This window comes from Streptomyces sp. G45, from assembly GCF_049542095.1.
In the GTDB taxonomy this organism is placed as follows: domain Bacteria; phylum Actinomycetota; class Actinomycetes; order Streptomycetales; family Streptomycetaceae; genus Streptomyces.
Genome location: NZ_JBMUZU010000001.1, coordinates 915379 through 971105, shown reverse-complemented (window position 1 = coordinate 971105; position 55727 = coordinate 915379). Strand labels below are relative to the sequence as shown.

At 75.3% G+C, this 55727-nt stretch carries 52 protein-coding genes, 3 pseudogenes and 1 riboswitch (2 of these 56 only partly in view); of the genes and pseudogenes, 28 read left to right on the top strand and 27 right to left on the bottom strand.

Going from position 1 to position 55727, the window contains the following annotated elements:
• From ACOBQU_RS04050 to ACOBQU_RS04040, 3 genes are all read right to left on the bottom strand, one after another.
• Positions 1-715, bottom strand: the 5' portion of a protein-coding gene (locus tag ACOBQU_RS04050) for a hypothetical protein (RefSeq protein ID WP_423624522.1). It extends 89 nt beyond the left edge of the window; the window shows 715 of its 804 coding nt (coding positions 1-715); its start codon is at positions 713-715; its stop codon lies beyond the left edge, outside the window.
• A gap of 204 nt (positions 716-919) precedes the next feature.
• Complete coding sequence (locus ACOBQU_RS04045) at positions 920-1342, bottom strand: secondary thiamine-phosphate synthase enzyme YjbQ (RefSeq protein WP_423624521.1); 423 nt, start codon at positions 1340-1342, stop codon at positions 920-922.
• 191 nt (positions 1343-1533) lie between these two features.
• Positions 1534-2118 (bottom strand): TetR/AcrR family transcriptional regulator, encoded by a 585-nt coding sequence (locus ACOBQU_RS04040; protein ID WP_423634239.1) that lies wholly within the window; start codon positions 2116-2118, stop codon positions 1534-1536.
• A 444-nt stretch (positions 2119-2562) separates the two neighbouring features.
• On the opposite strand from ACOBQU_RS04040, the gene ACOBQU_RS04035 reads away from it, so the two are divergent.
• The 5 genes from ACOBQU_RS04035 (at position 2563) to ACOBQU_RS04015 (ending at position 8211) form a co-directional block, all read left to right on the top strand.
• A complete protein-coding gene (locus tag ACOBQU_RS04035) occupies positions 2563-3159 on the top strand; it encodes a (2Fe-2S)-binding protein (RefSeq protein WP_423624520.1) in 597 nt (198 codons plus the stop codon).
• The gene (locus ACOBQU_RS04030; RefSeq protein WP_423624519.1) at positions 3156-4148 is read left to right on the top strand and encodes an FAD binding domain-containing protein; all 993 of its coding nucleotides are present in this window, start codon (positions 3156-3158) and stop codon (positions 4146-4148) included. The genes ACOBQU_RS04035 and ACOBQU_RS04030 overlap by 4 nt, the downstream gene beginning before the upstream one ends.
• Positions 4145-6286 carry a xanthine dehydrogenase family protein molybdopterin-binding subunit gene (locus ACOBQU_RS04025; protein WP_423624518.1) on the top strand — a complete coding sequence of 714 codons (2142 nt, stop codon included), beginning with the start codon at positions 4145-4147 and terminating at the stop codon, positions 6284-6286. The genes ACOBQU_RS04030 and ACOBQU_RS04025 overlap by 4 nt, the downstream gene beginning before the upstream one ends.
• Positions 6287-6538: 252 nt before the next feature.
• Positions 6539-6889, top strand: a complete 351-nt coding sequence (locus ACOBQU_RS04020) for a YciI family protein (RefSeq protein WP_423624517.1) — start codon at positions 6539-6541, stop codon at positions 6887-6889.
• A 5-nt stretch (positions 6890-6894) separates the two neighbouring features.
• Complete coding sequence (locus tag ACOBQU_RS04015) at positions 6895-8211, top strand: RNA polymerase sigma factor (RefSeq protein WP_423624516.1); 1317 nt, start codon at positions 6895-6897, stop codon at positions 8209-8211.
• Here ACOBQU_RS04015 and ACOBQU_RS04010 read toward each other — a convergent pair.
• The 7 genes and pseudogenes from ACOBQU_RS04010 to dhaK all read right to left on the bottom strand — a co-directional run bounded on the left by ACOBQU_RS04010 (position 8124) and on the right by dhaK (position 15413).
• Positions 8124-9410 (bottom strand): MFS transporter, encoded by a 1287-nt coding sequence (locus ACOBQU_RS04010; RefSeq protein ID WP_423624515.1) that lies wholly within the window; start codon positions 9408-9410, stop codon positions 8124-8126. The two genes, ACOBQU_RS04015 and ACOBQU_RS04010, sit on opposite strands and share 88 nt — an antisense overlap.
• Positions 9411-9505: 95 nt before the next feature.
• Positions 9506-12078, bottom strand: a pseudogene (locus ACOBQU_RS04005) (polysaccharide lyase family 8 super-sandwich domain-containing protein).
• A 98-nt stretch (positions 12079-12176) separates the two neighbouring features.
• Positions 12177-12377 (bottom strand): hypothetical protein, encoded by a 201-nt coding sequence (locus tag ACOBQU_RS04000; protein WP_423624514.1) that lies wholly within the window; start codon positions 12375-12377, stop codon positions 12177-12179.
• Positions 12374-13162 (bottom strand): fibronectin type III domain-containing protein, encoded by a 789-nt coding sequence (locus tag ACOBQU_RS03995; RefSeq protein ID WP_423624513.1) that lies wholly within the window; start codon positions 13160-13162, stop codon positions 12374-12376. Before ACOBQU_RS03995 ends, ACOBQU_RS04000 begins: the two co-directional genes overlap by 4 nt.
• Before the next feature lie 93 nt (positions 13163-13255).
• The gene (locus ACOBQU_RS03990; RefSeq protein WP_423624512.1) at positions 13256-13681 is read right to left on the bottom strand and encodes a PTS fructose transporter subunit IIA; all 426 of its coding nucleotides are present in this window, start codon (positions 13679-13681) and stop codon (positions 13256-13258) included.
• Entirely contained in the window at positions 13674-14342 is a 669-nt protein-coding gene (gene dhaL, locus ACOBQU_RS03985) for a dihydroxyacetone kinase subunit DhaL (protein ID WP_423624511.1), read from the bottom strand. The genes ACOBQU_RS03990 and dhaL overlap by 8 nt, the downstream gene beginning before the upstream one ends.
• A 78-nt stretch (positions 14343-14420) precedes the next feature.
• Positions 14421-15413 (bottom strand): dihydroxyacetone kinase subunit DhaK, encoded by a 993-nt coding sequence (gene dhaK, locus ACOBQU_RS03980; RefSeq protein ID WP_423624510.1) that lies wholly within the window; start codon positions 15411-15413, stop codon positions 14421-14423.
• Between the two features lie 370 nt (positions 15414-15783).
• Here dhaK and ACOBQU_RS03975 point away from each other — a divergent pair, with 370 nt between their 5' ends.
• The gene (locus ACOBQU_RS03975) at positions 15784-15969 is read left to right on the top strand and encodes a hypothetical protein (RefSeq protein ID WP_423624509.1); all 186 of its coding nucleotides are present in this window, start codon (positions 15784-15786) and stop codon (positions 15967-15969) included.
• Between the two features lie 221 nt (positions 15970-16190).
• Complete coding sequence (locus ACOBQU_RS03970; RefSeq protein ID WP_423624508.1) at positions 16191-16469, top strand: hypothetical protein; 279 nt, start codon at positions 16191-16193, stop codon at positions 16467-16469.
• A gap of 352 nt (positions 16470-16821) precedes the next feature.
• Here ACOBQU_RS03970 and ACOBQU_RS03965 read toward each other — a convergent pair whose 3' ends face one another.
• A complete protein-coding gene (locus ACOBQU_RS03965) occupies positions 16822-16944 on the bottom strand; it encodes a hypothetical protein (RefSeq protein WP_423624507.1) in 123 nt (40 codons plus the stop codon).
• 505 nt (positions 16945-17449) lie between these two features.
• On the opposite strand from ACOBQU_RS03965, the gene ACOBQU_RS03960 reads away from it, so the two are divergent.
• Both ACOBQU_RS03960 and ACOBQU_RS03955 read left to right on the top strand, forming a co-directional pair.
• The gene (locus ACOBQU_RS03960; RefSeq protein ID WP_423624506.1) at positions 17450-18043 is read left to right on the top strand and encodes a YbhB/YbcL family Raf kinase inhibitor-like protein; all 594 of its coding nucleotides are present in this window, start codon (positions 17450-17452) and stop codon (positions 18041-18043) included.
• A 164-nt stretch (positions 18044-18207) separates the two neighbouring features.
• Positions 18208-19137, top strand: a complete 930-nt coding sequence (locus ACOBQU_RS03955) for an ADP-ribosylglycohydrolase family protein (RefSeq protein ID WP_423624505.1) — start codon at positions 18208-18210, stop codon at positions 19135-19137.
• Between the two features lie 103 nt (positions 19138-19240).
• Here ACOBQU_RS03955 and ACOBQU_RS03950 read toward each other — a convergent pair whose 3' ends face one another.
• On the bottom strand, positions 19241-20029 hold the full coding sequence (locus ACOBQU_RS03950) for an alpha/beta fold hydrolase (RefSeq protein WP_423624504.1): 789 nt from the start codon (positions 20027-20029) through the stop codon (positions 19241-19243).
• Between the two features lie 555 nt (positions 20030-20584).
• Here ACOBQU_RS03950 and ACOBQU_RS03945 point away from each other — a divergent pair.
• The 6 genes from ACOBQU_RS03945 to ACOBQU_RS03920 all read left to right on the top strand — a co-directional run bounded on the left by ACOBQU_RS03945 (position 20585) and on the right by ACOBQU_RS03920 (position 25878).
• Positions 20585-20986 (top strand): DUF6153 family protein, encoded by a 402-nt coding sequence (locus ACOBQU_RS03945; protein ID WP_423624503.1) that lies wholly within the window; start codon positions 20585-20587, stop codon positions 20984-20986.
• A gap of 482 nt (positions 20987-21468) precedes the next feature.
• The gene (locus ACOBQU_RS03940) at positions 21469-21948 is read left to right on the top strand and encodes a hypothetical protein (protein ID WP_423624502.1); all 480 of its coding nucleotides are present in this window, start codon (positions 21469-21471) and stop codon (positions 21946-21948) included.
• A gap of 107 nt (positions 21949-22055) precedes the next feature.
• Positions 22056-23273, top strand: a complete 1218-nt coding sequence (locus ACOBQU_RS03935; protein WP_423624501.1) for a PLP-dependent cysteine synthase family protein — start codon at positions 22056-22058, stop codon at positions 23271-23273.
• A complete protein-coding gene (locus tag ACOBQU_RS03930) occupies positions 23270-24565 on the top strand; it encodes an MFS transporter (protein WP_423624500.1) in 1296 nt (431 codons plus the stop codon). Before ACOBQU_RS03935 ends, ACOBQU_RS03930 begins: the two co-directional genes overlap by 4 nt.
• Positions 24566-24652: 87 nt before the next feature.
• Positions 24653-25630 (top strand): DUF1015 domain-containing protein, encoded by a 978-nt coding sequence (locus ACOBQU_RS03925; RefSeq protein WP_423624499.1) that lies wholly within the window; start codon positions 24653-24655, stop codon positions 25628-25630.
• Positions 25612-25878, top strand: coding sequence for a hypothetical protein (locus ACOBQU_RS03920; RefSeq protein WP_423624498.1), 267 nt, complete (start codon positions 25612-25614; stop codon positions 25876-25878). Before ACOBQU_RS03925 ends, ACOBQU_RS03920 begins: the two co-directional genes overlap by 19 nt.
• A 69-nt stretch (positions 25879-25947) precedes the next feature.
• Here the strand turns inward: ACOBQU_RS03920 and ACOBQU_RS03915 are convergent, their stop codons facing one another.
• From ACOBQU_RS03915 to ACOBQU_RS03900, 4 genes are all read right to left on the bottom strand, one after another.
• On the bottom strand, positions 25948-26160 hold the full coding sequence (locus tag ACOBQU_RS03915; protein WP_423624497.1) for a hypothetical protein: 213 nt from the start codon (positions 26158-26160) through the stop codon (positions 25948-25950).
• Positions 26161-26432: 272 nt separating this feature from the next.
• Positions 26433-26636, bottom strand: a complete 204-nt coding sequence (locus ACOBQU_RS03910; protein ID WP_423624496.1) for a hypothetical protein — start codon at positions 26634-26636, stop codon at positions 26433-26435.
• A gap of 65 nt (positions 26637-26701) precedes the next feature.
• A complete protein-coding gene (locus ACOBQU_RS03905; RefSeq protein WP_423624495.1) occupies positions 26702-27334 on the bottom strand; it encodes an ABC transporter permease in 633 nt (210 codons plus the stop codon).
• A complete protein-coding gene (locus ACOBQU_RS03900) occupies positions 27331-28308 on the bottom strand; it encodes an ABC transporter ATP-binding protein (protein ID WP_423624494.1) in 978 nt (325 codons plus the stop codon). The genes ACOBQU_RS03905 and ACOBQU_RS03900 overlap by 4 nt, the downstream gene beginning before the upstream one ends.
• Positions 28309-28624: 316 nt before the next feature.
• Between ACOBQU_RS03900 and ACOBQU_RS03895 the strand changes: the two genes are divergently transcribed.
• Positions 28625-29587, top strand: coding sequence for a MarR family transcriptional regulator (locus ACOBQU_RS03895; protein ID WP_423624493.1), 963 nt, complete (start codon positions 28625-28627; stop codon positions 29585-29587).
• A gap of 27 nt (positions 29588-29614) precedes the next feature.
• Here the strand turns inward: ACOBQU_RS03895 and ACOBQU_RS03890 are convergent, their stop codons facing one another.
• Together ACOBQU_RS03890 and ACOBQU_RS03885 are read right to left on the bottom strand one after the other, a co-directional pair.
• The gene (locus ACOBQU_RS03890; RefSeq protein WP_423624492.1) at positions 29615-30274 is read right to left on the bottom strand and encodes a hypothetical protein; all 660 of its coding nucleotides are present in this window, start codon (positions 30272-30274) and stop codon (positions 29615-29617) included.
• A 292-nt stretch (positions 30275-30566) separates the two neighbouring features.
• Positions 30567-31256 (bottom strand): TetR family transcriptional regulator, encoded by a 690-nt coding sequence (locus ACOBQU_RS03885; RefSeq protein ID WP_423624491.1) that lies wholly within the window; start codon positions 31254-31256, stop codon positions 30567-30569.
• Positions 31257-31628: 372 nt separating this feature from the next.
• Here ACOBQU_RS03885 and ACOBQU_RS03880 point away from each other — a divergent pair, with 372 nt between their 5' ends.
• Positions 31629-32366 (top strand): uracil-DNA glycosylase, encoded by a 738-nt coding sequence (locus ACOBQU_RS03880; RefSeq protein ID WP_423624490.1) that lies wholly within the window; start codon positions 31629-31631, stop codon positions 32364-32366.
• 36 nt (positions 32367-32402) lie between these two features.
• Here ACOBQU_RS03880 and ACOBQU_RS03875 read toward each other — a convergent pair whose 3' ends face one another.
• Positions 32403-33758: a DUF418 domain-containing protein gene (locus ACOBQU_RS03875; protein ID WP_423624489.1), complete on the bottom strand. Its 1356-nt coding sequence runs from the start codon at positions 33756-33758 to the stop codon at positions 32403-32405.
• Positions 33759-33872: 114 nt separating this feature from the next.
• Between ACOBQU_RS03875 and ACOBQU_RS03870 the strand changes: the two genes are divergently transcribed.
• Together ACOBQU_RS03870 and ACOBQU_RS03865 are read left to right on the top strand one after the other, a co-directional pair.
• A complete protein-coding gene (locus ACOBQU_RS03870) occupies positions 33873-34592 on the top strand; it encodes a GNAT family N-acetyltransferase (RefSeq protein WP_423624488.1) in 720 nt (239 codons plus the stop codon).
• Between the two features lie 315 nt (positions 34593-34907).
• Positions 34908-35827: pseudogene (locus tag ACOBQU_RS03865) on the top strand (PaaX family transcriptional regulator C-terminal domain-containing protein).
• A 30-nt stretch (positions 35828-35857) separates the two neighbouring features.
• On the opposite strand, the gene ACOBQU_RS03860 reads toward ACOBQU_RS03865, so the two are convergent.
• Positions 35858-36427: a TetR/AcrR family transcriptional regulator gene (locus ACOBQU_RS03860; RefSeq protein WP_423624487.1), complete on the bottom strand. Its 570-nt coding sequence runs from the start codon at positions 36425-36427 to the stop codon at positions 35858-35860.
• A gap of 219 nt (positions 36428-36646) precedes the next feature.
• On the opposite strand from ACOBQU_RS03860, the gene ACOBQU_RS03855 reads away from it, so the two are divergent.
• From ACOBQU_RS03855 to ACOBQU_RS03840, 4 genes are all read left to right on the top strand, one after another.
• Positions 36647-37117: a nuclear transport factor 2 family protein gene (locus ACOBQU_RS03855; protein ID WP_423624486.1), complete on the top strand. Its 471-nt coding sequence runs from the start codon at positions 36647-36649 to the stop codon at positions 37115-37117.
• Positions 37118-37242: 125 nt separating this feature from the next.
• Positions 37243-38508, top strand: a complete 1266-nt coding sequence (gene cbiE / locus ACOBQU_RS03850; protein WP_423624485.1) for a precorrin-6y C5,15-methyltransferase (decarboxylating) subunit CbiE — start codon at positions 37243-37245, stop codon at positions 38506-38508.
• Between the two features lie 30 nt (positions 38509-38538).
• Positions 38539-39288, top strand: a complete 750-nt coding sequence (cobM, locus tag ACOBQU_RS03845) for a precorrin-4 C(11)-methyltransferase (protein ID WP_423624484.1) — start codon at positions 38539-38541, stop codon at positions 39286-39288.
• 208 nt (positions 39289-39496) lie between these two features.
• The gene (locus ACOBQU_RS03840; protein ID WP_423624483.1) at positions 39497-40249 is read left to right on the top strand and encodes a cobalt-precorrin-6A reductase; all 753 of its coding nucleotides are present in this window, start codon (positions 39497-39499) and stop codon (positions 40247-40249) included.
• A 7-nt stretch (positions 40250-40256) separates the two neighbouring features.
• On the opposite strand, the gene ACOBQU_RS03835 is transcribed toward ACOBQU_RS03840, so the two are convergent.
• From ACOBQU_RS03835 to cobG, 3 genes are read right to left on the bottom strand one after another with little or no spacing between them, the layout of a single operon-like run.
• On the bottom strand, positions 40257-41765 hold the full coding sequence (locus ACOBQU_RS03835) for a precorrin-2 C(20)-methyltransferase (RefSeq protein WP_423624482.1): 1509 nt from the start codon (positions 41763-41765) through the stop codon (positions 40257-40259).
• Positions 41762-42442 (bottom strand): precorrin-8X methylmutase, encoded by a 681-nt coding sequence (locus ACOBQU_RS03830; RefSeq protein WP_423634237.1) that lies wholly within the window; start codon positions 42440-42442, stop codon positions 41762-41764. Before ACOBQU_RS03830 ends, ACOBQU_RS03835 begins: the two co-directional genes overlap by 4 nt.
• Positions 42443-42459: 17 nt before the next feature.
• The gene (gene cobG, locus ACOBQU_RS03825) at positions 42460-43761 is read right to left on the bottom strand and encodes a precorrin-3B synthase (RefSeq protein ID WP_423624481.1); all 1302 of its coding nucleotides are present in this window, start codon (positions 43759-43761) and stop codon (positions 42460-42462) included.
• Positions 43762-43819: 58 nt separating this feature from the next.
• Positions 43820-43970: riboswitch (cobalamin riboswitch) on the top strand.
• A gap of 33 nt (positions 43971-44003) precedes the next feature.
• Between cobG and cobN the strand changes: the two genes are divergently transcribed.
• A complete protein-coding gene (gene cobN, locus ACOBQU_RS03820; protein ID WP_423624480.1) occupies positions 44004-47657 on the top strand; it encodes a cobaltochelatase subunit CobN in 3654 nt (1217 codons plus the stop codon).
• Positions 47658-47679: 22 nt separating this feature from the next.
• Here the strand turns inward: cobN and ACOBQU_RS03815 are convergent, their stop codons facing one another.
• Positions 47680-48642 (bottom strand): GNAT family N-acetyltransferase, encoded by a 963-nt coding sequence (locus tag ACOBQU_RS03815; RefSeq protein ID WP_423624479.1) that lies wholly within the window; start codon positions 48640-48642, stop codon positions 47680-47682.
• Positions 48643-48960: 318 nt separating this feature from the next.
• Between ACOBQU_RS03815 and ACOBQU_RS03810 the strand changes: the two genes are divergently transcribed.
• The 3 genes from ACOBQU_RS03810 (at position 48961) to ACOBQU_RS03800 (ending at position 51858) form a co-directional block, all read left to right on the top strand.
• Positions 48961-49833, top strand: coding sequence for a universal stress protein (locus ACOBQU_RS03810; RefSeq protein ID WP_423624478.1), 873 nt, complete (start codon positions 48961-48963; stop codon positions 49831-49833).
• A gap of 424 nt (positions 49834-50257) precedes the next feature.
• Positions 50258-51229: a universal stress protein gene (locus ACOBQU_RS03805; RefSeq protein WP_423624477.1), complete on the top strand. Its 972-nt coding sequence runs from the start codon at positions 50258-50260 to the stop codon at positions 51227-51229.
• 152 nt (positions 51230-51381) lie between these two features.
• Positions 51382-51858: a VOC family protein gene (locus ACOBQU_RS03800; RefSeq protein WP_423624476.1), complete on the top strand. Its 477-nt coding sequence runs from the start codon at positions 51382-51384 to the stop codon at positions 51856-51858.
• A 24-nt stretch (positions 51859-51882) separates the two neighbouring features.
• Here ACOBQU_RS03800 and ACOBQU_RS03795 read toward each other — a convergent pair whose 3' ends face one another.
• Positions 51883-52455 carry a TetR/AcrR family transcriptional regulator C-terminal domain-containing protein gene (locus tag ACOBQU_RS03795; protein ID WP_423624475.1) on the bottom strand — a complete coding sequence of 191 codons (573 nt, stop codon included), beginning with the start codon at positions 52453-52455 and terminating at the stop codon, positions 51883-51885.
• Between the two features lie 385 nt (positions 52456-52840).
• On the opposite strand from ACOBQU_RS03795, the pseudogene ACOBQU_RS03790 reads away from it, so the two are divergent.
• Positions 52841-54312, top strand: a pseudogene (locus tag ACOBQU_RS03790) (FAD-dependent monooxygenase).
• A gap of 20 nt (positions 54313-54332) precedes the next feature.
• On the opposite strand, the gene ACOBQU_RS03785 reads toward ACOBQU_RS03790, so the two are convergent.
• The gene (locus ACOBQU_RS03785) at positions 54333-55271 is read right to left on the bottom strand and encodes a hypothetical protein (protein WP_423624474.1); all 939 of its coding nucleotides are present in this window, start codon (positions 55269-55271) and stop codon (positions 54333-54335) included.
• Positions 55272-55502: 231 nt separating this feature from the next.
• On the bottom strand, positions 55503-55727 hold the end of the coding sequence (locus tag ACOBQU_RS03780; RefSeq protein WP_423634235.1) for an exonuclease domain-containing protein. It continues 378 nt past the right edge of the window; the window shows 225 of its 603 coding nt (coding positions 379-603); its start codon lies beyond the right edge, outside the window — the gene reads right to left on this strand; the stop codon is at positions 55503-55505.

Sequence of the window (55727 nt, the reverse complement as noted above, 5' to 3'; positions counted from 1 at the left end):
ACACGGGGGAGTACGGGGAGGACGGGGAAGGCGGCGGGCCCGTCTCCTCGACGGTGACGTTCAGCTCGGGAGCGCGGGAGTCCACCCCCCTGACCAGGACGGGGTCCCTGGGGGTCGGCGGTGGGCCGCCCCAGTCGGGCACCTTGTCGCACGGCGACCGCTCGGCGTTGTCGCAGACATAGCTGATCTGGGCCAGGGGGGTGATCTCGTACTCGCCGGGCGGGGCGTTCGGCGCGAGGACCGCGCCCGCCCGGCAGTCGCCGTCCGGGGGCAGGCGGGCGCCGTCGCAGCGGGGGCCGCCGCCGCAGTGCGCGGCGTTGTCGGAGCGGACGGCGGGCCTCGCCCGGATCCCGGCCGCGGTGAAGGAGATGCCCTCGACGGTGAGGGTCGTGGCCGTGTCGTTCATGACGGTCATGCAGCCGTCGCCGTCGTCGCTGCCGTCGAGCCGCAGGCCGTTCACCCGAATGGACCGTCGGCCGCTGGTGCGGGTCCGGTCGCCGTCGGGTGTCACCCCGCCGGAGGCGGCGCTCGTGGTGGTGCCCGTGGGGGCGCCGCTGGCCGTGCCGTCCGGCGGGGTCGCGGGGCTGGTGGCGCCGTCCCCGGCGGCGCTCCCACCGTCGGTGGTGGCGGATCTGACCAGCCAGACGATCCCGAGCGCCGCCACCAGGGCGAGGGCGGTCGCCATGACGACGAGACGGGTGCGCGAAGACGGCATATGTGGAGGATAAGGACGCCCCGTCCGACGTACCTCCTGAACTGCTCCACCGGTCCCCCCCGGGCCGGGCCGCGGGCCTCCCGGGCCGCGGGCCTCCCGGACCGCGCCCCCGGACCGCGCCCCCGGACCGCGCCCCCGGACCGCGCCCCCGGACCGCGCCCCCGGACCGCGCCCCCGGACCGCGCCCCCGGCCGCGCCGCCGGATCAGCCGAGGAAGGACAGCCTGACCTGGCGGCGCGGATTGTCGACGTTGGTGTCCACCAGGACCACGGACTGCCAGGTCCCCAGCTCCAGCGCGCCCCGGAGCACGGGCAGCGTCGCGTGCGGCGGGACGAGCGCGGGCAGGACGTGGTCCCGGCCGTGCCCGGGGGAGCCGTGCCGGTGCTGCCACCGGTCGTCCGCCGGGAGGAGCTGGTGCAGGGCCGCGAGGAGGTCGTCGTCGCTCCCGGCGCCGGTCTCGATGACGGCGAGTCCGGCGGTGGCGTGGGGCGTGAAGACATTGAGGAGCCCGTCCCGGCCCGCGGCCACGTCCCGGAGGAACGCGGCGCACTCGGAGGTCAGGTCGTGCACGGTCTCGCGGGAGCCGGTCGTCACGTCGATGACGCGCGTACTGAAGGTGTCGGTCATGCGTCCATAGTCGACCCCCGGGGCCGTGCGCGTGGAAGGGGAGGGCCCGTCCGGAGGAGGGTTCACCCGGCCTTCACCACGCGGCCCGCGCCGCCGTGGCCGCGGTGCCCCCGCCCCCCGCCCCGTGGCCGCGGTGCCCCCCGACCCCGCCCCGCGGGCACGCCGCCCCCGACCGCCGCGCCGCCCGGCCCCTACGCCCCCGGCCGCCCCGCCCGCAGCCCGTCCATCACCAGGTCCAGGAGGCGCCCGGCCCGCGCCTCCCAGTCGCCCTGGGGGTCGAGCTGCCACAGCCCCGCGATCGCGAGGAGGAAGTCGTCGGCGGTCACGCCGGGGCGGATCGTGCCCGCCTCCTCGTTGGCGCGGAGCAGCAGCGTGACGGCCGAGGTGACCGGGCCGCGCCCCACCGCCATCAGGCCGCTGGTCGCGCCGCGCAGCGCCTGGGCGAGGCCCGCCTTCGTCAGGGCGTACCGGGCCAGGCGGTCCATCCAGGCGCGCAGGGCGCGGTCGGGCGGGCGCGTCGCGAGCAGCTGGGCGGCGGACTCGGCGACCTCCCTGACCTCCTGGCGGTAGACCTCCAGGACGAGCGCCTCGCGGTCGGGGAAGTTCCGGTAGAACGTGCCCTGGCCGACGCCCGCCTTCCTGGCGATCGTGCTCAACGGGGTGTCGGCGCACCGCGTCAGCTCCGCCAGGGCGACCTCCAGGATGCGCTCGCGGTTGCGCCGGGCGTCGGAGCGTCTGGGGTCCGGGCGCCGGGTGCCCGGGTCCCGGTGGGCCACCGGGTGGCCGTCGGTGCGGTGGTTGCTCGCGCGGCGGCCGTCCGGGGCGTGAGGCGCGTCGTCGTCCCGTGGCACTCGGCCTCCTCCCCGGCCGTCGCGTCCGGCCGTTCCCCGTACCCGGCGCCTGGTCGCGCGCCTTGAGGAGCCGGTGGCCCGAACTCCCTTGCCCATGCGGACAGTTGTCCGGTACGTTCCTGAGTACCGGACAGTTGTCCGCTTAGGGTCACCTTAGCGGTATCCGGCGGGGTGGAGGAGGGGAGCGCCGCAAGTTGCCGCCCCTCGGCCCCGGCAGGACCGGAATGGGCTTTCGGGGCGCGGCTGTTGACCGGGCATCAGCTCCGCGCGCCCGCTGTCCGGGGAGCCCGGCCACCGGGCGCGGCAACCCGGCGGCGCGAGCCCGTCGCCCCGCCCGACGCGCACCACCAACGCGAAAGAAGGCAGAGCATGGCCCCATCGACGTCCAGCGTCATCACTCTGAACGTCAACGGCGAGAAGCACACCCTGCCCGTGGACCACCGCACCACCCTGCTCGACGCGCTGCGCGAGCACCTCGACCTGACCGGCGCCAAGAAGGGCTGCGACCACGGCCAGTGCGGCGCCTGCACGGTGCTGATCGACGGGCGCCGGGCCCTGGCCTGCCTCCAGCTCGCGGTCGCCGCCGAGGGCCGGGCCGTCACCACCATCGAGGGCGTGGCGGACGGCGAGCGGCTGCACCCGGTGCAGCAGGCCTTCCTCGACCTCGACGGCTACCAGTGCGGCTACTGCACGCCCGGGCAGATCTGTTCGGCCATCGCCGTGATCGAGGAGCACGCCAAGGGCTGGCCCAGCGCCGCGACCCCCGACGTGCGGCCCGAGGCCGGGCCACCACCGCTGTCGCCGGAGGAGATACGGGAGCGCATGAGCGGCAACCTGTGCCGGTGCGGGGCGTACGTGTCCATCGTGCGGGCCGTGGAGCGCGCCGCCGAAGAGGGCTCGCACGTCCCCGGTGACGCGGGCAGGACCGCCGCCGCGCAGCCCGTGCGGGAAGGCGGTGCGGCATGAGGGAGTTCGGCTACGAGCGCGCCCACGACGTGTCCGGCGCCGTCGCCCTGCTCGGCGCCGACCCCGACGCCCGCTACCTGGGCGGCGGCACCAACCTCGTCGACCTGATGAAGGCGGGCGTCGAGACCCCCGGCCGCCTCGTCGACGTACGCGACCTGCCCCTGGACCGGATCGAGACAGCCGACGACGGCGGCCTGCGCGTCGGCGCCACGGTCACCAACAGCGACCTCGCCGCCCACCCCGAGGTCCGCCGCCGCTACCCCGCGCTCACCCAGGCCGTCCTCGCGGGCGCCTCCGGGCAGCTGCGCAACATGGCGACGGTCGGCGGCAACCTCCTCCAGCGCACCCGCTGCGGCTACTTCACCGACACCGCCCACGCCTGCAACAAGCGCGTGCCGGGCAGCGGCTGCTCCGCCGTCGCCGGGGAGCACCGCAACCACGCGATCCTCGGCGCCACCGAGCACTGCGTGGCCGTGCACCCCTCCGACATGGGCGTGGCGCTCGCCGCCTTCGACGCGGTCGTCTCGTACGAAACCGCCGACGGGCCCGGCGCGTTGGCCCTCGGCGACTTCTACCGGCCCGTCGGGGACACGCCCCACCTGGAGACCGCGCTGCCGAGCGGCGCGCTCATCACCGGCGTCACGCTGCCCCCGGCCCCGGTCGCCGCCCGCTCCCGCTACCGCAAGGTGCGCGAGCGCGCCTCGTACGCGTTCGCGATCGGCTCGGTCGCCGCGGCGCTCGACGTGCGGGACGGCGCCGTGCACGAGGTGCGCCTCGCCTTCGGCGCGGTGGCGTCCCGGCCCTGGCGGGCGCACGCGGCCGAGCGCGCCCTGACCGGCGCGCCCGCCACCGCCGAGGCCTTCGCCGCCGCCGCGGACGCCGAGCTGGCGGCCGCCCGGACGCTGCCCCAGAACGGATACAAGGTGACCCTGATGCGCAACCTGGTCGTGGCCACGCTGACCGAGCTCGCCGAGGAGGCCGCCCGATGACCACCTCCGCCGGAAAGGTCGCGAGCCCGGAGGCCGTCGGCACGCCGCACCAGCGCGTGGAGGGCCGCGCCAAGGTCACGGGTGCCGCCCGGTACGCGGCGGAGCACCCCTTCACCGACCTCGCCCACGGCGTGATCGTGCTGTCCACCGTGGCCCGCGGCCGCGTCCGCGCGGTGGAGGCCGAGCCCGTCCTCGCGATGCCCGGCGTCCTCACCGTCCTGCACCACGGCAACGCCCCGCGCCTGGAGAGCGACTACCAGAGCGTCGTCGGCCCGCCCGACCCGATCCTCCAGGTCCTCCAGGACGACCGGGTGCCGCACGCGGGCTGGCCCGTGGCGCTGGTCGTGGCCGAGACCCCCGAGCAGGCCCGGCAGGCCGCCGACGCCCTGGTCGTGCGGTACGGCACGGAGCCGCACGACGTCGCGTTCACCGCCGAGCACCCCGGCGCGTACGTCCCCGCGGCGGCCGTGCAGCCGCCCGAGATCATCAAGGGCGACGCGGAGGCCGAACTCGCCGTGTCCGCCGTGGTGGTGGACGCGCTGTACCGCACGCCGGAGGAGCACCACGTCGCGATGGAGCCGCACGCGGCCACCGCGCACTGGGACGGCGGGCGGCTCGACGTCGTCGACTCCAACCAGGGCAGCCGCGCCGTCGCCGACGAACTGGCCAAGCTGTTCTCCCTGGACCCGACGGCCGTGCGGGTCCGCGCCGACCACGTCGGTGGCGCCTTCGGCTCCAAGCTGACCCGCCCCCACCAGGTGTTCGCGGCGATGGCGGCGACGGTCCTCCAGCGCCCGGTCCGCGTGGTGCTGACCCGCCGCCAGACGTTCTCGCTGGTGAGCCACCGCAGCCCCACGGCACAGCGCGTCCGGCTCGGCGCGGACCCCGACGGACGGCTGCGCGTCCTCGACCACCAGTCCCTGAGCCGTACGTCGACGGTGTACGAGTTCGTGGAGACCGCCGCGGGCTTCGGCCGCGTCCTGTACGACGCCGACGCGCACCGCACGGTCAACCGCGTGGTGCCGCTGAACGTGCCCACGCCGGGGTTCGTGCGCGCGCCGGGCGAGGCGCCGGGCTCGTTCGCCCTGGAGTGCGCGCTCGACGAACTCGCCGAGAAGGCGGGCCTCGACCCGATCGCGCTGCGCGTGCGCAACGAGCCGGAGGTGGGACCGGTATCCGGCCTGCCGTTCGGCAGCCGCAACCTGCTCGCCTGCTACGAGGAGGGCGCCCGCAGGTTCGGCTGGGCCGACCGCGACCCGCGCCCCGGCGTCCGCCGCGAGGGGCGCTGGCTGCTCGGCACCGGCATGGCGACGGCGTCGTTCTTCGCCGGTGCCGCGCCCAGCACCGCCAGCGCCACGGCCGAGGCCGACGGCACGTTCACGGTGCGGGTCGGCGCCGCCGACGTCGGCACCGGCGCGCGCACCGCGCTCACCCTGATCGCCGCCGACGGCCTCGACGTGGCGCCGGACCGCGTCCGGGTCCGCATCGCCGACAGCGACTTCGGGCCCGCCTGGCTCGCGGGCGGCTCCATGGGCACCCGCTCATGGGGCTGGGCCGTCAGCCTCGCGGTGCGCGAACTGCGCGAGCGGCTCGCGCTCGGCGTCGACATCCCGCCGGAGGGGATCACCGTGCGCTCCGACAGCACGGAGGCCATCGCCGCCCTGGAGGCGCGCGAACGGCACTCGTACGGGGCGCAGTTCGCCGAGGTGGCCGTGGACGTCGGCACCGGCGAGGTGCGGGTGCGGCGGATGCTCGGCATGTTCGCGGCGGGCCGCATCATCAATCCGCTCACCGCGCGCAGCCAGTTCGTCGGCGGCATGGTGTGGGGCCTGTCCATGGCCCTGCACGAGGAGGCGTCCCGGGACGCGGCGTCCGGCGCGCTGGTCGGCGCCGACCTCGCGGGCTACCACGTCGCCGCCCACGCCGACGTGCCGGTCATCGAGGCGGACTGGGTCGACGACCCGGACGACAACGACCCGGTGGGCATCAAGGGCATCGGCGAGATCGGCATCGTCGGCGCCGCCGCGGCGATCACCAACGCGGTCTGGCACGCGACCGGCGTGCGCCACCGGGAGCTGCCCATCCGGCCCGACCGGATCCTGGACGCGGCGGCGCCCTCCGCCTCCGACGGCGTCTGACGTCGCCTTCACGTCCCACACGGCCGCCGACCGGTATCGCGTACCGGTCGGCGGCCGCGTCGAACGGGGACATGTCGACATGGCGACTCGTACGGCCTGCGCGCGGCCCGGGTTCCAGGAGGGCTGACCCCGGCGGAAAAATTCTCCGGGGCGCTGTCGATTTCGCCGTACCCCGTCCGTCGTGATGGTGTGCGGCGGACGGCCGCACCACGCGTCAGAGCGTGGACACGCCCTCTCGACAGGAGTCGGACCATGAAGTACATGCTGCTGATCAACAGCGGAGCCGTCGACGCGAACGGCGGGGCCGCCGAGTGCGACGTCCAGGACTGGCAGAGCTACGACAAGGAGGTGCGCGAGGCCGGGATCCTGGTCTCCGGCGAGTCCCTGGCCGACCTGGTCACCGCGACGACGGTCCGGGTCGGGGCCGACGGGGAGCGGACCGTCACCGACGGGCCGTTCGCCGAGTCCCGCGAGGTCCTCGGCGGCTTCTACGTGATCGACGTGCCGGACCTCGACGCCGCCCTCGACTGGGCCGCCCGCTGCCCCGGCGCCCGCGGCAGCGGCTCGGTCGTCGTGCGGCCCGTCGCGGACTTCGGGGCCTGAGCACGATGGGCGAGGGAAGCGGCGCCGCCCCCGGGCCCGGCGCGACACCGGCGGGGCCCACCGCGTCCGCGCGGTGCGTGGAGGCGGTCTTCCGCGAGGAGTGGGGACGGCTGCTCGCCTCCCTCGTCCGCCGCTTCGGCGACCTCGACCTGGCCGAGGAGGTCGCGTCCGAGGCCGTCGAGGCGGCCCTGACGCACTGGCCGGTGACCGGCGTACCGGCCAGGCCCGGCGCCTGGCTCCTGACCACGGCCCGCCGCAAGGCCGTGGACCGGCTGCGCAGGGACCAGGCCTACGCCACCCGGCTCGCCGTGCTGCGGGCGGAGGCGGAGCGCGTCGAGGCCAGCACGGCCGCCGTGCCCGCCCCGCCCGCCGACGGCCACGGCGGCCTGCCCGACGAGCGGCTCCAGCTGTTCTTCACCTGCGCGCACCCGGCGCTCGCCGCCGAGACCAGGGGCGCGCTCACCCTGCGGTTCCTGGCCGGTCTGACCACCCCCGAGGTGGCGCGCGCCTACCTCGTGCCGCCCGCGACGATGGCCCAGCGGATCGTGCGGGCCAAGCAGAAGATCCGCCAGGCCAGGATCCCGTTCCGGGTGCCGGACGCCGACGAGTTGCCCGAGCGGCTGCCGGGGGTGCTCCAGGTGCTGTACTCCCTGTTCACCGAGGGGTACGCGGCCAGTTCGGGCCCCGACCTCCAGCGGCCCGACCTCGCCGAGGAGGCCCTGCGGCTCACCCGCGTCCTGCGCAAGCTGCTGCCCGCCGCCCGCGAGGTCACCGGCCTGCTCGCGCTGATGCTCCTGGTGCACGCCCGCCGCGCCGCCCGCACCGGCCCCGACGGCGCCCTGGTGCTCCTCGACGACCAGGACCGCCGCCGCTGGGACCGGGAGCTGATCGCGGAGGGGCTCGCCCTAGTGCCCGCCGCGCTCACCGGCGGCCCGCCGGGCCCCTACGGGGTGCAGGCGGCGATCGCCGCCCTGCACGCCGAGGCCCCGGACCTCGCCGCCACCGACTGGCCCCAGATCGTGGCGCTCTACGACGTCCTCGGCGCCCTCGCGCCGTCCCCGGTCGTCGCCCTCAACCGGGCCGTGGCGGTGGCGATGCGCGACGGGCCGCGGGCGGGCCTCGCCCTGCTCGACGGACTGGCCGACGAGCCCCGGCTGCGCGGCTACGGCCCGTTCGAGGTCGCCCGCGCGGACCTCCTGCACCGGCTCGGCCGGACCGCCGAGGCCGCGGCGGCCTACCGGAGGGCGCTCGACCTGGCCGGGACGGAACCCGAACGGGCCCACCTGCGCGGACGGTTGGCGGCCCTGGACGCCTCCGGGTGAGCGCCGCCGGACGCCCCGCCGCGGCCGCCCCCGCTGTGCTCCGCCAGCAGGAGCAGCAGCGCGGCCACCGTCAGCAGACCGCCGACCAGGAACGTGCCCCGCACCCCCACGAGCGGCAGCAGCAGGCCGCCCGCCAGGGCGCCCGCGGCCACGCCCGCGTTGTAGGCGGCGCCGTTCGCGGCGACGGCCGTCTCCGTGCGGCCCGGCGCGACATGCATGACCTGGCTCTGCGTGGCCATGAACACCGGGCCGAGCGACGCCCCCAGGAGCACGATCATCGCGATCGCCGCGGGCCGTGAGGTGCCCGCCGCGTACAGGCCGAGCAGCGCCACCGCCTGCGTCGTCACCGGCAGCCCCAGCGTCGCGCGCGGAAAGCGGTCCAGGAACCTGCCGTACGCCGCGACGCCCACGATGCCGGTCCCGCCGAGCAGAAGCAGCAGCCCGCTGACGGACGACGCGCTGAACCCGCTCTCGTCCACGAGGAACTCCGAGACGTACGTGTACCCGGCGAAGACACCGGTGACGGTGAGCGCGGTGACGCACAGGACGACCGCGAAGCGGCGGGCGTCCGGCGCCACGCCGCGCGTGCCGTGCCCCTCCTCCGGGCGGGAGCGCGGCAGCGCGGCCGCGATGACGAGGAGCGACGGCACCGCCAGGGCGCCGACCACCAGGAACGGCACCTGCCACCCCGCGTGCTGCCCCAGCCAGGTGCCGCCGGGCACCCCGAGGACCAGCGCCAGCGAACCGCCCACCGACAGCGCGCCGATCACCCGCCCCCGTACCTCCGGAGGGAAGAGCCCCACCGCGACCGGCCCCATCACCGCCCAGAACAGCGCCTGCGCCACGGCGGTCACCAGTCGGCACACCACCAGCACCCCGTACGACGCGACCAGCGCCGACACGACGCTGGCCAGCAGCAGCGCGGCGAGCAGGGCGCACAGGACGAGGCGGCGCGGCACCGACCGGGTCGCGCGGGCGATCGGCACCGAGACGAGCGCCACGGTCAGGCCGTAGCCGGACACCAGCAGCCCCACGGCCGTCAGGGGCCGGTCCAGGTCGCGGGCCATCAGCGGGAGGACGCCGATCGGCAGGTTCTCGGTGGTGTTGAACGCGAACGCGCCCAGCATGAGCGCGCCGACCACGGCCACCCCGCGCCGGTTGTCCCGCCACCCCGCCCGCTTCGCTGTCTCCGTCGTCATCCGCCCTCCGCTTCGCAGACGCGTACGCGCGAGCCGCGCCTTGGCAGTATGGCTGGCGCCTGCGTCAAGTGTCGCGTCGGACAGGAGAGTCGGCGTCAGCGGCGCAGGGTGGCGGTGAGGCTGCGCCCGTACGCGTGGTGGGTGGTGACGTCGACGCGGGTGCCGCCGGGCACCGCCCGCACCCGTACGCCGTCGTCCGCCGTGACCTGCCGCAGGGGGTGGCCGCGCAGCAGTACGGTCACGGTGGCGCGGCCCATGGTCGGGTCGGACACCGCGACGGTGGTGCGGCCGTCGCCGCCGTGGCGCCGGTCTTCCTGGCGTCCGCCTTCGTGCCGTACGAGGACCGACGCGGGCCCGTCGACGCGCAGGCGCCCCACGTCGTGATGTCCGGACGCGAACGTGTTGACGGCCGTCAGGCCGAGGCCCGTGTGCGTCACCGCCTGCGCCCTGGGGGAGTTGGCGAGCACCCGCACCCGCCCGTCGCGGTAGGCCCGCAGGGCGCGCTCGTCCGCGTGCGGTACCACCGCGTAGGCGAAGCGCAGCGGGGCGGCGCCCGGCCGCTGGTCGACGCTCACGCCGAACACCTGCCGCGTCACGGGCGTGTCCGGGTTGGCGGCGCGCACCACGCGGCGGCTGCGGGTGACCTCCTCCAGGGTGACCCGGACCGGCGGGGCGTCGAGGACGTCGAGGACGTCGAGGAATACGTACCCGACGGCGGCGCCCCGCGTGGTGTTGGCGTACCGCAGCCAGCGCAGGTCCCCGACGCCCGTGCCGCTCCAGGGCCGCCCGTCGCGCAGCGCCCCCGTCAGCGACACCCGCTCGCCGGGCGCGGCGATCCGCGCGTCGACGGCCGTGGACACCGCGCGTCCGGCCGCGTCGCCGACCCCGGCGGCGAGCACCACGACCTCCTCGTCGAACAGGAACCACGACTTGGTGGCCGACGCGTTGCGGTACGTCACGAAGTCGTCCGGCAGCACCGCGCGGTCGCGGTGGGCCACATCGCTGGACTGCACCATTCCGGCGGCGCCGTACGCGCCGAGCACGGCCCCGCCGGACCAGGCGTTGGTGCCGCGCGGGAAGTACACATAGGTGTTCTGCGACTCGGAGGACGACGTGAAGCGCAGCGGGTGGCCCGGGTTGTCGTAGTAGGGCTTGCCGTACAGCTCCGGGACCGTGCGCCGGGTCTCGACCGGGGCGGTCACCCCGGCCAGCGCGTACGGCGACACCACGGTGTAGTGGTCGGCGCCGAACTCCCGCGTCTGGTCCTGTCCCGCGAGGTACAGGTACGAGGCCCCGTCGCCCTGGAACCAGGGCATCAGGTTCTCGCCGTTCATGTACTCGTACTTGCTGATCCTCTCCGAGCTGCGCGCGATCGCGAACGCGTAGCCGGGCCTGCGGTGCACGGTCTTGTCCATCGCGTTGAACGCCACGCAGCGCGCCGGGGATTGAGGTCGGCGGGCCGCACGGAGCCGTCGGCGAGGACGTCGGCGTACCGCACCATGCTCACCGGCGACACGAACCGGCCCGGGTCCACCGGCACGCGGGAGGTGCCCGCGACGTGCTTGACGTAGGCGCGCAGCGCGTCGGCGTCCGCGCCGCGCGCGAGGGAGGCCAGGTCGACCGCCGCCTCCACGACGGCGCCCACGTCCGCGTACCCGCCGTCCGTGCGCGACACCGCACGCCCCTTGACGATCTCCATCATCCACCCCTCGAAGATCACCGGGGCGAAGCCGTCGCGCACCCACCGAAGGACGACCGGCACCAGCTCCTCGCCGTGCGCGAACCCCGTGCCGTCGAGGAACCGCAGCGTCTGCACCACGCGCGAGAGCAGCCCCTTGCCGTAGGAGCCGGTGTAGGCGACGGACGCGTGCTGGATGAACGATCCGTCCGCGTAGTACCCGTCGGTGACGCCGTGCCGGAGGCGGTAGGGGTCGATGGTCGCGAACACCGTGAGCTGGTCGGTGAGGGCCTTGCGCACCCGGGCGTCGTCGGCGAGCAGCGCGCCCTGGAGGATCCGGTTGGTGGTGATGTCGGCGAGGTTGGCGCCGGTGTGGAACCGCGAGTCCAGGTCGACGTCCCCGTCGCTGCCGTTGCGCAGGTAGGCGTCCATGGAGGCGACATACGCGCGCACCAGGTCAGGGCGGTGCTCGGCCACCGTGTCGGCGAGCAGCACCAGCGTCTTGCTGATGTGCTGGGAGATCCCGATCTCCCAGTGGAACCAGTTCCCGTAGTAGCCCTTCGACTGGTCCCCGTAGTACCGCTCGTGCAGCCACGCGAGGCCGTCGACGACCCGCCGCTGGACGGCGGCGTCCTGGTCCGGGCCGGTGGCGGGCCGCCCGGGTGTGCGGGTGGCGAGGGCGATCTCGTACAGCTTGCGGAACGCGGTGTTGAGCCGGGTCTCGTCCGTGCCGAGGACGAGCCCGGCGAACAGCTCCCCCGGGCCCGCGGCGTCCATCTCCGCGAGGTTCGCCCGCGCGGTGCGCCCGACGGCGGCCACTCTGGCCGCCGTCTGGGGCCGGGCGTTGGACGCGTCGGTCCCGGCGAACAGCGCCACCACGTTGTCGAGGAGGCGCCGCCGGTCCGCCGCGCCCGCGGGCCCCGCGGGGACCACGGCCAGCAGCCCGGTGGCCGCGAGCACGGAGAGCAGATGTCTGCGGGTGAGGTCCATGTCGTCCTCCGACTTCCTCCGCCGGTGGGTTGCCTGACGGCGGGCGGAGTCAAGCAGAGGGACCGGGCCGGGACAAGGGTCCCGGCGGGCGCGGCGCCTCAGCGGGTGGTGACCGTGCGCTCGGCGGAGTAACCGCCCCAGGTGCCGTCGGGCAGCTTGGCGCGCAGCTTCACGCGGAGCGTGACGCCCGCCTCCTTGCCCACGTAGAAGCTGTGCTTGGACCGGCCCTTGGGCTGCGCGCCGCCGAAGACCAGGGACGTGGCGCTCTTGCCGTCCAGGTAGAGCTGGTACTCCGTCACCGCGCCGCCGGTGCGCGGCGCGCGCCAGGACAGGTCGACGTAGTACGCCCCGTCGGTGAGGCGCGTGTCGGCGCGGAGGTCCGCCGGTGCGGTCGCCCGGCCGGTGTCCTTGCCCGCGGCGGTCCTGACCCGCGCCGCGGGGCTCGCGGGGAGAAGTTGTCGGCCGCGTCGCGCGCCTTGACGGTGAAGGTGTACGTGGTGCTCGGGCGCAGCCCGGTGATCAGCGTGTCCGTGGTGCCCCCGCCGACGCTGTGGATCTTCGAGCCGCCCTGGAATATCTCGTACGAGGCCACGCCGCGGTCGTCCTTGGCGGCGGCCCACGTCAGCGTCGCCGCGTGCCCGCCCTCGGCCTTGACGCGCAGGGTGCGCGGGCGGGTGGGGGCCTTGGAGTCGGCCGTCGTCGCGGCGGGCGTGGTGACGGTGAGCTTCTTGCTGTCGGCGCTGAGGGTGCCGTCGTCGTCGCGGGCGCGGACGGTGAAGGAGTAGGTGGACTTCGGCTTCAGGCCGGTGATGTCCACCATGTGCTGCTCCGCCGGGACGTCCTTGACCTTGACGGCGTCGCGGTAGACCTCGTAGCCGCTGATGTCGGCGGCGCTCACGCCCTTGTTCCACATCACGTGCACGGACGTGGCGCTGCCCGCCTGGACGGTGACGCCGCGCGGGGCGTCGGGCGGCTGCGACCCCTCGCCCTCCGGGGTGTTCCACGCGCAACCGGCCAGCAGGCCGAGGGCGGTGACGCTGACGCAGACGGGCAGCAGGGGGCGCATGTGGGGGGTCCGTCGCACGGCTGTGCCTTCCACTCGACGGGAATGGTCCGGACCAATTTGACAGGGATGGCGGGTTCACATCAAGAGGGTGGAGGTGCTGGCCAGGCGCGGTCACTCCTTCCGGTAGCCGTAGGCCTCCCGCGCCGCCGCCTCCACCGCGGCGATGTCCGCCCCCGCCGACGCCGTCACCGCCGCCGCCACCGCGCCCTCCACGAAGGGGGCGTCCACCAGGCGGGTGCCTTCGGGCAGTTCGTCGCCCTCGGCGATCAGGGCCTTGACGGTGAGGACGGCGCTGCCCAGGTCGGCGAGGACGGCCACGCCCGCGCCCCGGTCGACGCGGTGCGCCGCCGCGGCGATCAGGTCGGCGCTGGTGCCGAGCCCGCCGTCCGCGGTGCCGCCCGCCGCGGCCACCGGCGCCGCGCCGCCGCCCGCGAGACCGGTGGCGAGGGCGGCGACGGACTCGGCGACGGGGCCGCTGTGCGACACCAGGACGATCCCTACGAGCTTGCCGCTGTCACTCTTGCCGCTGTCACTCACTGGAGCCTCCGGACTCACCGGAGCCTCCGGTGCCCTCTGAGTCCCCGGCGGCCTCGTGGCCGGTCTCCGCCGCCGTGTCGGCCAGCGCCTCGAACAGCAGCGCCGACGACGTCGCCCCCGGGTCCTGATGGCCGACGCTGCGCTCGCCCAGATAGCTCGCCCTGCCCTTGCGGGCCTGGAGCGGCGCCGTGGCCAGCGCCCCCTGGTGGGCCGCCTCGCGCGCCGCCGCGAACGACGTGGCCAGCGCGTCCGCCCCCGGCACGAGCGCGTCCAGCATCGTCTTGTCGCCCGGCGCCGCGCCGCCGAGCTGCGCCACCGCGTCGACCCCGGCCCGCAGCGCCGCGGCGAACTCGGCCTCGGTGACCCGCGGCGCGTCGCCGAGCGCCTTGCCGGTGCGGCGCAGCAGCGTCCCGTACAGCGGCCCCGACGCGCCGCCGACCGTGGAGATCAACTGCCGCCCGGCGAGCGTCAGTACGGCCCCCGGGGTGTCCGGCGCCTCCTTCTCCAGGGTGGCGACGACCGCGGTGAAGCCGCGCTGGAGGTTGCTGCCGTGGTCGGCGTCGCCGATCGGCGAGTCCAACTCGGTGAGCCGGTCCGCCTCGCGGTCGACGGCCGCGGCGGCCGTCGTCAGCCAGCGGCGCAGGAAGTCGGCGTCGAGCACTGGTTCTCCTTGCGTGGTGGGATCGCTTACGGGTGTGCGCGGTGTCTTTGGTGTCTTCGGTGGCTGCGGCCGGGCGGGTCACATGCCCCAGCGCAGGCCCGCGGTGCGGACCGGGGCGTCCCAGAGCCGCAGCAGCTCCTCGTCGATCTGGCAGAGCGTCACCGAGGCCCCGGCCATGTCGAGCGAGGTGACGTAGTCGCCGACCAGGGTGCGGGCCACGGACACGCCGCGCTCACGCAGCACCCGGTGCACCTCGGCGGTGAAGCCGTACAGCTCCAGGAGCGGCGTCGCGCCCATGCCGTTGACGAGGACGAGCACCGGGTTGCGCGGGCCCAGGTCCTCCAGGACGGCGTCCACGGCGACGTCCGCGATCTCGCCCGACGTCATCATGGGGCGGCGCTCGCGCCCCGGCTCGCCGTGGATGCCCACGCCCAGCTCCAGCTCCCCGGCGGGCAGGTCGAAGGTCGGCGAGCCCTTGGCGGGCGTGGAGCAGGCGCTGAGCGCCACGCCGAAGCTGCGGGAGCTCTCGTTCACCCGCCGGGCGATGGCCTCGACGCGCTCCAGCGGCATGCCCTCCTCGGCCGCCGCGCCCGCGAGCTTCTCCACGAACAGGGTCGCCCCCGTGCCGCGCCGCCCCGCCGTGTAGAGGCTGTCGGTGACGGCGACATCGTCGTTGACCAGGACCTTGGCGATCTGGATGCCCTCGTCCTCGGCCAGCTCCGCGGCCATGTCGAAGTTCAGTACGTCACCGGTGTAGTTCTTCACGACGAACAGCACGCCCGCGCCGCTGTCCACCGCGGCCGCGGCCCGCACCATCTGGTCGGGCACCGGCGAGGTGAACACCTCGCCGGGACAGGCCGCCGACAGCATGCCCGGCCCCACGAATCCGCCGTGCAGCGGCTCGTGCCCCGACCCGCCGCCGGACACCAGCGCCACCTTTCCCGCCACGGGCGCGTCCGCGCGGGCGATCACCCGGTTCTCGACGTCCACCGTCAGCTCGGGGTGCGCGGCCGCCATCCCCCTGAGCGCGTCCGCCACCACGGTCTCCGCCACGTTGATCAGCATCTTCACGGGTTGCCTCCTGGCGATGTCGACGACGCCCGCGCCACCGGACCACCGGCCTTGCGGCACGATCGGGCGAGGGCCAGCGGGAGTACTGCCACCGGCAGTATTGACCTTGCAGCGACGAAGGTCACGCGCACGGACACCCCGCGTCCACCCGCATGGTCATGACGGGGCAACGGTGGACGGTGACAGGTCTGGCAGGTCTGGCAGGTCTGCGTACGACGCTGGCGGCGCGGGGCGGCGATGAGGAGGCGGCTGCGCCCCTGCAGCACGAGGTCGCGCCACTGCGCGGTTGGTACGCCGCCTCGGGCCTCGGGCAGCCCAGTGGTGCGCTGACACGCCGGACCTCCTCGCACGGCTGGCGTCTCGGACCGCGGTGCTGAAGGCCAGTCCGGAGCGGGCCCCGCTGGCCGAGCAGGCCGGAACGCTGGGGTGGTTCGCCGCCTCGGGCCGGGCGCCCGCTGCGCTGGCCGTCGACGAGGAGGTGGGCCCGCTGGTGCTGGAGGACGAGCCCGGGACGCCTGCGGGGGCCTGCCCCGCCGCTGGGCTGGCGGGGCAGTGAGCGGAACCGCTGGCGGCCCCGCACGCGGTCGCCCCGCCTCCGCTGCCGAGGCGCAGCCTGCGGGGACGGTGCGGGGAGGCGTTCGCCCGGGTCGGCAGGCGCCTGTCCGAGCCCGCCGTCAGCGCACGGACGGACGTCACCGTAGGCAACGGGGCCATCCAGCGGCCGAGCGGCTGCTGGATACGGCAGCGCCAACGGTGCCGCTCCATGGCGACCTGCACTTGGGCAACGCGCTCGACGGCGGGCCGGAGCGCGGGTCATGGCCATCGATCCTCAAGCCTGCGTCGGTGCCCTGCGCTTCGGCGCCGTGGGACGACGTCGTCGCGGGTGCTGGCATGGGTGTCGAGGCCCGTGGTGAGCGTGTGGCGGTGGCGTGCGGGCTTGATGGCGACCGGCTCCATGCCTGGAGCCGGGTGAGCGCGCCGTTCACGGCCAGCGCTCACCTCGGTGGCGGTGGTGAAGGCCCGGTGACCGATGAACCGCTCGCGTTGGCCCGGTGAGCACACGCGGCGATCTCCGCCGCTCGGGCCAGGACGTCACCCGCCGCCCGGCGGGAAGCCGGACGGCCTTCGCTGGAGGAGGCGGCCGCGCGAGTCCGTCCGGCTGGACACGGACGCGGGCTGAGCTGTTTCGATGCCGGGGCAATGACCCTTATAACTTAACGGGAGACGTGCCGCGCGCTGTACTATTCGAAGCGTCGTGGCGGGTGTCATCCGGCTACGACGAAGGGCCCGACTCCGGGTACCAGCCAGAGTCAGACCCTCCGCGCAGTTCACGAGCCCGGTCGCCTATGAACCGACCGGGCTCGCCGCGTGTGCGGCGCCGGTCGCGACCGTCTCATGGGTGGGCGCCCTACTGGACGAACTGCCCCACACATCCGGTGATCGCTACGAGTAAGCCGAGCAGTCCGATCCAGAGCTGCCACTTCTCGGGGCTCGTCCAGAGCGCGCTGGGCTTCCGTTGACGATCATTCATTCACTTGTCACCCCCCTTCGTCGCGCACGAGGCCGCACGGAACCACGCGCCGGGGGGCCCGACGGCGGTCCGTCGCTCCGACGGGGGATGCGGAGCGCGCTCGGAGTATCCCATGGAGGCCCTGGCACAGTGCACCGGAACTGCATGATTGATCTGAGCTGTTCTTGAGCTTGGCAGGTCGGCCGGGTCATCGAGCGGCCTGACCGCCGGACGACGTCGGCTCCTCGCGCCGCTCGGCCCCGGAGCCGGTCGTCGGCGACCCGTCGGAGCGCTCGGCCGCCGTCGACCGGTCGCCCCCGCGATCGCCGCACACGCACCAAGGCGGTCAGGTTGACATTCCCGCGCGCGACGACACTGCAAGCAACGAGAAAAGTGCAGCGTTCCGCTTGATAAGTGACATGACATCAGAACAGCGGCTTCATACGCTGGCTCCGCCGCGCGTATACCACCTTCGCCTTCACGTCACGGACACCCCAGCGACCACCAGCATCCTCGGGAGCCTCCAGTGAGAAGTGCACGCATCGCGCTCTGCGCTCTGCTCATCACCGGGGCCGCGGGCCTCGCGCCGACCACCGCTTCGTCGGCTTCGTCGGCGCCGTCGGCAACCCCGAACGCGTTCGCCCTGTCCAGCTCCGCATTCGCCGACGGCGGCGTCATCCCCAAGGTCCACGAGTGCACCAGCGGCGGTGGGAACGATCCCGCCAAGAGGAACGAATCACCCCCCTTGACCTGGTCGGGCGCACCGGCCGCCGCCAAGAGCTACGCGATCGTCATGCGCGATCTCGACAACGCCAACCTCATCCACTGGGTCATCTACGACATCCCGGTGAGCACGACATCCCTTCCCCAGAACGTCGAGCACAAGTACCAGCCCTCGGTCCCGGCGGGATCCAGGCAGGTCTACTACCGGGGCAGCGCGAGCCTCTACGGCTACCAGGGCCCGTGCTCGCCCTCGACGGTCAACACCTACGAATTCGTCGTCTACGCGCTCAACCAGGCATCGCTGACCAACCTGAACTCCAACTCGTCGACCCGGACCGCCGCGAGGGCGATCACCGCGGCGACGATCGGCTCGGCCAGGATCACCGGCGAGTCATAGCGCCGCCGCGTCGCCCAGTGCGCCGCCCTGCCGTTCCGCTTCCCCACCGACCGCGGCAGGGCGGCGCGGCGCACGGCCACGGCCGGAGTTCGCCGCTGCCCCCACAGGGATGCCGCGGTCCTGGAGCTTGGCTGGGCGTGGGGCGGCACGGATAGCCTGCGCGCATGAAGCGGACCCAGCGGACGCACGGCGCGGTCATCGGCTCCGCGGTGGGCGACGCCCTGGGCGGGCCCTTCGAGTTCGGCCCCCCGGGAGCGTTCTCCGCGCGGTTTCCCGTTCCTGGTGCCGGTGGTGAGATGTGCGGAGGCGGCGGCTGGGACCCGGGGGAGGCCACCGACGACACGCAGATGGCCGTCCTCGTCGCGGAGTCACTGCTGGAGCGGGGCGGGCTTGACCTGCCGGACATCTTCGCCCGCTTCCAGCGGTGGGCGGCGGCGGAACCCAAGGACATCGGCTTGCAGACCGAGGACGTCCTGAGCAGCGGCATGCCCTGGGACCGCGCCGCCGCGGTCCACTTCCAGGTCAACCTGCGGGCCGCGGGAAACGGCTCCTTGATGCGGGCGTCGACGTCCGCCGTCCACTTCGCTGCCGCCGGTCGCGAGGCCACCATGGACGCGGCCCGCCGCATCGCCGCCCTCACCCACGGCGACCGCGCGGCCTGGGAGGGCACCGCGGTCTTCCACGAGCTGATCCGCCTCACGTGCGAGGAACGCGACCCCCTCACCGCGCTTCCGGACATCCTGGACCGGGTGCACCCCGACCACCGGGAGCGCTACGCCACCGTCCTCGCACCCGACTGGCACCCCGATCAGGCGACGGAGTTCAACGGCGCCGTCTGGCCCTGCCTGGGCTCCGCCGTCTGGGCCCTGCGCACCACCAGCGGCTTCGAAGGCGCGCTGCGCGCGGCGATCGACCTCGGCGGTGACACGGACACCGTCGCCGCGGTGACCGGCGGCCTCGCCGGGGCGTACTACGGGCTGGAAGCGATCCCCTCCCGCTGGACCCAGCCGCTCCACGTCCCCCTTCCAGGATTCGACGGCCGGGTCCTGGACCTGGCGGACCTGCTCCACCTGGCGCACCGCCTCGCCAGCTGAAGCGAGACCCGCCCTGAAGCAGGGGCTGTATCGCTGGGCGCCGGTCCTGCCCCGGCCCACTCCGGTGACACGGCGACAGCGGCCGGTGCCGGGGGCCCGGGCGTCAGCCCTTCGGGTAGTCCAGGAAATCGGTGATGAGCTTGAGCCAGGCGTCGGGGCGCTCGGCGAACGGCAGGTGGCCGGTGGGGAGTTCGGCGAGCGCCGCGCCGGGTATCGCCCCGGCCACCTCGCGATGGAGATCGGGCGTGACCAGAAGGTCCTCGGTCGTGGAGATCACGAGGGTGGGCACGCTGACGCGGGGCAGGTCCTCGCGGACGTCGACCCGGGCGGCCAGGTCGGCGTGCTCGGCCGAGCCAGGCGGGAGGCTCTCGGCGGTCGCCCGCACCACGGCGTCCAGATCGGGGACCGCTTCCAGCTCCGCGGCGCCCAACGCCAGGGAAACCAGGAACTGCGCCAGCGCCGTATGCGCCCCGGCGGCATAGAGGTCCCGCCAGTGCTGGGCGTTCAGCCGCAGCCGCGCGCTGGGGCGGGCGAACGGGGCCGTCAGGACCAGGGCCGTGACCCGCTCGGGGTGGCGGGTGGCGGCGCGCACCGCGACCGCCGTACCCAGCGAGTAGCCGACCACCGCGAAGGTCTCCAGGCCCTCGGCGACCCCGGAGGCCACGAGCTGGTCCGCCAGTTCGTCCAGGGTCAGGGGGGTGACCGCACGAGGGGTGCCACCGGTGCCGGGGAAGTCCACGCCGACCGTGGTGCGACCGGCGGCGAGGCCGTCGAGGATCGGGCCGTAGTTGGCCGCGATGCCTCCGCCCGCGCCGTGGGCGAGCAGCAGTCCCGGTCCCTCACCGCGGACCGTACGGGCGAAGGTCGGCTCGGGCAGGGTGATTTCAGGCATGGACGTCCCCTCGAACATTCTGTAGCGGTCGCTAGCGATACGACCTTAGCAGGTTCTCTAGTGACCGCTACATAAAGACTTTCGCCGTCGCGTCGAAGCCGCTGCGCTGAGCTGTGCTGTGCTGTGCCGAAGCTCCCGTCGTGGTGACGCCGCCGCGCCTCGGCTGCCGCGCCGCGCCAAGGCTGCCGCGCCGCGCCAAGGTCGCCTACGAACACCTGTCGGCACGCGGAACCGGACAACCCGCGCACCCGGCGAGAATCGCCCGGAAGTTGTCCGGCCGCCGTACCGCCGCAGTCGGACGAGCCGCACCAAGCCCCACCAACGAGCCGCGCCGCGCGGCGGACGGTGTTCCGCGAACCGGACGCCCGCAGCGCCCCGTTGGGCCGGAATCCACGCCTGGGGCGCGCGCGGATGGCTGGAATCCACGAGGCCCGTGGGGCTCCTTATGTCGCTCCGACGAACCGCGGTTAAGATCACGGCGTGATGACAGCCAGGTCACCGTTCAGCACGCGGCGGGCTCGCCCGTCCGCGCCCGCGCAGCGGGGTCGCGCCTTGATGGCGCCGCTGCGGCTGCTGGCCTTCGCCGTCCTCCTCCTCGGCCTGCTGTACACGCACGCGGCGAGCCCCCACGCCACGGTGGAGCACCTCACGTCCGCCGACAGCGTCTCCGCCGCCGACGCCGCGCACTCGACGGCGCCGCACACGGCCGGTAGCGCTGCGCCCGGCCACGACGGCACGGATCCGTCGGGCAGTTCGCACGGCGACCACCACGTGCTCACGGAGTGCGCGGTGGGCCAGCCCCCGCACGGGCCCGACCTGACCGCGCCCTGCGCGTCACCGCTGGACATGGCGGTGGCGGACGGCGACGAGCACGCCGAGCGCGGCCGCCCGTCGGCGGCGCGTGACGTCACCGCCCCGCCGCCGGACGCGGCGCAAGCCCCCGTACTGCGCATCTAGACCGCCCAGCCGCGAACCGGCCGCCGCTCGTTCCGGTACGCCCAGTGCCTCTTTCGGCACGACGGGAGCTGACGCGTGACGTCGTCCCGTCACCACGGCGCGGACGGCCCGCTGCCGTATGCCCCGGTGCGACAGCCGCCCAGTGGCCCTGCGGCGGTGCGCGCCGCGCGAATGCCACCCCTCTCCGGCGCGCGACCCTGCACGCCCCCCCGGTACGCCCCGTCACACGGTCCCCCGTACGCCGTCGTACGCAGGCCCCGACCGATCCGGCGCCCCATCAACTCCCCGACCCGACGCGACCCGACCCGACGCGACCCGTGCAACCCGCACCACCACCCTGCGGCCCGCACCGCCGCGCCACCCGCACAGCCGTAACACCCGCACCGCCCCACCCCCACCCGCTCTGCCCCGCCCGGTCCCAGCGGACCGCGCCGGATCGCTCCGGACGCCCGCGGCGGGCGCAGCCCCCGCTCGGAGGACCTGTGCCGTCCTGCCTCCCCCACCCACGGCCCGTACCCCCACGACCCGTACCCCCACGACCCGAACCCCCACTGACCCGCCAGCCGCGCCCCCACACCCGGACCCGCCTGGCCCACCCCGTCGTCTGGGCAGCCCTGGCCCTGCTGCTCCTGACGGCACTGCCGTGCGTCGCCGAACCGGCCCACGCGCGGCCCGACAGCCCCGCCGCCGGTGTCCCTCACGGCTCCGCCGCCAGCGGACCCCCGGCCCCCGCCGCCGACGACTCCCACACCCCCGCCCCCGACGGCTGCTCCGTCACCGAGTCCCCGCGGGCCGGGGCCACCACGACGCCCGTCCGGGCGCAGCCGCACGCGGCCCCGGGCGCGGCCGTCCCCGCGCCCGTGCCCGGGGCCCTTCTCGCCGTGCGCTCCGGAGTTCCGCCCGGGCGGATGCCGGACGGCGGCGGCACCGCGCCGGAAGCCCTCTGCCGGTGGCTGATCTAGGAGCCGCCCGTGCGGTCGGCCACGGCCGACCCGCCGCGCGGCGCCCCGACGCGCGCCGCGCGGGACGACACCCCGCACCGCTTCCCCACGCGAATGAGAGCGAATCGATGCACTCCGTGACCACGAGTGACTTCACGCCCGCGGGCCCCGGCCTCCGGGGGCTCGTCGGCAACACCCCCGTCCTGCGCGTCTCCAGTCCCTTCACCCCGCCCGACCGGGGCTTCTGGGCCAAGCTCGAAGGCTTCAACCCGGGCGGCATCAAGGACCGGCCCGGCCTGCACATGGTCGAACGGGCCCGGGCCCGCGGCGACCTGCTGCCCGGCCGCCCCGTCGTCGAGTCCACCAGCGGCACCCTCGGCCTCGGCCTCGCCCTGGCCGGAATGGTCCACGGGCACCCCGTCACCCTCGTCACCGACCCGGGACTCGAACCCGCCATGACCCGGCTGCTCGCCGCCTACGGCGCCACCGTCGACGTGGTGCCCGAACCGCACCCCACCGGCGGCTGGCAGCAGGCCCGCCGCGACCGCGTCGCCGAACACCTCGCGCGCCAGGCCGGATCCTGGTGCCCCGACCAGTACGGCAACCCCGACAACGTGTCCGCGTACACGCCGCTGGCCCTGGAAATCGCCGCGCAGGTCGGCCACGTCGACGTCCTCGTGTGCAGCGTCGGCACCGGCGGGCACTCCGCCGGGATCTCCCGCGTGCTGCGCCAGCTCTACCCGGACCTGCGCCTGGTGGGCGTCGACACCGTCGGCTCGACCATCTTCGGGCAGCCCGCCCGGCCCCGCCTGATGCGCGGCCTCGGCTCCAGCATCTACCCGCGCAACGTGGCGTACGACACCTTCAGCGAGGTGCACTGGGTGGCGCCCGCGGAATCCGTGTGGGCCTGCCGCCAGTTGGCCGCCTCGCACTACGCCACCGGCGGCTGGAGCGTCGGCGCGGTCGCCCTCGTCGCGGGTTGGGTGGCCCGCACCGAACCCCGCGACACCCGGATCGTCGCCGTCTTCCCCGACGGCCCGCAGCGCTACCTGGGGACGGTCTACCACGACGAGTACTGCGCGCGGCACGGGCTGCTCGACGGAGTACCGGCGCCCGAGCCGGACGTCGTGGGCCGCCCGGACGAGAAGGAGGTCACCCGCTGGTCGCGCTGCACACGGGTGCGGGACCCGCTGTCCGCGCCGACGGCCCCGCCCGGCACCGACGCGCCGACGGCCCCGCCCGGCACCGACGCGCCCACGGGCATGCCCGAGCCGCGCTCCCAGTGCCCCCGTACGCAGAAGTCCCCCGCTCAGGAGTCCCCTGCGGCGAAGGGCGGCGACCGGTGAAAGGCACCCTCGCACAGGTCCGTTCCTACGAACGGAGCGTCCAACTCCTGATGGTGAACCAGTTCACCATCAACCTCGGCTTCTACATGCTGATGCCGTACCTCGCCCAGCACCTGTCCGGCTCCCTCGGCCTCGCGGGCTGGATCGTCGGACTCGTCCTCGGCGTGCGGAACTTCAGCCAGCAGGGCATGTTCCTCGTCGGCGGCACCCTCGCCGACCGGTTCGGCTACAAGCCGCTCATCGTCGCCGGATGCGTTCTGAGGACCGTCGGCTTCGCCACGCTCGGCCTGGTCGACTCGGTGCCCGCGCTGCTCGCGGCCTCCGCCGCCACCGGCTTCGCGGGCGCCCTGTTCAACCCCGCCGTGCGCGCCTACCTCGCCGCGGACGCGGGGGAGCGCAGGGTCGAGGCGTTCGCGCTGTTCAACGTCTTCTACCAGGCGGGCATCCTGCTCGGCCCGCTCGTCGGCATGCTCCTGACGGGCGTCGACTTCACCGTCACCTGCCTGGTGTCCGCGGCCGTCTTCGCGGTCCTCAGCGCCGTGCAGATCCGGGCGCTCCCGCAGCGCAGGGGCGCCGCGACGGCGGACGGGCAGCAGCGCCAGACGGTCCTCGCGCAGTGGCGCGGGGTGCTCGCCAACCGGTCGTTCCTGCTGTTCGCCACCGCCATGATCGGCTCGTACGTCCTGTCGTTCCAGGTGTACCTGGCGCTGCCGCTCGAAGTGCGCCGCGTCGGCGGCGACGGGGAGTCCGGCACGGTCGCCGTTGCGCTGCTGTTCGCCGCGTCCGGGCTCACCACGATCGTCGGCCAGACCCGCGTCACCGCCTGGTGCAAGCGACGCCTGGAACCAGGCCAGGCGCTGACGGCCGGTCTGCTCCTGATGGGGGCCGCGTTCGTGCCGCTCCTCGCGGTGACGCCGGTGCCGGTGCCCGACCACGGCGCCGGGCGCTGGCTGCTCGCCGCGGCCCCGCCGGTCCTCGCCGCGCTCCTGCTGGCCCTTGGCACGATGATCGCGTACCCCTTCGAGATGGACACCATCGTCCGGCTCTCCGGTGACCGGCTCGTCGCCACGCACTACGGCCTCTACAACACCATCTGCGGCATCGGCATCACCCTGGGGAACCTGCTCACCGGCGCCGCCCTGGACGCCGCCCGCGCCGCGGGCGTGTCCGCGCTGCCCTGGCTCGCGCTGCTCGCCCTCGGCCTCGCCTGCGCGGCGTCCCTGTACGGGCTGCACCGCGCCGGACGCCTCGCGCTGCCCGCACCCGCCGAGGCGCGTCCCGCGACAGCCTGACCTCCCGCACCTCCGCGCCACGGGGGCGGGCGGCCCCACCGCCGCCCGCCCCCGTCCCCAGCGCGCCCGCCTCCCTGGAGAGACCCCATGCCCCACCCCACCGCGCCGGGCCCGAACGGCTTGGACCTGCGGCCCTTCCGCGCCGTCCGCTACGACCCCGGGCACGTCGGCGACCTGTCCGCCGTGATCTGCCCGCCGTACGACGAGGCGCCACCCGCCCACGCCCGCGCCCAGCGCGTGCGCCCCCACCACCTCAGCCGCCTGCTGTACGCGGACGACCCGCGCACCGCGCTCGGCCAACTGCGCCGCTGGCTGGGCCGCGGCGTGCTGCGCCGCGACGACGCCCCCGCCCTGTACGTGTACGAACAGCGCCACGACGAGCACGTCGTGCAGCGCGGCCTCATAGGTGAACTGCGGCTGGCCGCGCCGTCACCGGGCCCGCTGCTGCCGCACGAGGCGGTGCGGCCCCACGAGGTGCGCAGGCAGGCCGCGTTGATGGCGGGGCTGCGCGCCCACCTGGAGCCCCTGCTCGTCGCCTGCCGCCCCGCCGACCGGACCCTTCCGGCGGCCCTCGACGGGCTGGTCCGCCGACCGCCCGCGGCCGTGGCCCGTACCGGCCGTGTCACGCACCGCCTGTGGGCGTGCCCGGACCCGGCCCTCGCGCGGTGCCTGGCCGACGGCCCCGCCCTCATCGCCGACGGCCACCACCGGATCGCCGCGACCCGCCAGCTCATGGACGGGGGCGGGGAGAGGCCGCCGGGTTCTTCGGCGGCGCCCTCGCGCTCGTCGTGGACACCGTGGCGCATCCGCTGCGCCTTTCCGCCATCCACCGCGTGCTGCCGGGCCTCGACCCGGCCAAGGCCGCCGCGGCGGCGGCCGACGTGGCCCGGGTGCGGCGGCTGCCCGGCGGGCCGCGGGAGCCGGGCCCCGACGAGATCGTGCTGTGCGGCGGTGGCCGGGCCTGGACGGTCCGCGACGTTGACGCGGCGGCCCTCGGCGAGGCCCTGGCCGGGCGGCCCGAGCCCTGGCGCCACCTGCCGGTCGCGGTGGCCGACCACCTGCTGATCGGCCGGGCCCTGGCGGTGCCGGACCTGCCCGGCGCGATCCGGCACGTGCACCGCGCCGAGCGGGCCGTCGCGGTGACGGCCCCGCCCGGCGGCGGCACCGCGCTCCTGTTGCCGCCGCTGCGCGAACCCGAGGTGTGGGAACTCGCGGCCCAAGGCGTGCTGCTGCCGCGGAAGTCGACCGCGTTCGGCCCGAAGCCCGCGGCGGGCCTGGTGCTGCGGGTCGCGGAGGTCGCCGCCCGCCGGTAAGCCGGGTGCGCCGGTCCGCGCGCCCGCCCCCCCGCGCCCTGCTGTGCGCGCGGTCCGCGCGCTTCGGGCTCAGAGCAGCGTGGGCAGCCCGAGGTTGTTGATCAGCGGGCCCTCGACCGAGATGCCCTCGGTGATCAGGGGCTCGGCACCGGGCAGCAGCGGTGCCGGGTTCGCCGCGGCGGGCGCGGCGACGGCGGTGGCGGGGGCGGCGGTGGCGGGGACGGCGAGCGCCACGGTGAGCGTGAGCGCTCCGAGCAGGACGGCGGTCGGTCGACGGGGCATGAACTCCCTTTCTGCGGTGTGGGGTTCCCCGGGCTGCCCGGGGCGCCCCGGCGGGCCGGGGCGCCGACATGGCTGCCCAGGCAGGCCGCCGCCGATGCGCACAGTCCCCCGTACGAGGGGCGGGGCCGCGCCCGCGCACCAGGGCCGCCCGGCCCGGGCACCCCACCGGCCCGCCCCGCACCCCGCGCGGCCCGCACCCCGCGCGGCCCGCACCCCGCGCGGCCCGCACCCCGCGCGGCCCGCACCCCGCGCGGCCCGGCCCCGCACGGCCCTCACCCCACGCGCCGCAGCACCCTCTCCCGGCGCGCCGCCACGCTCGACCCCGACTCGCGCCGCGCCATCCGGCGCAGTACCACCGGCGCCACGAGGAGCCCCGCCACGGCCCAGGCGCCCAGTACTCCGGCGGTCTCCCAGAGGCGCCAGGAGTCGCCGATCTCCACGGTGACCGCGGCGTCGGGCAGCAGCGCCGCACGCATGCCGAGGGCGACCCAGTAGACGGGGAAGACCTGGGCGACCCCCTGGAGCCAGCCGGGCAGCGAGGTCAGGGGTAGAAGATGCCGGAGACCGCGATCAGGCCGAGGGCCAGCATCTGGAGGAGGCCCTGGCCGCGGGTGCTGGGGAAGAGGGAGCCGAGGACCGCGCCGAGGGGCAGCGTCGCCACCAGGCCGAGCACTAGGACCCAGGCCAGCGTCAGCCAGGAGTCCGCGCCGGTCGCGGCGAGGCCGTCGATGAGCAGCACGCCCGGCACCAGCAGGATCGCGAGGTCGGCGATCAGGCCGCCCGCCACGGAGATGACCTTGCCGGTGAGGTAGCCGCGCACGCCGTTCGGCGTCGCCTTGGCGCGCAGCAGCGTGCCGTCCTCGCGCTCGGCGGTGAGGATCTGGCTCATGGACACCATGCCCATCGCCGCGTTCATGCCGAGGATGCCGGGCAGCGCCAGCGTGCCGAGGAGCAGCCCGCTCGACGCGAACTCCCGGTCGCGCAGGAAGAACAGCGTGATCAGCATGAGCACCGGCCACAGCACGTGGTTCAGCAGGTCGGCGCCGTTCGTGAAGGACTGGCGCAGCTCGATCAGGCCGCGGCGCATCCCGGCGCGCAGGGCCGTCGCGGCAGGACTCGGGCACGTCGGCGCACCGGGCAGGGGCACCGGACCCGGGGGAGTCGTCGCGTTCATCGGGCCCTGACCTCTCCGGGCTCCCGCGGCCCCACGAGTCCGGGCGCCCCGGCCCGCGCATCGGCTCCGGCCCCGGCCCTGGCGGCGGCTTCGGCCTCGTGCACCAGGGTCAGGTACGTGTCCTCCAGGGAGGCCCGCCGCACTTCGAGGTCGCCGATCGCCTCGCCGTGCTCGCGGAACAACTCCCGTACGAACGCCGTCGAGTCGGCGGTCGCGTGGCTGAAGCTCCGCCCGCCGCGGGTCCAGCGCACGTGGTCGCGGCCCGCGATGCGCCGCGCCAGTTCGGCGGCGGTGCCGTCCGCGACGATCCGGCCGCCGGTGAGGACCACGATGCGGTCGGCGAGCTTCTCGGCCTCGGCGAGGTCGTGCGTGGTCAGCAGGATCGTGGTGCGGTGGTCGGCGGCGAGGCGGTGGACGAGGCCGTGGAACTCGTGCCGGGCGCGCGGGTCGAGGCCCGCCGTCGGCTCGTCGAGGAACAGCAGCTCGGGGCGGCCCACCAGGCCGATGGCCACGTCGAGGCGGCGCCGCTGGCCGCCCGAGAGGGCCTTCACCTTCTGGCCCGCCTGCTCCGACAGGCCCACGGACGCGAGGAGTCCGGCCGTGTCCCAGGGGCGCGGCAGCGCGTCGGTGGCGTACGGGGCGTAGTACGCGCCGAGGTGCGTGAGGAGTTCCCCCACGCGCCACTTGCCGTGGTCGCGCCACGACTGGAGGACCACGCCCACGCGGGCCCGCCACCGCTCGTCGGCGCGCGCCGGGTCCGTGCCGAGGACACTGACCCGGCCCGCGGAGCGCGTCCTGAAGCCCTCCAGGATCTCGATCGTGGTCGTCTTGCCCGCGCCGTTCGGCCCCAGCAGGGCCAGCACCTCGCCGTGGCACGCGTGGAAGGTCACGTCGTGCAGCACGTCCCGCGTGCCGTACCGCATGCGCAGGCCGTGGACATCGAGCGCGCGCCCGTCCCCGACGGTCGTCGTCATTGATTCACCCTCATCGGTTCGCTCTCATTGGATCGCTCTCATTGGTCGGTTCTCATTGGTTCGCTCTCCCGTGAAAGGACTCGAAAGCTACGTTGCGTTCACAGAGCGGTCAATGAAATCGAGCGGCGGGACAATGCCCAACTGCGAGGAAATCCACAGTCATTGCAATGGGCTTGCGAGTGAACGCAATAGCTCCCCGGGTCCGTTGCAATGAGATGCTGATGAACGCATACTGTCCGCGCCAGCGCGGACGGGACCGGTGCCGACGGCGCGCCCGGCGGTCGGATGCGGCACCCGAGTACAGGAAGGGGGGCGGATGCCCGGAGGCAGGCTCACGCACGCGGACCGGCAGCGGGTGGCCGCCGGTCTCGCCGAAGGGCTCGGGTACGCCGAGGTCGCCCGGCGGCTCGGCAGGCCGACGTCGACCGTCAGCAGGGAGGTCGCGCGCAACGGCGGCCCCCGCGGCTACCGCGCTGAGCACGCCCACCACGCCACCGCCCGCCGCGCCCGCCGGTCCCCGGCCCCGGCGGCGTCACCGGCGCCACCGGCCGCCGCCGAGCCGCACGGGCGCGACCCGGGGGCGGTGCGCGACTTCGTCACCCAGTTCGCCGCGTTGATGGTGCACACGGGGCTGCCGCGGATGGCGGCCCGCGTGCTCGCCTGCCTCGTCACGGCCGACTCCGGGGCGCTGACCGCCGCGGACCTGGTGGAGCGGCTGCGGGTCAGCCCCGCTTCGGTGTCCAAGGCCGTCGCCTACCTCGTACGACTGGACCTGGTGCGGCGCGAGCGGGGCGCGGGGGAGCGGCGCGAGCGGTACGTCATCGACGACGACGCCTGGCTGCGCACCTGGCTCACCAGCGCCCGTACGCACGCGATGATGGCGGACACCGCGCGGGCCGGGGTCGGCGTCTTCGGCGCGGCGACGCCCGCGGGCGCGCGCCTCGACCAGATGCGGCGGTTCTTCACCAGCCTCAGCGACGACATGGCCGGAGGCTCCACCGCGGCCGCCTTCGCCGACGCGCTGACCGCCGTCGCCGCCCTGGCGCACGCCGAAGTCCCCCTCAAAGCGGCCGAGTTGGCGGTAGCGCTCGACTGGCCGCCGGACCGGGTCGCCCGCGCCCTGTACGACGCCGGTGAGCACCCGGACCTGGCCGACCCGCTTGAGCTGCGGCACGACGAGACGGCCGGGACGTACGCGGTGGCCGTGCGGCGCGAGCGGCTCACCCCGGTGCAGCGCGCGGCACTCGGCCGGGCGGCGGCCGCCGCCCGCCCGGGGTGAGGGGAACTGCTGGGCGCCTGCCGCGCGTCAGGCGTACAGCAGGCGGTGCAGGGCCGTGGTCTCCTCGTCGTAGCCGCTGGTGACGTGGACGATCATCTCGCGGTGCTCGTCGTAGGCCCGCTTTCCCTCGGGCGTCAGGCGCGGGGCCGGGCCGTCGGGTTCCGCCGTGGCCAGCGCGGTCACCAGGGCCGGTGGCGGGGCGAGGGTCAGCACGCCCAGGGTCCTGCCGAGCACGTCGGCCATGTCGCGGCCGACACCCTGGGAGATCTCCGACACGGCGACGTGCAGCCTGCCGCCGAGGCGCGGCGAGACGATCTTCACATGGCTGTTCAGGGCGCGCAGCGGTCCGACGTCGGCGGACACGTCGACCACGTGCATCGGGGTCAGGGGCCGCCCGTCCGCGTCCTGGAGCGCGCGGCCCGTGCCTCCCGGCGGCTCCGGTGGGGCCCAGAAGCCGCCGCCCGGCGTCGGCTCGGCGCTGGTCGCGTGCGTCAGGACGCGGTCGCGCACCCCCGACGGCAGGCGCGCGAGGACACGGTCGTACGCGGCGTAGGCCCGGCGCACGACGGACTGCTCCTCGGTCGAGAGCGAACCCCCGTAGAACCAGGTCAGTTGGTGGAGCAGCGGATCGTCCAGGGTGTAGAACAGCTCGGCCCAGTAAGGGTCTTCAGGGATGACGACGAGCACTCAGCACTCCAAGGCGTGAGAGGAGGAAGCGCTGCCCGGGCGAGGTGCCGACCGGTCGACCGCGCCGTCCTGGTCGTGTCATGCGGGTCACGTGCGGGCATGACGGACGGCGGGCGGGCCGGACAAGCGCGTGGGCGCTCGGTGTGAACTGCATGTGCCCCCGTTGCAGCATGAAAGGATCAAACCATACGCCCGGTCGGTTTTGGAACCGGGTTTGTCGTCGGCGTGTCGCCTTCACGTTCGGATCCGGACCCGCCCGGCGCCGCGCATTCGGCCGGAACTGTCCGCCCGGTCAATCGGGTTGACCGGGAGGGCGAGGAGTCTGATCGGGTGTCAGGGACCGCGCGGCGCGGAGCTTGGGATGCCGCGCGGCGAGCAACTCCCCCCGCCTGACGGTGAGATCCAGCTCGCGCAGCGTCTCGGGCCGGAAGCACATCACGGCCATGGCGCGGTTCAGGCCCGCGATGTCCTGCGGCAGGTGCTCCGGGTCGGGGCGGCGCATCACGTCGTACCCCGTGTATCCGGCCACCCAGGTCGTGGTGACGGCGGCCGGATCGACCCACGGCAGCAACTCCCCCTCGTGGCGCGCCCGGTCGAGGATGGTCCGCACGACGGGGCCGTACCGGTGCCAGAGCCGCTGGTAGAAGGGAGTGCCCGGCTCGGTGGAGAGCCGGGAGGCGGCGCGGACCGACGGCACGAGGGAGGTGAGCACCGCGAGCCTGATGGAGGTGTCCACCACCGTCTGCGCCAGCGGGGCGGAGGCGACGGCGGACTCGTCCATGACGAAGCCGTCGGCCATGACGGCCTCCGCGATGGCCTCCTTGGTGGGGAAGTGGTGGTACACGGCGCCCTTCTTGATGCCGGAGGCCTCCGTGATGTCGTTGATGGAGGCGTCGTACCCCTTGTCGGCGAAGACGCGTGCCGCCCCGTCCACGATCTGCGCGCGGGTCCTGACGGCACGGGCCTGTTGTGGCTCCGTCACTCCTGGTCCTCCCGGCCTTCCGCGCGTGATCCGCCGCTGTGAGGCAGCAGTTGGGCGGCTCCGCGGGCGGCGCACACACGATAGGTGATCGCGCGGGGGGTCCGGCAACGGTGCGTCTCGGTTCCGGTGGACCGAACGGTGTGCCGCGCCACGCGAAACCGACCAGGCGACTGGTTTGTTTCGTGCGGGCCCGTGGGGTGCACTCCTGTGGCGTGTCTTCCTGTGGGGCGCGTGGCCCCGTGTCGCGTGTACACCTGCGGGGCGTTGCTCCCGTGTGCGGGCGCGCTCCGCGGCTGGGCCGGAGGTGGGCGGACCCGAGGCGGCGTTGCTCCCGTGTGCGGGCGCGCTCCCGCGTGGAGGACAGTGGAGGGCATGGATCCCCTCGCCGAACTGGACGCCCGCATCACCGGTTGCGTTGCCTGTCCGCGCCTGGTCGCCTGGCGCGAGGAGGTGGGGCGGGTCAAGCGGGCCGCCTACCAGGACTGGACGTACTGGGCGCGACCGGTGCCGGGCTTCGGACCCTCGGACGCCCCGCTGCTGATCGTCGGTCTCGCCCCGGCGGCGCACGGCGGCAACCGCACGGGCCGGATGTTCACCGGCGACCGCTCCGGGGACGTGCTGTACGCGGCGCTGTACGACCTCGGGCTCGCGTCGAGCCCGGTGGCCGTGTCCGCCGACGACGGGCTCGCGCTGCGCGGGGTGCGGGTCACCTCGCCCGTGCACTGCGCCCCGCCCGACAACAAGCCGACGCCGGGCGAGCGGGACACGTGCAGGCCCTGGCTCGTACGGGAGCTGGGGCTGCTCGCCCCGCACCTGCGGACGGCGGTGGTCCTGGGCGCCTTCGGCTGGCAGGCGGCGCTGCCCGCGTTCGCGGAGGCGGGGTGGCGGGTGCCGAGGCCCCGGCCGCGGTTCGCCCACGGCACGCGGGTCACGCTGGAGCGCGCCGCCCCGCCCGAGGCGGCGCCGGGAGCGGCCGCACCCGGCCCGGTCACCCTGTACGGCTGCTTCCACGTCAGCCAGCGCAACACCTTCACCGGCCGCCTCACCCCGGACATGCTCAAGGCCGTCCTGCGGGAGGCGGCGGCCGAGGCCGGGGTGGAGCACACCTGAGGGCCCCGGCGCGGCCCGGGATCCGCCGCCGGACCGTCAGCTGGGGGCGCCGCCCCGCCATCGGGGCCGGGACAGGGTGGTCCAGGCGCGCAGCAGCCACTCCACGGGGCCGTAGCGGTGGCGGCCGAGCCACCAGCGGCTCGCGGCGGCCTGGGCGGCGAACAGGGCCACGGCGACCAGCGCGACGCCGAGTGGCGACACCCTCCCGACGAGGGCGGCCCCGTAGCCGGTGAACAGCAGCGCGCAGACGGCGGACTGGGTGAGGTAGTTGGTGAGGGTCATCCGCCCGGCCGGGGCCAGCGCCGCGATGACCGGGCGGGCCCGGCGGCCCGTGGCGAGCCGCAGCACGGTCGCCGCGTAGGCGGCGGCGAGCAGCGGCGCGGTGACCACGTCGAGGCCGAGGGCGAACACCTGGTAGGCGCCGCCGGGGTGGGCGAGGCTCGCGTGCGCGTACACCACGCCGCCGCACAGGCCCACCGTGAAGCCGACGGCCTGGAGGTAGCGCAGGGTGTGACGGTGGCGGGAGAGGTCACCGAGCGCGCGGTGCCGTCCGGCGGCCAGGCCGAGCAGGAACGCCGCCAGCGCGGCCGGTGCCTGGAAGAACACCAGCAGGAAGACCACGTCCGGCAGCTCCTCCAGGTGCGCGCGGATGACCGAGGCGGCGCCCCCGCGCAGCTGCTCGGTGGCCCGCGCCGCGTCGGCCGCCGCGGCCCCGGAGTCGAGGCCCGCGCCGCCCGCCGACCAGGAGGCGAGGGCGAGCAGCGCGTACGCGGCGGCCGTGAGGGCGAGCAGGGCGACGGCGGCCCGCACGGCCGTGCGCGGGCGGACGCGGTGCACGGCCAGCAGGACGAGGCCGAGCACCGCGTACGTGGTGAGGATGTCCCCGGGGAACAGGAGCACCGCGTGCAGCACGCCCAGGGCGAAGAGCCCGGCGAGCCGCCGCAGGAACCGGGGAGCGAACCGGGCCCCGCGCCGCTCGGCCGACTCCAGCTGCAAGGTGAAGCTGTACCCGAACAGGAACGAGAACAACAGGAAGAACTTCGCCTCGAAGAACACCGCCAGCACGGCCCGCACCGCGCCGTCCAGCGGGCCGTCGAAGCCCGGGTCCTCCACGCCGCTGCCGTGGTACGCGGACGCCAGGTAGGTGATGTTCACCATCAGGATCCCGAACAGGGCGAAGCCACGCAGCGCGTCGACGGCGGCCAGGCGCGCGGGCGGCGGGGCCTGGCCCGGCGCGGGGGTCCGCCCCCGTGTGGGGGCGCGCTCTGGTGCGGGGACGGCCGCTCCCGCCGCGCCGACGGCGTCTGGGGTTCCCGGGATTCCGGCTGCTCCAGGGAGCCCTGGTGCCTGTGCGCTCCCTGCCCATGGCGGTCGTGTGGTGTCGCCGTTCATGCCTCTCCCTCTCCCCTGCCTTCTCGTGAATCGTTCATTCTCAAAACGTTCGTGGCAGGAATGAACGTACTACAATCGAACGAACGAGATGGCGGTCATGACGGGAGCGAGGGCGTGGACGTGACGAAGGTGGCGAATGGCGGCGAGGACCTGGCGGTGCGGCGGGAGGTGCCGCCGGGCGCCGAGCGCGAGGTGGCCGCGCTGTACTGGGAGGCCTTCGGCCGCAAGCTCGGCCCGGCGCTCAACCCCCCTGACGCGGGGCGGGCGTTCATCGCGGCCCACCTGCACCACGACCGCGGCCTCACCGTGCTCCGCGGCGGGCGCGTCGTCGGCGTGGCGGGCTACCAACTCGGCGGACGCGCCCTCACGGGCGGCCGGGCGCGGGACGTCCTCGCGGCCTACGGGCCGGTGCGCGGACTACCGCGGCTCGCGGTCCTCGCCCTCTTCGAGCGGGCCCCCGCGCCGGGCGAACTCGTGATGGACGGCATCGCCGTCGCGGCGGAGCAGCGGGGTGCGGGGATCGGGAGCCTGCTGCTTCGGGAGATCGCCGCTGTCGCCGCGGAGCACCACTGCCGCCGCGTCCGCCTGGACGTCATCGACGTCAACCCGCGGGCCCGCGCCCTGTACGAACGCCATGGCTTCACCGCGGTGCGCACGCGACGCACCCCATACTTGCGGGGGCTGTTGGGCTTCGGCGCGGTGACCACCATGCACCGCCGCGTCGTGGCTGCGGACGCGAACGCGACGGGGGGCGAGCGGGTACGGCCAGCCGGGCGAGCGGACCGGGTGGATCCGGCGGCTCCAGCAGGTCGGCGGCTCCAGCAGGGTGAGTAGGCGGAACGAGTTGAGCGAGCAGGAGACGTGATGAGCACGACGGGCCGCGCGGCCGGTCCCCGGGAGAACCGGGCCGCGAAGGAGGGCCGGGCCGCGACCGGCGGGCGGGCCGGGGCCGTCGGGCGTACCGGAACCGGGGGATGGGCCGGAACCGGCGCGCGGGCCGAAGCCAGCGGACGGGTCGAAGCCGCTGGACGGGCTGGTAGCGGAGGGCGGGCCGGTAACACAGGACGGGCCCGAAGCGGCGCACGGGCCGGAAGCGACGGGCAGGCCGGGAGCGGCGCGCGGGTCGGGCGGCCCGAGATCCCCACCCGGCTGCTCGTGCACGCCCTCGTCCACGAGGACGGCACCGTCGACGCGGGCCAGCTCTACACGGTCGCGGGCGTCCTCGGCATGTCGGACCAACAGGTGCGGCTGTGCGTCAAGCGCCTCGTCGCGGAGGGCCGGTTCACGCAGGAGGGGCGGGGGCGCAAGGCCGTGCTGCGGGCCGTCGCCGACCCGAGCGGCGCGCTGGCCCCGGACGCGGCGTACGTGCGCCACGCCTACGAGCAGGACGAGGGCCGCGCCCCCTGGGACGGCGTCTGGCACCTGTGCGCCTTCGCCATCCCGGAGTCCAGCAGAACGGCTCGCGACGCCCTGCGTGACACCCTCCTGCACCTCGGCGCGGCCCCCGTCCAGGGCGGTCTGTACGTCACCGCCAACCCCGTCGCGGACCTCGTCGAGGCCCAGGCCCGCCACTTGGGCGTGCCCGACTCGCTCACCTTCCTCACCAGCACCGACCTGCGCGTCGGGGGAGTGAGCGAACCGGTGGCCCTGGCCGCCGCGCTCTGGCCGCTGGCCGAGATCGCCGCCCGCTACGAGCGGCTCGCCGCATTCGCCGAGACCTGCCTGGCGGAACTGTCGGAACGCGCGGAACCCGCTGGACGGGCGGGGCGGGTTGGGCAGGTGGAACCGGCTGAACCGGCGGCAGAGGCGCAGCCCTCCACGGCCGCCGACCTCGCCGACGCCGACCGCCTCACCCTGGCCGTGGAACTCGCCGCCGAGTTCTCCCGCGCCATGACCCCCGACCCCCTCCTGCCCCCGAACTCCTCCCGTCCCCCTGGCCCGGCGCCCGCGCCCGCCGCCTGGCCGCCGCCTGCTGGACCGCCCTGCGGGCGTCGGCACCGGCCGACGGCGCGGCGCCGCTGCGCCTGTTCGCGCTGTACGCGGACGCGCTGGGCGGCGCGCGGGCGTAGCCGCCGCGCGGCGCGGGGCCGAGGGCCCGGTCAGGACGGCGTGCGCTCCCGGCAGGCGGCGACCAGCAGCGCCGCGGCACGGGCGGCGTGCCCGGCGGGGTCGGCGCTCCGGGTGATCCCGGCCGTCGCCATCGCGCCCTCGGCCAGCAGGAACAGCGGATCGGCGAGGTCGTCCGGCAGTCCCGCCGCCGTCACGAGGCCGCCGACATACTCCCGGAACGCCGCCTTGTGCAGCCGCGCCTGGCGGGCGACCGGCTCCGACGTGGCGCCCAGCTCCCCGTAGGAGTTGATCCAGGCGCAGCCGTGGAAGTCCGGCTCGCCGAACCACTCGCCGAGCCAGTCGAAGACGGCGAGGACCCGCCGCTCGGGGTCCTCGTGCCGCTCGACGTGCGCGGCGAGCCGCTCCCGCCAGCGCACGTCGCGCCGCTCCAGATACGCCTCCACGAGCCGCTCCTTGGCGGGAAAGAGCTGGTAGAGGCGCTTGAGCGAGACGCCCGAGGCGCCGCGGATGTCGTCCATGCCGACGGACTGCACGCCCCGCTGGTAGAAGAGCCGCTCGGCCGCGTCCAAGGCCCGCTCCCTGGCGACTTCGCTGTCCATCGGCCGACGTCCTCCTCGGGTCCCGCCGCGCGGGCCCCTCAGCAGGGGCCCGGGGTGCCACCGTACCCGTCCGCCGCACCTGCGACCGGGGCGCGTCGGGGCGCCTGCGCAGGTTGCCTCCGAGACAAGGCACTAGCGGGGAGAACGGCCGTTCTCTAGAGTGAGGGCACGTGGAGAACGGTCGTTCTCCACGCGTGGTCACGGTGAACGGAGTCAGACATGCCCGACACGACAGCAGTACGCCCCCCGCTGCCCCCGTTCGACGAGGACACGGCGCGGCAGAAGGTCCAGGCCGCCGAGGACGCCTGGAACACCCGCGACCCCGAGCGCGTCGCCCTCGCCTACACCGAGGACTCGGTGTGGCGGAACCGGGACCAGTTCCTCACCGGGCGCCCCGCGATCGTGGAGTTCCTGCGCGCCAAGTGGGCGCGCGAGCGCGCGTACGCCCTGCGCAAGGAGCTGTGGTCCTTCCACGGCGACCGGATCGCGGTGCGCTTCCAGTACGAGTACCAGGACCCGGACGGCCAGTGGTGGCGGGCCTACGGCAACGAACTGTGGGAGTTCGACGAGAACGGCCTGATGGCCCGCCGCGAGGCCAGCATCAACGACGTGCCGATCGCCGAGGCGGAGCGGCGGATCCACGGCCCGCGCCCGGAGGCCGAGCGCGGACGGCCGTTCCCCCTGCGCTAGGCGCCGTCCTCCGGGGAGCCCATGGCGGGGCCCCGGTCGGGCCGGTACCCGTACCCGACCGAGAGTGCGCTGGTCAGCGCCCAGTAGAGTGCGCTTCCGTCACCCCCGAACCCGAGGACCGAGCCGTGAGCAGCGCAGCGCCAGAACCGAACGCCGTGACCGTCGTCGGCATCGGCGCCGACGGCTGGGAGGGCGTCGCCGACACCGCGCGCGGCGCCCTGCGCGACGCCGACGTACTGATCGGCGGGCGGCGCCAACTGGACCTGCTGCCGCCCGAGTGCGCGGGGGAGCGCGTCACCTGGCCGTCGCCGCTGAGGCCCGCCGTGCCCCGGCTGCTCGCCGCGCACGCCGGACGCCGGATCGCCGTCCTCGCCAGCGGGGACCCGATGTTCTACGGCATCGGGAGGGCCCTCACCGAGGAGCTGGGGGCCGCCGCCGTGCGCGTCCTGCCGCACCCCTCGTCCGTCTCCCACGCCTGCGCCCGCCTCGGCTGGCCGCTGGAGGACGTGGAGGTCGTCACGCTCGTCGGACGCCCCGCCGCCCGGATCGCCGCCCACCTGCACCACGGCCGCAGGCTGCTCGTCCTCAGCGCGAACGCCGACACGCCCGCCGCGGTCGCCGCCCTGCTGCGCGACCGGGGCTTCGGCCCCAGCCGCCTGCGGGTCCTGGAACAGCTCGGCGGCCCCGGGGAGCACACCTCCGCCGAGGCCACCGCCGACGACTGGGCGCGCCCGCCCGGCGCCGCCCTCAACATCGTCGCCGTCGACTGCCGCCGCGCCCCCGACGCCCTGCGCCTCGGCGCCGTACCCGGCCTGCCCGACGACGCGTACGAACACGACGGGCAGCTCACCAAGCGGCACGTCCGCGCCGTCACGCTCAGCGCGCTCGCCCCCGCCCCCGGGGAACTCCTGTGGGACGTCGGCGGCGGCTCCGGATCCATCGCCGTCGAGTGGCTGCGCACCCACCCCTCGTGCCGGGCGATCAGCGTCGAACGCCACCCCGAGCGCGCCGAGCGCATCACCCGCAACGCCGACCGGCTCGGCGTGCCCGCGCTGCGGGTCGTCACCGGCGCCGCCCCCGTGGCCCTCGCCGAACTGCCGCCGCCCGACGCGGTGTTCATCGGCGGCGGCCTCACCGCCCCCGGCCTGCTCGACGCCTGCTGGGCGGCGCTGCCCGTCGGCGGGCGCCTGGTCGCCAACACCGTGACGCTGGAGTCCGAGGCGCTGCTCGCCGACGCCCACCGGCGCCTCGGCGGCGACCTGGTGCGGCTCGCCGTGGCGCACGCCGTGCCCGTGGGCGGCTTCACCGCCTTCCGCCAGGCGCTGCCGGTCACCCAGTGGGCCGTACAGAAGACCGCGCGGACGGCTGAGACGACCGTGGAAGACCGCTGACATGCCCGACGACCCCGCAGGAGCAGACAGATGACCGTGTACTTCATCGGCGCCGGGCCCGGCGCCGCCGACCTGATCACGGTGCGCGGCGCCCGGACGCTCGCCTCCTGTCAGGTCTGTCTGTACGCGGGCAGCCTGGTGCCGCGCGAACTGCTCGCCGAGTGCCCGCCGGACGCGCGCCTGGTGGACACCGCCCGGCTCGACCTGGACGCCATCACCGCCGAACTGGTCCGCGCCCACGAGCAGGGGCACGACGTGGCCCGGCTGCACTCCGGGGACCCGTCCGTGTTCAGCGCCGTCGCCGAGCAGATGCGGCGCCTGGACGCCGCGGGCGTGCCCTACGAAGTGGTGCCCGGTGTCCCGGCGTTCGCCGCCGCGGCCGCCGCGCTCAAGCGGGAGCTGACCGTGCCGACCGTCGGCCAGACCGTCATCCTCACCCGCGTCGCCCAGCGCGCGACCCCGATGCCGGACGGCGAGGACCTGGCGACGCTCGGCCGCAGCGGAGCGCTGATCGTGCTGCACCTCGCGGCCCAGTACGTGGACCGCGTCGTCGACGAGCTGCGCCCGCACTACGGCGGCGACTGCCCGGCGGCGGTCGTCGCGTACGCCTCCCGGCCGGAGGAAGTGGTCCTGCGCGGCACCCTCGACGAGATCGCCGCGCAGGTGAAGGACGCCGGGATCCTGCGCACCGCCGTCATCATGGTGGGGCGGACGCTGGGCGCCGAGCAGTTCCGGGACAGCCACCTCTACTCGCCGGGGCGTGAGCGGCACGAATGCTAGGCGCGGTGCCGTCGCTGCGGGTACGGCTGCCGCCGGTTGGCTGCCGTTGGTTGGCTGCCGTTGGTCGGCTGCCGCGCCGTCGTGGCTGAGCGCGCCCACGCGGCGGAGCCGCATATCGACACAGCCCCGCGCCCCTTCAGGGCGCTGCCCCCGCGCCCCTACGGGGCGCTCTCCCCGCACGCTACGTATCGAAGGGACCCGCACCGTCGTGCACGTACTGGTACTGGGAGGGACCACCGAAGCCCGGCGGCTCGCTGAGGCGGTGCACGGCACCCCGGGGCTGCGCCTGACCACATCCCTCGCCGGGCGCGTGGCGAGCCCCCGGCTGCCGCCCGGGGAGGTGCGGATCGGTGGGTTCGGCGGCGTCGAGGGGCTGACCGGCTGGCTGCGCGCACACCACGTGGACGCGCTCGTCGACGCCACGCACCCCTTCGCCGGGACGATGAGCTTCCACGCGGCGCGGGCCGCCGAGGCCGCCGGGGTGCCGCTGCTCGCGCTGCGCCGCCCCGGGTGGGCCCCCGTCGAGGGCGACCAGTGGCACGACGCCGGTTCCCTGGAGGAGGCCGCGCGGCTGCTGCCGCGGCTCGGTCGGCGCGTGTTCCTCACCACCGGGCGCATGGGGCTCGCCGCGTTCGCCGCCCTGGACGACCTCTGGTTCCTCGTCCGGTCCGTGGACGCGCCGGAGGCACCGCACCCGCCGCGCATGGAGGTCCTGCTCGACCGGGGCCCCTTCACCCTGGACGGGGAGCGCGACCTGCTGCGCCGCCACCGCGTCGACGTCGTCGTCACCAAGGACAGCGGCGGCGCCGCCACCGCGCCGAAGCTGACGGCCGCCCGTGAGGCGGGACTGCCCGTCGTCGTGGTGCGCAGGCCCCCCGCGCCCGAGGGCGTACCGGAGGTCCCCGGCCCCGAAGAGGCGGCCCGCTGGATCACGGACCGCCTCGGTCACGACGGCGGATGAGGCCCGGCTACTCCTCCGGGTAGCGGCGCGGCGTCCAGACGACCTCCTCGCCGACACCGCCGTCCGCGCCCTCTCCGCGCCGCACCACCTGCGTCTGCGACGAGCCGACCAGCAGGATCGTGCGCATGTCGACCTCCGCCGGGTCCAGGTCCGCGAGCCGCACGATCCGCACGCGCTCACCGGCGCCGCCCACGTCTCGCGCCACCACCACCGGAGTGTCCGGCGACCGGTGTTCCAGCAGCAGCTCCCGGGCCTTGCCGACCTGCCAGGTGCGGCTGCGCGAACCCGGGTTGTACAGGGCGAGCACCAGGTCGGCCGCGGCGGCGGCGCGCAGCCGCTCGGCGATGACCTCCCACGGCTTGAGCCGGTCCGACAGCGACAGCGTGGCGTAGTCGTGGCCGAGCGGCGCGCCCGCGCGGGCGGCGGCCGCGTTCGCGGCGGTCACCCCCGGTAGGACCCGCACCGGCACGTCCGCGTACGCGGGCTGCGAGGCCACCTCAAGGACGGCCGTCGCCATGGCGAACACCCCCGGGTCGCCCCCGGAGACCACCGCGACCCGCCGCCCGCGCCGGGCCAGGTCGAGCGCGAACTCGGCGCGCTCCGACTCCACCCGGTTGTCCGAGCCGTGCCGCCGCTGCCCCGGCCGCCGCGGCACCCGGTCCAGATACGTCGTGTACCCGACCAGGTCGTCGGCGGCGGCCAGCGCGCCCCGCGTCTCGGGCGTCAGCCACAGCGGACCGGCCGGGCCCGTGCCGACCACCACGACCTCGCCGCGCTCCCGCGCCGCGGGCCGCTCGGCGTCGACCTTGCTGGGCAGCACGGCCACCGCGAAGTACGGCACGTCGTCCGCGTCCACGTCCGCGAGGGCGGCGGTGCGCTCCCCGGCCATCGTGGCCCGCTCCACGTACCGGGCGTCGTCGAGGCGGCCCGAACTCTCCAGGGCCCGGCGCACCTTGGGGAAGGTGCGCCCCAGCTTCATGACCACCGCCACGTCCGTCGCGGCGAGCCGGGCGGTCAGCTCCTCCTCGGGCAGCGTGCCCGGGAGGATCGTCAGCACCTCCTCGCCCTCGACGAGCGGCGCGCCGAGCCGGGCCGCGGCGGCCGACACCGACGTGACACCGGGGACGACCTCGGTCTCGTACCGGTCGGCGAGCCGCTTGTGCATGTGCATGTAGGAGCCGTAGAAGAGCGGATCGCCCTCCGCGAGGACCGCGACCGTGCGGCCCGCGTCCAGGTGCGCGGCCAGCCGGGCCGCCGCCTCCTCGTAGAACTCCTCCATGGCGCCCCGGTATCCACCGGGGTGATCGGTCGTCTCCGTGGTGACGGGATAGACCAGGCGCTCCTCGATGTGGTCCGGGCGCAGGTGCCGCTCGGCGATGGACCGCGCGATGGACCGGCCGTGCCGGGCGCTGTGGTACGCCACGACGTCCGCCTCGGCGATCACCTCGACGGCCCGCACGGTCATCAGCGACGGGTCACCGGGGCCGAGCCCCACTCCGTACAGCTTGGCGCTCATTCTTCCTCGCTCGCGATCGCGTTGAGCGCGGCGGCCGCGATGGCGCTGCCGCCGCGGCGGCCCCGCACCACCAGGTGCTCCAGGCCAAAGGGGTGCGCGGCCAGGGCGTCCTTGGACTCGGCGGCGCCGACGAAGCCGACGGGCACGCCGATGACGGCGGCGGGCCGCGGCGCGCCCTGCTCGATCATCTCCAGGAGGCGGAACAGGGCGGTCGGCGCGTTGCCGACGGCGACGACGGAACCTTCGAGGCGGGGGAGCCACAGGTCGAGCGCGGCGGCGCTGCGGGTGGTGCCCAGCTTCGCCGCGAGCTGGGGCACGGCCGGGTCGGACAGCGTGCACAGCACGTCGTTGTCGGCGGGCAGCCGCTTGCGGGTCACGCCGCTGGCCACCATCTGCACGTCGCAGAAGATGGGCGCGCCCGCGCGCAGCGCCTCGCGGGCCCGGGCGACCACGCCCGGCGTGTGGACCAGGTCCCGTACGAGGTCGACCATCCCGCAGGCGTGGATCATGCGGACCGCGACCTGGCTGACGTCGGCGGGCAGGGCCGCGAGGTCCGCCTCCGCCCGGATGGTGGCGAAGGACTCGCGGTAGATCGCCGCGCCGTCCTTCTCGTAGTCGTACGTGGTCACGGTGCTCTTCTCGCTGCTCTCGGTGTGTGTGGGGGTGAAGCGGGTCATGCGGTGTTCAGGGGGCGTCATGGGGTGATCGCCGCCAGGGCGGCTTCGAGGCGGGCGGGGTCGTCGAGGGCGACGGCACCCCCGTCGTCCCGGCCGGGCCCGGCGGCCGACAGGCGGTAGCCGCCGTCGGCGACGGCCACCGCGTCGATCCGGTCGCCCGGGGGGTGCCCGCAGCGGCGTGCGCAGCCGGACCAGTACAGGGGCAGGCCGCCGGGCGTGGCCTCGGGCAGGGCGCGCGCGGCGTCCGCCCGCACGTCCGCCAGGGACTTGGCGCAGCCGGGCCGCCCGATGCAGGCGCCCACGCGCAGCCACGGGGAGTCGGCGTCCGTGACCAGGCCGGTGGCGCCGAGGCGCCCCAACGCCTGTGACGCGCCCGCGGAGTCGAGGCCCGGCACGGGGACGACGACACCCCGCCACGGCGTCAGCCTCAGCTCCCCCAGGGGGGACCCGGCGGCCACAGAGGTCAACTCCCGCCACTGCGGGGCCGTCAGACGGCCCAGCGGGGCGTGCACCGCCAGGGTGTCACCGGTGACACCCGGAGCCGGGACGCGCGCGGCGCCCACCGGATCCAGCGGCTGCCGCGCGCAGTCGACGCCACCGGCCGACAGGGCGTCCCGCACGCGGTCCAGCAACGCGCCCTCGGAGAGGGCGAGTTCCCGTACCCGCCAGGCGTTGGTGCCGCTCGTCCGCGCCACCTCCAGGAACGTCTCCGCGGCGATCAGCGCGGCGCGCGGCGCGTCCTCGCCGGACACCCGCAGCGCCTCGCCGCCCGCCCCGAGGCCCAGCAGCGCGCCGCCGTCCGCGGTCGCGCGCAGCGTCACGTCCGCGCCGAGCCCGGCGACGTCGGCGCGGCCGTCGTCGAGCGCGAACAGGAACCGCCCGGACAGCTCCCGCGCGGCGTCACTCGCGCACAGCGCCGCGTCGAGCGCCACCAGCCAGGGCCGCACGTCCCGCAGCCCGGCGCCGTCGAGGCCGGACAGCGGCGAGGCGACGACGTTGCGCACCCGCTCGTGCGCGGGTGACGGCAGCAGCCCGGCCGCGGTCAGGGCCGCCGCCAGGTCCGCGCCGCAGGTGTCCGCGAGGCCCCGCAGCTGCACATTGCCGCGCGAAGTGAGATGCAGTTCACCATCGCCGAGTTCGCGCGCCGCGTCGCCGAGCGCCCGCGCCTGGCGCAGGCCGAGCACACCGCCGGGAACCCGGACGCGCGCCAGCGCCCCGTCGTGCGCGGAGTGCAGCCGCAGGGCGCCCGGGCAGGCGTCACCGCGGTCCCGTGAGGCCGCCGCGGCCTGGGGTGATGTGCGGAGGGGAGCCGAGGGCATGGCGGCGAGCATACCTACGATCACACCGGGTGGACGCCCCCGCACCGAGCCATCGCCGCCTACTATGCTGCTCGGCGGATCATCCGATCCGCCATCGCCAGACGGCGACAGGGGAGGAAGCCCGGTGCGAGTCCGGCGCGGTCCCGCCACTGTGAGCCGGTCCCCCAGGGACCCGGTGAGCCAGGAACTCCCGCCGTCGTGAACCGCCCGGGGCGCGGACCCCGAGGAAGGCCAGACGCCGCATGCTGCCCGCATCCGGGGACCACACCCCGAGCTCTTCGTCTCCCCGCATCCTGCTCCTGTCGACGTCCGACACCGACCTGCTGAGCGCCCGCGCGGCCACCGGCCCCGTGACGTACCGGTTCGCGAACCCCGCCCGGACCGCCCTCGACGACCTCCCCGCGCTTCTCGACGGCGTGGACCTCGTCGTCGTACGCCTCCTCGGCGGGACCCGCGCCTGGCAGGAGGGCCTGGACCTGCTCCTCGCCGACGGCCGCCCCGTCGTCGTGCTCACCGGCGAACAGGCGCCCGACGCCCAGCTCATGGCCGCCTCCACCGTCCCCGTCGGCATCGCCGCGGAGGCCCACGCCTATCTGGCGCACGGCGGCCCCGCCAACCTGGAGCAGCTGGCCCGGTTCCTCTCCGACACCGTGCTGCTCACCGGCCACGGCTTCGAGGCGCCCGCGCCCGCCCCCACCTGGGGGCCGCTGGAGCGCGAGGCCAAGCAGGTGGACGGCCCGACCGTGGCGGTGCTCTACTACCGCGCCCACCACATGAGCGGCAACACCGCCTTCGTGGCCGCGCTGTGCGACGCCGTCGAGGAGGCGGGCGCGCGGGCGCTGCCCCTGTACGTGGCCTCGCTGCGCGCCCCCGAGCCCGAGCTGATCGACGCGCTGCGCGGCGCCGACGCCATCGTCACCACCGTCCTCGCGGCGGGCGGCACCAAGCCCGCCGACGCCTCCGCGGGCGGCGACGACGAGTCCTGGGACGCGGGCGCCCTGACCGCCCTGGACGTGCCGATCCTCCAGGCGCTGTGCCTGACCGGCTCGCGCTCCGCCTGGGAGGAGAACGACGAGGGCGTCTCCCCGCTGGACGCCGCCAGCCAGATCGCGGTGCCCGAGTTCGACGGCCGCCTGATCACCGTGCCGTTCTCCTTCAAGGAGATCGACGCCGACGGCCTGCCCGCGTACGTCGCCGACCCCGAGCGCGCGGCCCGCGTCGCCGGGATCGCCGTGCGCCACGCCCGCCTCAGGCACATCCCGGCCGCCGACAAGCGCCTCGCGCTCGTGCTGTCCGCGTACCCCACCAAGCACGCCCGCATCGGCAACGCGGTCGGCCTGGACACGCCCGCGAGCGCCGTGGCCCTGCTGCGCCGCCTCAAGGACGAGGGGTACGACTTCGGGGACGCCGACATCCCGGGCCTGGTCTCCGGCGACGGCGACGAGCTGATCCGCGCCCTGATCGAGGCGGGCGGCCACGACCAGGACTGGCTCACCGAGGAGCAGCTGGCCCGCAACCCGATCCGCATCCCCGCGGCGGACTACCGGCGCTGGTTCGCCACGCTGCCCGAGGAGCTGCGGTCGGCCGTCGAGGAGAAGTGGGGCCCGGCGCCCGGCGAGATGTTCGTCGACCGCAGCCGAAACCCGGAGGGCGACATCGTCCTCGCCGCGCTGCGCTTCGGCAACCTGCTGATCCTCATCCAGCCGCCGCGCGGCTTCGGCGAGAACCCCATCGCGATCTACCACGACCCGGACCTGCCGCCGTCCCACCACTACCTGGCCGCCTACCGCTGGATCGCCGCCTCCGCCGCCGACGGCGGCTTCGGCGCCGACGCGATGGTCCACCTCGGCAAGCACGGCAACCTGGAGTGGCTGCCCGGCAAGAACGCGGGCCTGTCCGCCGCCTGCGGCCCCGACGCGGCCCTCGGCGACCTGCCCCTGGTCTATCCGTTCCTGGTCAACGACCCGGGCGAGGGCACCCAGGCCAAGCGCCGCGTGCACGCCACCCTCGTCGACCACCTGGTGCCGCCGATGGCGCGCGCCGACTCCTACGGCGACATCGCCCGCCTGGAGCAGCTCCTGGACGAGTACGCGCAGATCAGCTCGATGGACCCGGCGAAGCTCCCGGCGATCCGCGCCCAGATCTGGACGCTCATCCAGGCCGCGAAGCTCGACCACGACCTCGGCATGGACGACCGGCCCGACGACGACGGCTTCGACGACTTCCTGCTGCACGTCGACGGCTGGCTGTGCGAGGTCAAGGACGCGCAGATCCGCGACGGCCTGCACGTCCTCGGCGCCCCGCCCGCCGGTGACGACCGGGTCAACCTGGTCCTCGCCATCCTGCGCGCCCGCCAGATCTGGGGCGGCACCACGGCCCTGCCCGGCCTGCGCGAGGCACTCGGCCTCGACGAGTCCGCGGCCACCCGCACCACGGCCGACGCCGCCGAGGACCAGGCCCGCGCCCTGGTCGTGGCGATGGAGGCGGCGGACTGGGACCCGGCGGCCGTCCCCGCGGTGGCGGCTTCGGTCGCCGAGGACCGCCGTGACCAGGTGACGGCCATCCTGGAGTTCGCGGCCCGCGAAGTCGTCCCGCGCCTGTCGGCCACGACGGCCGAACTCGACCACGCCGTGCACGCCCTGAACGGCGGCTTCGTCCCCGCGGGCCCGTCCGGGTCCCCGCTGCGCGGCCTGGTCAACGTCCTGCCGACCGGCCGGAACTTCTACTCCGTCGACCCCAAGGCCGTCCCGTCCCGCCTCGCCTGGGAGACCGGCCAGGCCCTCGCGGACTCCCTCCTGGAGCGCTACCGCGGCGACAACGGCGAGTGGCCGACGTCCGTCGGCCTGTCCCTGTGGGGCACCAGCGCCATGCGCACCGCGGGTGACGACGTCGCCGAGGCCCTGGCGCTGCTCGGCGTCCGCCCCGTCTGGGACGACGCGTCCCGCCGCGTCACCGGGATCGAGCCCATTCCGTACGAGGAGCTGGGCCGCCCCCGCATCGACGTCACCCTGCGGATCTCGGGCTTCTTCCGCGACGCCTTCCCGCACACCATCGGGCTGCTCGACGACGCCGTGCGCCTGGCCGCGTCCCTCGACGAACCGGCCGAGGTCAACCACGTGCGCGCCCATGTGCGGGCCGACCTCGCCGAGCACGGCGACGAGCGCCGCGCCACCACCCGCATCTTCGGCTCCCGCCCCGGCACCTACGGCGCCGGACTGCTCCAGCTCATCGACTCCCGGGACTGGCGCACCGACGCCGACCTCGCCGAGGTCTACACGGTGTGGGGCGGCTACGCCTACGGCCGCCAGCTGGACGGCCGCCCGGCCCGCGACGAGATGGAGACCGCGTACAAGCGCATCGCGGTCGCCGCGAAGAACACGGACACGCGCGAGCACGACATCGCCGACTCCGACGACTACTTCCAGTACCACGGCGGCATGGTCGCCACGGTCCGCGCCCTGCGCGGCACCGCGCCCGAGGCGTACATCGGCGATTCCACCCGGCCCGAGACGGTTCGCACCCGCACCCTGGTCGAGGAGACGTCCCGCGTCTTCCGCGCCCGCGTGGTCAACCCCAAGTGGATCGAGGCGATGCGCCGCCACGGCTACAAGGGCGCCTTCGAACTCGCCGCGACCGTGGACTACTTGTTCGGCTACGACGCCACCACGGGCGTCGTCGCCGACTGGATGTACGACAAGCTCACCGAGACGTACGTCCTGGACCCCACCAACCGCGAGTTCCTCCAGGAGGCCAACCCCTGGGCGCTGCACGGCATCGCCGAGCGGCTGCTTGAGGCGGAGTCCCGCGGCATGTGGGCCAAGCCCGACCCGGCGGTCCTGGAAGCCCTGCGCCAGGCGTACCTGGAGACGGAGGGCAACCTCGAAGGGGAGGAGTAGGGCCGCGCGCCGCTGAGGCGGGTCACGCTACGGGGCGGGTCAGCTCCCAGGTGTCGACGGCGAAGTCGAGCGTCATGCCGTGGCGTTCGTACAGGGCGAGGGCGCCGGTGCTGTTGTCGGTGTCCACGCCCAGGCCGATGCGGTCGCGGCCGCGCGCCGCGTAGTGCCCGAAGGCGTGCCGCAGCAGATGGCTGGCGAGGCCCTGCCCCCGGGCCTCGGCCCGCACGCCGAGGGCGCTGATCCAGGCCATCGCGGCGCGGTCGTCGTGACTGCGCAGCGCGGCCACGTCGCCGCGCCCCTCGACGTGGGCGATCCAGATCAGGGACCAGTCGACCCGCTCGGCGTCGATGTCGTCCAGCCACTGCGCGTACGTCCGCGGCTGGAAGTCGAAGTGGTCGGTGAACGTCTCCTGGAGCAGCGCGTGGGCGCGGCGGCGGTCCGGCTCGGCGAGGCAGGGGCGCAGCGTCACGCCGGGCCGCGGCGCCGGGGCCGGGTCGGTGGCCGGGGACAGGGCGCGGGTGAGCACGTTGTACCGGCGGACCGGGCGCCAGCCCCGCGCGCGCAGCGCCTCGGGGGCGACGGTCGGGGCGAGGCTGAGCTGGAGGTGCAGCACCGCCCGCGCCGCCCCGTTGGCCGCGGCCCGCTCGGCGGCCCGCGCCTCCATCAGGTCGAACAGGTGCTGGGCGGCCGCTTCCTGGTCCGGCAGCGCGTAGTGGTCGACGTCGATGCGCTCGCCGCCCGACTCGTCCCACAGCAGCCCGTACCCGACGAGCCGTCCGCCGTCGAACACGAGCCAGGAGTCGCGCTCCAGGTCCACCTCCGGATGCTTCAACTCCGAGCGCACCTCGGTGAGTTCGCTGAACGTGCGGCCGATCTCCAGGGTCTCGACCCGCTGGCGCAGCGCGCACACCGCTTCCGCGTCGTCGAGCGTCACCGGGCGGACGGTGAGACCGGGCGGCAGGGGGATGGGCGGCGTCGTCGTCATGGACTCACTGTCCGGTGGCGGTGTCCCCGTTCGCAACGGAGTTTTCCCGGGGCCGGTACGGGGCGGGGCGCGGGCCCGGGTGCCTTCCGCCGGGCGCGCGGGGGTGGGGCGGGGCGCGCGGGTGCGCGGCCGCGCGGAGCGGGGGGGCGCCTGGACACGCGCGGGGGCCAAGTGGCCCCGCACACCGGCCTGTTCGCCCCTCCCGCCGTCGTCGGCGCGGTGTCACCGTCGTGGCCACGAGGGCCATGAGAGCCACAGCCTCCCGGTGACACGGCGCTGCCGGGGCGGCCACGCGGACGACGGAAGGGGAGATGACCAGTGGAGCACCCGTTGATCGTGGGCGTCGACGGCTCCGAGGCGAGCCTGCGGGCACTGGACTGGGCGGTCGACGAGGCCGTGCGCCGGTCGGTGCCGCTGCGGATCGTGCACGCGTCGAGCTGGGAGTGGTACGAGGGGCGGGAGCCGTCCTTCGGGATCAACCGCGCCTCGGTGCGCGCCCAGGCGGACCGCGTGCTCGCCGACGCCGCGGAGCGCGCCTACTGCCGCTCGACCTCCGCGAAGGTCACCAGCCAGGTGCTCGACGAGGACCCGGCGGCGGCGCTGATCCGCGAGAGCGGCGCGGCGAGCGGAGTGGTCGTGGGCAGCCGGGGCCGGGGCACGCTCGCCGGGCTGCTGCTCGGCTCGGTGAGCCTGTCCGTCGCCGCCCGCGCCCACGGTCCGGTGCACGTGGTCCGCGGCGGTGACCGCAACGTCCGCGGCGGCTTCGGGCGCGTCGTCGTCGGCGTCGACGAGGCGGCCCAGGCGGGCCCGGCGCTGGCGTTCGCGCTGCGGGCCGCACGGCAGCGCGGCGCCGACCTGGAGGTCGTGCACACCTGGCGCTGTCCCGCGCACCAGGTGCCGGACCGGCCCCGGCCCGCCGACGCGGGTGACCCGCACCAGCGCCGTGCGGAGGAGGAGGTGGAGGAGGCGCTGCTCGGCGTGGACATAGGGGAGCGCGGCGCGGTCGCCGTGCACCGCAGGGTCGTCGAGTCCAGCCCCCGCACCGCGCTGCTCGACGCGTCGGCGGCGGCGGACCTGCTGGTCGTCGGCGCCCGCCGCCGCGGCGGCAGCGTCGGCATGCAGCTCGGCGCGGTGAACCACGCGGTCCTGCACCACTCCCAGTGCCCGGTGGTGGTCGTACCGCACCAGTGAGCGCGTGGTGTTCCGCGCGGCCAAGGGCCCCGGCGCCGCTGAGCGGGGCCCGCGCGCGGGCCGGGCGGGACACTCGTGCTGGCCGGGCGGTACACCCGTACGGGGCCGGGGGGGGCTCGTCGACCGGCCGGGCGAGACGGGCGTACGCACGTGTGGGGACGGTCCCGTACGGCCGGACGCGTACCGGGGCGGGCGCGTCCGCTCGACGCCGTTCCCCGGAGCGGGTCTGACGCGCCCCCTTCGGGGAACCCGGACGACGTACGGGTGCCGGGCGGCCCTCGGCGCCAACGGCGGCCGTCGGCTAAGGGGCGGATCCGTCCGCTGGTCAGCCCGCCGCCGTCCGGGCAGCTGAGGCTCGGGCGCGCCGCGCCCGGCACCTGCCCGGACACCACCACCGACCGCTCACCCCGCTCCTGGACCCACCATGACACGCCACCGCACACCGACCCCGTCCCGCACCCACCCGCACCCCCGCCGCCACGTGGCGCGCCCGGGGGCCCGGCGGGTGGTCACCGTCGGCATCGACGGCTCCGGAGCGAGCATGGACGCCGCGGACTGGGCGGCCCGCGAGGCGCTGCGCCGCGGAGTGCCGCTGCGGCTGCTGCACGCCGAGGTCACGCCCGTCCACCCCGGCCGGGTCCGCCGCCTCACGACGGTGGCCGAGCCGCAGCGCGGCGTCCTGGACCGGGCGGCCATCGCCCTGGCGTACGTCCACCCGGCCCTGGAGATCCACGCCCAGCAGCCCCCGGGACCCGCCGTGCCCGCGCTGCTCGCCGCGAACGCCGAGGCCGAGTCGCTGGTCCTGGGCTCCCGGGGACCGGCCGGGTACGGCGGCTTCCTCGTCGGCTCGGTGGCCGCGGCGGTCACCGAGCGCGCCGAGCGGCCCGTGGTCCTGGTCCGCGCGGGGGAGCGCGCCGAGGACGCGCACACCCCGGACCCCGACGGCACGCCCTCGCGGAGCACGCCCTACCGTCCGGTCGTCCTCGGCCTCGACCCGGGCCGCGCCGGGGACGCGCTGATCGAGTACGCCTTCACCGCGGCGGCGGTCCGCGGGGCGCCGCTGCACGTGGTGCATGCCTGGACGGTGCCGCCGCTCACCGGGCGCGTGCCCCGCCTGGTGGCGCCGGACGACCTGGCGGACGTCGGGGCGCTGGAGACGCGCGCCTGCCTTCGGCTCGGCGCCGTCCTCCGGCCGTGGCGGGCCAGGTATCCGCGGGTCGAGGCCGTGGAACGGGTGGCCTTCGGGCGTCCCGGGCTGCATCTGCTGCAGGCCGCCTTCGGGGCCGCCCTCCTGGTGGTCGGCCGCCGCGCCGGGCACGGGCCCTCGCTGGGGCGGACGGTGCGGTCGGTGGTGCAGCACGTGCCGTGTCCGGTGGCGGTGGTGCCGCACGCCTGACCGGGCGCCGCGCGCGCAGCGGGGGAGCGGGCGGGCGCGGGGGTGCGGCGCGGAAGTTTCCCCGTCCGGTGGCGATGAGTCCGCGCTCGGGCGACGGTCGTACAGGTGACGGAAGAAACGCGCACCGCCGCCGCGGACGACAGGAGAGCCCCATGCCCAGGATCACGCCCAACCTCTGGTTCGACACCCAGGCGCTGGAAGCCGCCGAGTTCTACGTGTCGGTCTTCCCCAACTCCGAGGTCACCAACGTCTCGTACTACGGAGAGGGCGCGCCCCGCCCGGCCGGTACGGTCCTGACGGTCGAGTTCGGGCTGGACGGCCAGCCCTTCACCGCGATCAACGGCGGGCCCGAGTTCACCTTCGACGAGGCGGTCTCGCTGTCGATCGACTGCGCGGACCAGGAGGAGGTCGACTACTACTGGTCGAAGCTCACGGCCGACGGCGGCCAGGAGAGCCAGTGCGGCTGGCTCAAGGACAAGTACGGACTGTCCTGGCAGGTCATCCCCAGGGAGCTGGGCACGCTGATCGGCGACCCGGACCCGGAGCGGGCCCAGCGCGCCATGGGGGCCATGCTGAAGATGGGCAAGATCGACGTGGCGGCGCTGCGGGCCGCCGCCGACGGCGCCTGAGGGAGCGCGTCCGGGCCCGGGGAGTCAGTCGCGCCCGGGTCCGAGCAGCATCGCGAGGCCGTGCTCGAAGCGGCCCTCGAACGACGCGTCCCCGAAGTGCCGTGCCAGGCGGCGCAGTGACGGGTAGTCACCCGCCGCCAGGGCCCGGGTGAGGCGCGGTTCGCCCTCGTCCGGCAGGGACTGCTCCTCCTGGGTCAGGCCGAGGACGAAGTACTGGAGGTTCCAGGCCGTCCACGCCGCCTCGCGCTCCGGCAGGCCGCCGTCGAGCAGCGCCGCGGTGAGCGTCTCGGCGAAGCGCAGTGTGGCCGGTTCCGCCGCGTAGGTGCCCGCGACGATCCGGGCGCCGTCCCGGTGCGCGAGCAGGGCCTGGCGGTAGCGGCGCATGATCTCGCGCACCCGTCGGCGCCACTCGGCGGGCAGCCCGTCCAGCGGGACCTCGCCGACGATCGCGTCGGCCATCAGCTCCAGGAGTCGGGTCTTGGTCTTGGCGTGCCAGAGCACGGTGTTCATCCGCACGCCGAGGCGGTCCGCCGTGCCGCGTACGGACACGCCGTCCGCGCCCTTCTCGGCCAGCATGCCGAGGGCGGCGCGGGCCACGGCGTCCGGGGTCAGTCCGGCGCGGTAGCCGCTCTCCGCCCGCGCGTCAGCCCGGGACGCCGCCCGCGCATCCGTCCGCGTCCCGGCCTGAGTCTCGGCCCGGGGCTCCGCCTGTGTGTCAGCCCCTGTCTGCGCTGGTGACTGCGCCGGTGCCTCCGTCTGTGTCTCCGTCTGTGTCTCCGCCCGTGTCTTCGCTCGCACGGGCGGATCTTGCCTTTTGGTCACTGACCTAGTCTACTGATGCCATTCGCATTTGGTCGCTGACCAAGAGTGGTCCGGGCGGCCCGCCCGTGCGCCGCCGTGCCGCCATCGCCGCGGGCGGAGGGCGGTGGGCGGTGGGCCGCCGCCACCGGAGCCCGAGAAGCACGTCAGCAGAGGAGCACCCATGCACACCGACCGCCTCGACCGGCCGGACCGGTACGTCGTCATCGCGGGAGCGGGCCCGGTCGGCCTGTGGCTCGCCGCGGAACTGCGCCTGGGCGGCGTGGAGGTGACCGTCCTGGAGCCGCGCGCCGAGCCGTCCCCGCACTCCAAGGCGCTCACCGTGCACCCGCGCACCCTGGAGGTCCTGGCCTTCCGCGGCGCCGCCGAGCCCTTCCTCGCCGAGGGCGTCCGCATCCCCGACGGGCACTTCGGCGCCCTCGACCACCGCCTGGACTTCGGCGGCCTCGACACCCCCTACCCCTTCACGCTCGCGCTGCCCCAGGCCCGCACCGAGGCCCTCCTGGAGCGGCGCGCCCGGGCCCTGGGCGCCGACATCCGCCGCGGCCACCGCCTGACCGGCCTGACCACCGCGACCGAGGACACCGACAGCGTCCGCGTCGCCGCCGAGGGCCCCGACGGCCCGTACGCGCTCCAGGCGGCGTACGTCGTGGGCTGCGACGGCACCCACAGCACCGTGCGCGCCGCCGCGGGCATCGCCTTCCCCGGCACCGACAGCACGGTGTGGGGCTGGCTCGGCGACGTCGTCCTCGACGACCCGCCCGCCCGGCCCGCGTTCGGCGCCTCCACGCCCCATGGCGGCCTGCTCTGCGTCCGGCTCCCCGGGGGCCTGCACCGCTTCGTGGGGAACACCCCCGACGGCCAACGGACCGACCGGCCCGGCGAGTTCACCCTCGACGAACTGCGCGCCCACGTCGTGAACATCACCGGAGGAGACTTCGGGATGCGCGACCCCGCCTGGCTCTCCCGGTTCGGCAACGCCACCCGGCAGGCCGAGACCTACCGCAAGGGCCGGGTGCTGCTCGCGGGCGACGCCGCCCACATGCACTACCCCGCCGGAGGCGTCGGCCTGAACGTCGGCGTCCAGGACGCCACCAATCTCGGCTGGAAGCTCGCCGCGGTCCTGCGCGGCGCCGCACCGGACGCGCTGCTCGACACCTACCACGACGAACGGCACCCGGTCGGCGCCGAGCTGATCACCAGCACCCGCGCCCAGACGGCCCTGATGACCGCCTGCTTCTCCGCCGAGGGCCGCGCCCTGCGCGAGCTGCTCAGCGAGGCCGTCGCCGCCGTGCCCGCGTTCTCCCGGCGGCTCGCCGAGGGCCTGTCCGGCCTCGGGGTCGCGTACGGCACCGCGCACACGACGGCGTACGGGACCGAGGACGGGCCCGGCGCCCACCCGCTGACCGGGCGCCGCGCCCGAACCTCCAACTGGGCCCCGGAACCCGCCTGTTCGACCTCCTGCACGACGGCCGCCCCGTCCTCCTCGACTTCGCCCGGGACGCCGACGACCCCTCGGCGGACGTGATTGTCCACCAGGGGCCGCCGATCGGGGACCGTCCCGACTGGGTGGGGGTGGGTGCCGCGCTGATCCGGCCGGACGGGCACGTGGGGTGGGCGCGGGCGGCGGCCTGAGCGCGGCCGCCCCGTGCCGGTCAGCCGAACGCGATGGAGGTGACCTTGTTGTCGAAGTTCACCCTGCGCAGGTCCGCGACGTCACCGGAGACCACCTTGGACTCGCCCTTGCAGTCGCGGCGCGACCACAGCTTGAGGGAGCCGTCGGCCGACAGGGACGAGGCGACCTTGGGGCGCGGCACGTTCTGGCAGCCGGGGCCCGCCACGCCCTGCGCCGGGTCCTGGAAGTTCCGGTTGTCGAACAGGATCACGCTGGTGGCCGGAGCGCCCTGGCCCTGGCCGCCGTCCTGGCCCGCGCCGCCCCCGGCGGGCCGCCCCGCCTTCTGGCCGTCCGGCGTCACGCCGAACCACGTGCCGCCCACGCCCTGGCCGTTGGTGTCGCCGGGCTTGAGGTCCTTGCTGAAGCGGTAGACGGGCCAGCCGCCGATCGTGACCTGGCGGGTGCCGTCGTCCCGCCGGATGACACCGACGTCCGAGGCCTTCACGCCGTTCACGAATATCTTGCTGCCCGGGTCGACGAGGACCGGGGGCCAGGTGGTGGCGCAGGCGCCGTTGCAGGTGGACTTGGAGGGCCGGGCGGTGTCCTTGTCGAAGCGGTAGAGGGTGAAGCCGGAGCCGTTGACGACCACCGGGTTCAGGTCGCCCGCCCGGCCCGCCGACAGCTGGACCCACTTGCGCTGCACGGGCTTCGTGGCGGGCTTGCCGGGCGGGTTGGCCCAATCGCCGGTCCGCTGGGGTGCGTTGTGCTGCCGGGCCGTGCCCGAGCGCAGCGACAGCTCCATCGCGTACCCGGACTCGTCGACGGCCTTGCCGTCGGACCGCTCGGCGTTGGCGGCCGGGGCGTTGCCCGCGGGCTCCCCGGCGCCCTCGCTGCCGCCGCCACAGGCGGTCAGGGTGAGGGCGCCGACGGTGGCGAGGGAGGCGAGGAGCAGGGCGGGCTTGGCGGTACGGCTGGACATGGTGGTCTCCTTGGGATCGGTGTCCGGCGGGGCGCACCCCCGCCGGGCCGGTGGTGAACGCTGAGCTGACGCGTGCCTTCGTGGCGTCAGTACGGGCGGCGGGCTCAGGGGCGTTCAGCGCTCAAGGGGGCCGTGACCAAACCGAGACAGTGTCTAAGTCGGGGCTCCGTCCGGAAACCGACCGTGCCGAGACGGCGGTGGGACCAGGCCCGTGCCGTGACCCGGGGCCCCTCAGTCCTGCCGCAGGCACCCCGGCGGCAGGTCCGCGCCGTGGGCGGTCAGGTGCCGCAGGGCCGCGGCGAAGGAGTAGCAGTCGAACAGCGCCGAGTGCTCCTGCCCGGCAGCCGGTTTCGGCAGGCCGAGCACCTGCCACAGGCGGCCCACGTTGGCGGTCGCCGTGGCCGGTGCGACCGTGTTCAGCCAGGGCCGGATGTTCACGAACGCGGCGTCGAGGAC

Bases quoted from the DNA above. Each gene is read 5' to 3' on its own strand.
- ACOBQU_RS03805 (WP_423624477.1), top strand. From the start codon at position 50,258: ATGACACGCCACCGCACACCGACCCCGTCCCGCACCCACCCGCACCCC.
- ACOBQU_RS03900 (WP_423624494.1), bottom strand. From the start codon at position 28,308: ATGACGACGACCGTCGGGGACGGGCGCGCGCTCGATGTCCACGGCCTG.
- ACOBQU_RS04020 (WP_423624517.1), top strand. From the start codon at position 6,539: ATGAAGTACATGCTGCTGATCAACAGCGGAGCCGTCGACGCGAACGGC.
- ACOBQU_RS03950 (WP_423624504.1), bottom strand. From the start codon at position 20,029: ATGCCTGAAATCACCCTGCCCGAGCCGACCTTCGCCCGTACGGTCCGC.
- ACOBQU_RS04035 (WP_423624520.1), top strand. From the start codon at position 2,563: ATGGCCCCATCGACGTCCAGCGTCATCACTCTGAACGTCAACGGCGAG.
- ACOBQU_RS03875 (WP_423624489.1), bottom strand. From the start codon at position 33,758: ATGAACGGCGACACCACACGACCGCCATGGGCAGGGAGCGCACAGGCA.
- cobN (WP_423624480.1), top strand. From the start codon at position 44,004: ATGCTGCCCGCATCCGGGGACCACACCCCGAGCTCTTCGTCTCCCCGC.
- cobM (WP_423624484.1), top strand. From the start codon at position 38,539: ATGACCGTGTACTTCATCGGCGCCGGGCCCGGCGCCGCCGACCTGATC.
- ACOBQU_RS03955 (WP_423624505.1), top strand. From the start codon at position 18,208: ATGAAGCGGACCCAGCGGACGCACGGCGCGGTCATCGGCTCCGCGGTG.
- ACOBQU_RS04045 (WP_423624521.1), bottom strand. From the start codon at position 1,342: ATGACCGACACCTTCAGTACGCGCGTCATCGACGTGACGACCGGCTCC.
- ACOBQU_RS04010 (WP_423624515.1), bottom strand. From the start codon at position 9,410: ATGACGACGGAGACAGCGAAGCGGGCGGGGTGGCGGGACAACCGGCGC.
- ACOBQU_RS03925 (WP_423624499.1), top strand. From the start codon at position 24,653: ATGCCCCACCCCACCGCGCCGGGCCCGAACGGCTTGGACCTGCGGCCC.
- cobG (WP_423624481.1), bottom strand. From the start codon at position 43,761: ATGCCCTCGGCTCCCCTCCGCACATCACCCCAGGCCGCGGCGGCCTCA.
- ACOBQU_RS03915 (WP_423624497.1), bottom strand. From the start codon at position 26,160: ATGCCCCGTCGACCGACCGCCGTCCTGCTCGGAGCGCTCACGCTCACC.
- ACOBQU_RS04025 (WP_423624518.1), top strand. From the start codon at position 4,145: ATGACCACCTCCGCCGGAAAGGTCGCGAGCCCGGAGGCCGTCGGCACG.
- ACOBQU_RS03935 (WP_423624501.1), top strand. From the start codon at position 22,056: ATGCACTCCGTGACCACGAGTGACTTCACGCCCGCGGGCCCCGGCCTC.
- ACOBQU_RS03895 (WP_423624493.1), top strand. From the start codon at position 28,625: ATGCCCGGAGGCAGGCTCACGCACGCGGACCGGCAGCGGGTGGCCGCC.
- ACOBQU_RS04030 (WP_423624519.1), top strand. From the start codon at position 3,156: ATGAGGGAGTTCGGCTACGAGCGCGCCCACGACGTGTCCGGCGCCGTC.
- ACOBQU_RS03800 (WP_423624476.1), top strand. From the start codon at position 51,382: ATGCCCAGGATCACGCCCAACCTCTGGTTCGACACCCAGGCGCTGGAA.
- ACOBQU_RS03815 (WP_423624479.1), bottom strand. From the start codon at position 48,642: ATGACGACGACGCCGCCCATCCCCCTGCCGCCCGGTCTCACCGTCCGC.
- ACOBQU_RS03860 (WP_423624487.1), bottom strand. From the start codon at position 36,427: ATGGACAGCGAAGTCGCCAGGGAGCGGGCCTTGGACGCGGCCGAGCGG.
- ACOBQU_RS03785 (WP_423624474.1), bottom strand. From the start codon at position 55,271: ATGTCCAGCCGTACCGCCAAGCCCGCCCTGCTCCTCGCCTCCCTCGCC.
- ACOBQU_RS04015 (WP_423624516.1), top strand. From the start codon at position 6,895: ATGGGCGAGGGAAGCGGCGCCGCCCCCGGGCCCGGCGCGACACCGGCG.
- ACOBQU_RS03830 (WP_423634237.1), bottom strand. From the start codon at position 42,442: ATGACCCGCTTCACCCCCACACACACCGAGAGCAGCGAGAAGAGCACC.
- ACOBQU_RS03945 (WP_423624503.1), top strand. From the start codon at position 20,585: ATGGCGCCGCTGCGGCTGCTGGCCTTCGCCGTCCTCCTCCTCGGCCTG.
- ACOBQU_RS03880 (WP_423624490.1), top strand. From the start codon at position 31,629: ATGGATCCCCTCGCCGAACTGGACGCCCGCATCACCGGTTGCGTTGCC.
- ACOBQU_RS03965 (WP_423624507.1), bottom strand. From the start codon at position 16,944: ATGAATGATCGTCAACGGAAGCCCAGCGCGCTCTGGACGAGCCCCGAG.
- ACOBQU_RS03855 (WP_423624486.1), top strand. From the start codon at position 36,647: ATGCCCGACACGACAGCAGTACGCCCCCCGCTGCCCCCGTTCGACGAG.
- ACOBQU_RS03910 (WP_423624496.1), bottom strand. From the start codon at position 26,636: ATGCGTGCGGCGCTGCTGCCCGACGCCGCGGTCACCGTGGAGATCGGC.
- ACOBQU_RS03835 (WP_423624482.1), bottom strand. From the start codon at position 41,765: ATGAGCGCCAAGCTGTACGGAGTGGGGCTCGGCCCCGGTGACCCGTCG.
- ACOBQU_RS03905 (WP_423624495.1), bottom strand. From the start codon at position 27,334: ATGAACGCGACGACTCCCCCGGGTCCGGTGCCCCTGCCCGGTGCGCCG.